Genomic DNA, 56,440 nt, shown 5'->3' on the forward strand with positions numbered 1-56,440 from the left:
GACGTTGATAGGTTGGGTGTGTAAGTGCTGTGAGGCATTGAGCTAACCAATACTAATTGCTCGTGAGGCTTGACCATATAACACCAAAGTGGTTTAGATGAGAGAAAAAACTCATCCAAAAGACACATATACGATACAAACCAAAACTGGTTTAACCTTGATCCACGTTATTTCAAAATGAATTGTTAAAGATCCAAGCAACGTATTCGCGTGTTTTGGTTGAAGAGCTAAATAAAGGCTCAAACCAGAACGATACGCAAACCGAATTGCTTGACGATCATAGAGGCGTTGAACCACCTGATCCCATCCCGAACTCAGAAGTGAAAAGCGCCATCGCCGATGGTAGTGTGGGAGATCCCATGTGAGAGTAGGTCGTCGTCAAGCTTTAAAATTTAAACTCCTGTTATATTTATCAGGTAGTTGAGAAATTGGTTTTATTAGACGCTTTCTAATAAATCTCCCAGTTTTCTTGATAATCATAGAGGCGTTGAACCACCTGATTCCATCCCGAACTCAGAAGTGAAAAGCGCCATCGCCGATGGTAGTGTGGGAGATCCCATGTGAGAGTAGGTCGTTATCAAGATCTTATTAAAAAAGCCCTGATAGGTTAACCTATCAGGGCTTTTTTGCGTCTGGTTAAAAGTAAAAATCATACTGTCCCATAAAGTGTGTCTACTGGTCTATATTCGTAATATGATATATAACAGCCCATTGGATTGTATATTTGAATAAGCTCTCAAATATAGAACTTAGAATAAAGCATAGGCTTTAACGGAGGGTGTGTGCTAATTAGGGTGCCACCTCGTTTTAATCAACTACTTCAATAGTTTTAACTATGCCACACAAAGTCTGTATAAGGCATTTTTCAATGGCAGTTTATTTGTTGTAACTGATGGTACATTTGAAAGGATAATAAAGTTTTATCTTTTGGAGTATTAGTTTAATGGCACCTTTGTATAGCGTTATATTTCTAACTTTATGTGCTGGCTTAGCAATGCCATTAGGAGCTTTGATTGCCAATTTCGAGCGTATAAAACCTCAGTGGCTAGAAACAGAACTAATGCATGCGATTACGGCGTTTGGTGGCGGTGCTTTGTTGTCTGCGATTGCCTTAGTTCTTGTACCAGAAGGTATTCCTCACTTTTCTCCTTGGTCTGCGGCTGTGCTGTTTTTATCCGGTGGCGTAGTGTTTATGTGGCTTGATATTTGGTTATCTAAACAGCAAACCTCTATGAGCCAATTAGTCGCTATGCTAGCAGATTTCATTCCTGAGTCTCTGGCGTTGGGTGCTGCGTTTGCTTTAGGTACTATTAACGGCGTGTTGCTTGCAGGGCTGATTGCTATGCAAAACCTTCCTGAAGGTTTTAATGCTTTTCGTGAATTAAAAGCGTCATCACCTTATCGTTCACGGACAATTATTTTGTTGTTTGTGTTGCTTGCTTTGTGCGGTCCGATAGCGGGTGTTATTGCGCACCTTTGGTTAGCTGAATGGCCAGTTATCATATCTGGAGTGATGTTGTTCGCATCGGGCGGTATTTTATATGCCGTGTTTCAAGATATTGCTCCGCGAGTTGTCTTAGAGAAGCATTGGATGCCACCAATGGGGGCGGTTATGGGGTTTGTGCTTGGTTTGGTAGGTTATATGTTAGTGCATTAGTAAAAAATGTATACAAAAATAGTTGTTATGAAATATAGTGGGTACTCTTTTTAAGCCATACAGGTAGTAGGGTTGTGCTCAGAATATTAAAAGATTTTAGTTTAAGTGCACTGGTCGCAGGATTTGTGGCAGTGCTTATAGGTTTTGCGAGCTCTGTTGCAATTGTATTTCAGGCAGCTCAAGCGGCTGGTGCTGATGCTAATATCATAGTGTCTTGGATTATGGCGTTGGGGCTTGGTATGGGGGCAACTTGCTTCTTTCTTTCTTTGTGGTACCGATCTCCTATTATCACGGCTTGGTCAACACCTGGTGCCGCATTGTTAGCGACGAGCTTGGGAACGATTAGTTATGCCGAGGCGATAGGTGTGTTCGTTTTTGCTGGCATACTAACTCTGCTAACCGGTGTTTCTGGCCTATTTGATAAAGTTATGCGCTTGGTTCCTTTACCTCTGGCCAGTGCGATGTTGGCTGGGGTTCTTTTTAAATTTGGCCTGTCTATTTTCGATTCTATGATGAGCGACATTTTCCTTGTTGGAATAATGCTGATAACGTATTTGGTGAGCAAAAGATTTTTACCTCGATATGCTGTGTTGTTTGTATTAGTGGCTGGAGTTGCATTTGTACTGGCGAGGTCCGATGGCCAGTTAATGTCTGATGTCCCTTTTTCACTTGGCGCATTTGTTTGGATTTGGCCTGAATGGAATATTGGTGCCTTGATCGGTATTGGTATTCCTTTATATATTGTGACAATGACTTCTCAAAATATTCCTGGTGTGGCTGTGATGCGCAGCAGTGGCTATCAAGCTCCTGTTTCTCCACTGATTAGTTGGACAGGATTGACTTCTATTATGCTGGCGCCTTTAGGTGGCTTTGCTTTCAATTTAGCCGCTATCACGGCTGCTATCTGTTCTGGTGATGAATGTCACAAAGATCCTAAACGACGCTATATTGCGGGATTGTCTGCAGGGGTATTTTATTGGTTTGCTGGTTTAGCTGGTACGTCTGTAGTCGCTTTATTTTCGATTTTTCCCGCAACCATGATTGCGGCATTAGCAGGTATTGCTTTATTAGGAACCATTGGGATGAATTTGAAGAGTGCGATGGCGGATGACTCTAATCGAGAGGCAGCATTGGTCACTTTTTTAGTGACGGTTTCTGGTGTGTCATTTGGTGGTATTGCATCAGCCTTTTGGGGGATTTTGTTTGGTGTTATTTGCCTGATAATAGCCAATATTAAGTTCAAATAAGAAGGATCTTTATGGATATTAGTCATAGCATTAAAGAAGATATCTTAAGGAACCGGTTGCCAAGAGGTGTGCCTTTACGACAGGCTAGTCTATCAACTCGATATGGCGTGAGTAGAATTCCCATTCGGGATGCATTGCAGGCCTTGAAGTCAGAAGGTTGGCTTGTTTTACATGGTAAAGCTGGGGTCATGATTCCTGATTTGAACTGGAAGGAGGCGGAAGATCTTTATTTAATGCGAGCGGAGTTGGAATGTTTGTTATTTGGTATGGCGTTTGATCGTATTGATAAAGATGATCTTGTTGAGGCTAGGTACTTCTTGGAAAAATTGAACCAAGAGAATTTAACTTTGATCTACAAGGGGGAGCTTAATTGGTTATTTCATCAGGCTCTATATAGAGCGGCTGAACGGCCGGCATTGCAGCGAATGGTAGAAACTCTTAATAAACAGGTCGTACGTTATCTTGGTTTTCAATATGGCCCATTAGGCTACCGAAATACAAGTCAGAGTCAGCATGAGAAGTTGCTTTCGCTCATTGAATTGAACGACGAAAAGGCCGCACTCACTTTCTTGAGGCAGCATATAGAAAATGCAGGGATTTTGCTAACAGAGTATTTAAAGGAGTTGGATGTATGAGGCGTTTATACTTTAAGATATTAAATCAATTGGTTGGGGTAAATAAACGGTTAAGCTAGCACCACCGAGAACATTAGAAGATTCCTTTTTAATAAACCCTCTAATATCACTAATAACATGCGCTGTGGCGGACAGCTCAGCAAAATATAAGCCTAAACCAGTATTACCTTCTGGAAACTCGTCAAACTGATCTTCTGTATCAATTTGTTTGAAGCCTTCCCCATCATCTTCGATTGATATTATGAGAAAATTATTTTCCATTTTTGCGTTAATGTGAATTTTTGATTTTGCAAATCTCAGGGCATTATAAACAGCGGTACTTACGACGGCTGTCATTAGTCTTTCGTCAAAAATACCTGTTAGATGTTCATCGCAGTTATATTCGAGTTCTAAGCTTTTTGCATTGGCTGATGGCTGTAATGCAAATACTTGGTCATCCAAAAATTCATCTAGCAAAAAAGTATCGACATGTAAGTCATAGCCATCAGATGCCAGACGGTAAAGGTATAAATATTCAACCCATTCGTCATTAAGTTTTTTCAGCGATTCTTCAATCAAGACGATTCTTTTAAGGCTTAAATCATTTTTACCTGTTGAGTCTTTAAGGCCTTGTAACTGGTAAAGCAATGTTCCTACTTGGTTTTTACTTTCGTGAATTGCGCTGGCCAAGATAGTACTAATGTCTATTTTTTCCACCTTAGCCTCCAAAAGATTTGTTGTAATGTGCGCTTTGTTCTTTAGTTGGTGCTGTTGCACTAGCGGATTTCACTTCACTAAGCCAAGCCTCAAAAATTTGCTTGGCGGTGGATTTGTCATTATCTGCTAAATAAATATCAATTTCGTAGCTGTAGGCTTTTGATTTGTTACTTGGTTCCTCAAAGAAAAGTTCATGTACTTTTTTGAGGGTGCTATTGAAGTTATCTTTCTGCCTTGGCAGTAGAGGGCCATTATCAGAAATTCTAGCAAGTGACTCTAGGTGCTTTAAATAAACATCTGCAGTGTTGTAACAGGAATATTTGGCTAGAAATACAGCTCTACGGAATGACATTTCAGCCATTAGGAAATCGTTAATAGATAGGCTTATATTGCCCAATTCCATTTGACGTAAAATGTTTTTAGGTGATCGATCAATGGCTTCGATAAGAGTGGCTTGGGCTTCTTCGATTTTTCCTTGTAGAACCTGGATTTTAGCCAGCCAGTCATAGGCACTCACAAAAAAACGGTTATCAAGCATTAGCTGGCGGAAGCTTTTTTCTGCTTTTTCAAGTTCCCCCATCAAGAAATAGGATTTAGCTTTACCAAATAATGCCCAAGGCATTTTCCTGCTTTTGAGTGTTTTATTGAATAGTGATAACGCTTTTTTATATTCTTTTATTTCTAAGAGGCTTTCACCAATGATTCTCTCGCATTTACCTAGCAAGGAAGGGTATTTTTTTATGACGAGTTTTGCCGCAGTGATAGCCTCTGCAAAATTGTTCTCATCAAGTGCGACGTTTACGTCATACAACCTTTCTTTTGTTTCTAATAATTTGCTAAGACGTCTTTGTAAAACTGCTTGTGAGAATGGCTTTGTTATATAGCCGTCTGGCTGATATTCAATGGCCCCCATGACCATTTCAATAGACGTCTCTGCTGTCACCATTAAATAAGTGGCAGTATTTGGAATGAGTTTAGAGTGCCTGACTTCCTCTAAAAGCTGCTGGCCATCTTTGCCGTTACCAAGGTTGTAATCGGACAGAATAACATCAAAGGATTTATTTCTAAGAAGTTCAATGGCGGTTTCAGCTTTCATAGCAATGTCTATGGAAGTAAAGCCAAAGTCAGTTAGCATTTTTCGCTGCATGATTCTGGCTTCTGCCATATCTTCTATGAGTAGAGCTTTTTTCTTCGAAAAGTCTTGTTGTGCCATAAATAATTACATTCCGTGTTTAGTAATTATAAAAAAGATTTATTAGGATCTATTGCTAGATCTTCTGAAAAAATTTCATCTTCTTCAGAGGTTTGCTGTGGAATAGAATAAGACTCACTTGCCCAAGCGCCTAAGTCAATCAATTTGCATCTAGGGCTACAAAAAGGACGATCTGGGTTTTCTTTAGACCAAGGCGATTTTTTTTGACAACTAGGGCATGCAACCAAGGTTGCAGTATTACTATTTAGCATGTTTGGGACTCTAAAATTTTTTTGTGCAATTTGAAGACTTTAGCATTCATTTCAGCAATATTACCAGAGTTTTCCAAGACAAGATCCGCTCTCTTGATACGTTCGCTATTACTGAGTTGTGTCACCATAATTTTTTCTGCATTTTCTTGGCTTATGCTGTCTCTGTTCATGACACGTTGAAGTTGTATCCTTTTAGGTACATCAATTGCTATAACAAGATCGCAAATTGCATCTTGCTTCGTTTCAAAAAGTAAAGGGTGAACAAGCAAGGCATATGACGAAGTAATACGACTTAATTGCACCGATATCTCTTTTCGAATCGCAGGGTGTGTTACAGATTCAAGCCAAGATCTTTCTTCGGTGTTGTTAAAAATAATATTACGTAGGGATTTGCGATTAAGGCTTCCACCGTCTAATAATATGCTATCACCGTAACGTTGTCGGATTTGACTTAGGCAAACAGAGCCTGGTTGAACCACTAGGCGTGCTACGTCATCAGCATCAACACTCTGAATACCTATTTCATTGAAATATTTTGTTATTGTGCTTTTGCCTGAGCCTATGCCACCAGCAAGACCAATTATTGTCGGAGTTGTCATAGGTTTAAAAAAAATACCAACATGGCTGAAGATATAAGAAATGGGCCAAATGCCATGTACTTAGTCCCGTTTCTATTAATGAGTACAGTGTATAGGATTCCACTTAAACTTGCACAAAGTAACAGAGGAACCAACCCTGATAACCCTAACCACGCCCCGAGCCCAGCAATCATCTTTGCGTCACCCAACCCAATGCCTTCTTGCCCTCTAAAAGTTAAATAAAACCAGCGCAGTACAGCAATAATTCCGTAGCCAGTAATCATGCCTAAGACAGAGTTTTCTAGCATGCTGGTAGGTAGATTGATTAATAACGCGCAAGCTAATGCTATTATACTGCATTCATCAGGTATTAATTGATGTTCAAGGTCAATTGCGGCAGCTGTTATCAAAGCACTTATTAACAAGGTATGCAGTACAAGATTATAAGTGTTGTCAAAAAACCAAAATAAAGGCAAGCAACATATCAGGTGAAGAAGTTCTATGGCTGGATAACGATAAGGGATTCTGACCTGACAATAGTGACATTTGCCGTTTAGTTTTATATAGCTGAATAGCGGTATGAGCTCTTTCCATGATAGCTGATGAAGGCAGTGGAGACAGTATGAGCGAGTGCTAGTTATGTAGTTTGGTAATCGTTTATTAAAAGGAAGTTGCAGTAAGTCATGTGCTTCTTTTTCCCATGAATAGATATTTTTAATTGGCCATCTTACTGTAAACGCTGCTGCATAGCTGCCCAAACTCAAGATAACTAAGATATATAAAAAGCAATTGATTGAAATGGTCTGCATCTACGTCATCTCGATAAGTGGTGCATATAATGCAATGAGTGCTGAAGCGACAAATCCTCCAGCGATCAACAGACAAGCAGCGGGGATTAATTTTTCAAGTAGGGTGATGACCTTTTGCCAGCGTTTTGTATGTTCTTTCTCCGCAAGCAGGAGCGCTCTTTCGATATCGCCATCCTGCCCTGCAGAATGAAGCGCAATAGCGGATTCATTAGGAAACCAATCCGCTGGGAAGCTATTAACATAATTTTTGCCTAGTCGCAGGGTGTAATATACTTGATAGATGTCTTCTTTGATGGGCTGATGTTGGAAATATTCGGGCATATTCTTTAAAGCATGTTGCAGGGTTATGCCGGTTTTCCTTGTTGTGCTTAATAAAGAAAAAAGCTTCGTTAATCGAAATGTGCCACTGTATTTTTCCAGCCAATAACAAGCCTGACCTTGGTGTAGGCTCTTTAGTATAATAAATTGAATGATGCTACAGGCGCAGTAGATGCTTATAGGATTGATCAAGTCCAGCAAATAGCTTTCATTTTCGGCTTTTTTCATTGCTTGATTGGCTATCAGGATAATAAGTGCAATCTGAATGATGGAAAAAGGGTAGAGCATGGCTTTTAATAATCGTTGAGAGCAATCTAGCAGAGTATTAAGTTGTGTAATGGACATGCTTAAGCTTTTCTCACAGTCTTCTCTCGATCCTTGCGAGTTAAGGAGCTGGCAGTAGGGCGCAGCAGAGGGCTTTGCGAGTCGGCTTAATGTTTGGTTAAAAAGAGCCCCATTTTCTAGCTCGCTTAATATTGCTTTACAGGTATTTGCAATTTTTGGATGGGTGGATGAAAGAGCAAAATGAGAGATTGCTTGATTAAGTTGAAGCCCTGACTGTAGGGCGCTTTGTATTTCAATATAAAATGTCTGCAGAGATTTATAGTCTAGTTTTTTTGGATTCCACTCAGAAACGGATATATGCCAGTCGCCACGGCTTATATATTGAAACAATGCTTTACTTTCAGATGACTCATACCGGTAATCTGTTTTGTTATGTTGACGCAGGATTTTATACCAAGGCATTTTTTACCTCACCATTTTGATAGGTAAAAGCTTCCCATAAGGCTGAGGATGAAATAAGCGTATCGTAATCTTTAGGGAGCAATTCACTCCATAATGGTTGTAATCCATTGAATATAGGTTGTTGCGATGAATCTTTATAAAACATAGATTGATGAATAATGAGCTTTAAAGAGCTTACGAAAGAAAAAAAGTCTACTTGCCAGCCATGACACCGATGCACGGCATCAAGCGCAGAGTTAGTATGTAGTGTTGCTAAGACAAGGTGTCCCGTTAGTGCGGCATTAACTGCAAGGTTAGCTGTAATAGCATCTCGTACCTCTCCCACCATAATCACATCTGGATCTTGCCTTAAAAAGGACTTCAACAGGGCGGCAGAATCTAAACCAATGGCTGGGTTGGGTTCGCATTGAAACAGCCCCGGGATTTCGTATTCGACAGGGTCTTCAATAGTAAAAATAGTCTTTTTGCCATTGTTTAAGACATCAAGGCATGAATAAAGTGTGGTGCTTTTTCCTGCGCCAGTTGCACCGCAAACTAAAATCAAGCCGCTGGGTTTGTTCAATGTTGATCTTAATGTTTTTAGTAGGCGAGGGTATATGCCAATTTTATCTAATGGTAAACGGCTCTTTTCAGGTAATAACCGTAAAGCAACTTTTTCTCCCTTAACTGTGGATATGATACTGACACGAATAAAAGTGCTGCGGTTTTTTTCCTCAAAGAGAAACTGCCCTTCTTGTGTTCGTCTTGTTTCTGATAAGTCTAGATTTGCACGCATTTTTATGCGATTGAGTAGGCTAGTCTCTTGCGCTAGATCGGCTACTTTATGAAGGGCTCCATAGCAGCGTTGGTATACTTTTATACCAAAGTTAGAGAGTTCAATGTGAATGTCGGTTGCATGCTTGTTCACAGCGTTGGAAATTATTTCTTCTAAAGTCATTCCTCTTCTCCTACAAGGCTTTCACATTGAAGTGGGAGGATATTACTTTCTAAATCAGAAAGGCATGTCCAGTTCCTGTTGATGTCGCGAGAGTACTTCAGATATTGGTTTTCACTAATGCCAGTGCCGTCATTCAGTGTAATAACAACATTGCCAACACCTTTGTTTTGGTTCTCGACAGAAATGGATTTTGCAATCGAGTTTTCGGCTGGGGATTGTTTTATTAAGTTAAACTCTGTTTCACTAGGGAAAGAGCCATGTAGAAGGATAAATTCTTCAATAAGCGCCTGATGTTGAGTGGCGATATTCTGGGCTTCTATTAGTTTTGCTTTAGCAATTTGGCGAGTAAATGTAGGGACTGAAAGGCTCGCTAAAATGGAAATAATAGCAATAACGACCATTAATTCTAAAAGCGTAAAACCGCGTATGGTTAGACGAGTAGGTAACATTCTTCACTCCTTGAAGGTTGTAAAATGGGTGGCGTCCTGCCGATGTATTCTGATTAATGAATACCCGTTAGATTAAACAATTTGATCGAGAAAGTCTCCTGCTGGTGTTTTTTCTTGATAACTGTTTGCTCTACTGTCTTTGTTTGAGGTATTCGTTGTTGGTTCTAAGTCATCTTCTATGAATTCTTCATCTAAGAGTTCCAGTAAATGATCTTTTTTTTCTTTTGCTTCGATTTCTTCGAATTTTTTCTGCTTTCTTTGGGCTAATGCTTGGCCCTGCTCTGAAATTGTGACGACTAGGTCGCTAGAAGCTTTGGCGTTTCGAGCATTAAGTGCAGCCATGTTGGTATCTTCATCAGAACGCAAATCAAATGTAGTGTAGCCAGGGGGTGTTGTACTGGTGAAGGTGTGATTTGAAAGTGCTATAGAATGAGGAAGGCTACCAGACATGTTGATCACCAACTTGTTTTTTTGTTAACTAATGTTAATAGATATTAGGCGGCATCTTCTGATATGTCCACTTCTTGCTTAAATTCAGTGGAGAAAAACGCCATCCTTAATCTTAACCTTAACCTCTTGTCGCCTTTTTGTAAGCGACAAGAGGGAAAAGGTTGAAAAGCTGGCAGTTTAGCTTGCTGTAAATTTTCCTGCTTGTATAGCGGTAATGGCTATTGTGTAAACGATATCATCAACCAACGCACCACGAGATAAGTCGTTAACAGGTTTGCGAATGCCTTGCAGCATAGGCCCAATACTTACTACGTCAGCACTTCTTTGTACTGCTTTATAAGTAGTGTTCCCCGTATTTAAATCAGGGAAAATAAAGACAGTTGCTTTGCCTGCTACTTTACTGTTCGGTGCTTTCTGCTTGGCTACTTTTTCCATGATGGCTGCGTCATATTGTAGAGGCCCATCAATTAACAGATCGGGGCGAAGGTTTTGCGCAATGGCAGTCGCTTCTCGAACTTTGTCGACATCGTTACCTGTACCTGAGCCACCAGTACTGTAGCTAATCATGGCGACTTTAGGAGTAATGCCGAAAGCAGCTGCAGAATCCGCGCTTTGAATGGCAATTTCTGCGAGTTGTTCTGCCGTTGGGTCTGGGTTTATAGCGCAGTCACCATAGACTAAAACTTGATCTGGCAAGCACATAAAGAAAATGGACGAGACAAGGTTTGAATTAGGCGAGGTCTTGATTAATTGAAGAGCTGGACGAATAGTATTTGCAGTGGTGTGAACGGCACCTGAAACCAAACCATCGACATCACCAACCTGAAGCATCATGGTACCTAAGACTACATTATCCTGAAGCTGCTCACGGGCAACAATATCGGTCAGTCCGCGGCTTTTTCTTAGCTCGACCATGGGAGACACATAGCGTTCACGGATGCTGCTAGGGTCAAGTATTTCTACGCCATGACTTAATTCAATGCCGTTATTTTGAGCAATACGAAGAATCTCAGTCTCATTGCCTAAAAGAGTACATCTAGCGATGCCACGCTCAGCACAAATAGACGCGGCTTGAATAGTGCGAATTTCTTCACCTTCGGGAAGTATTATGCGCTTGTTCAATGAACGAGCCAGTTCAATTAAGCGGAATCTGAATGCAGGAGGTGACAGTTTTCTTTCTTCTTGGTTTAGGGCGAAAGAGTTGATCCAATCGTGATCGATGCAGCGTGCAATATGCTCTTTCACCATAAGAACGCGCTCTTTGTCATCAAGCGGAATTTCTTGGTTGAATGATTGCATATTAATGACTGTTTCCCAGCTGTTGGATTCAACTGAGAGGACAGGCAAACCTTTTGCCATAGCTTTACCGCAAAGCGCCATAAGGGCGTCACTTGGCTGGTAACCGCCAGTCACAACTAATGCCGCGATTTTAATATCGTTAAGTGCCGCTATGGCTGTTGCCATAATAATATCAGTACGGTCACCTGGGGTGAAAACTAACACGCCCGGGCGCAATGCTTCCAGCATATTTTCGACGCCACGCGCGCACAATGTATAAGATTGCACTCGACGAGATTCGATTTCACCAGCGTTAATAATTCGAGCGCCAAGGAAGTCTGCAACATCTTTGACGCGAGGGTAGGTGAGTTCGTCCGCTTTTGGTATTTGACCTAGCAGGCTAAAGTTACGTTTGAAGATTCCTCTTTGGGCAAACAAATCGCCATAGGATTTAACACCTAGTGATCCGGGAGTAGTTTTGTTTAAAATACAACCAATCACATCATTGGCTTTAATTCCGCCATAAGATCCGGCGGCAATCTCAACATGGTGCTCTAGTTCATTGACTCGCATCTTGTTGGGTGCAGTAACTAGTACTAATCCAGCATCAAGTGTTCTTGCGATCGCTTTGTTTAGTCGCGTGGCGTATGGATGACCCGCGATCTGAGCAAGACCTTCCACAATTACTGTAGAATCAGGTTCTACGCTGGCTTGAAAACGGCCAACAATTTCTTCCATGAGTTCATCTATATTGTCGTTATACAAATAACGTTCTGCTTCATGAAGAGGGATAGGTTCTGCTGGTGAGAGCGTTGAGCCCTGAGCAACCATAGCCGTAGATTTGTCCGGTCCTTTGTCTCCAGGTTGGGGCTGGGCGATAGGCTTGAAGAAACTGGCTTTTAATCCCTGTTGTTCAAGTGCGCGGACAAGACCCACAGAGACGGATGTTAGACCGACGCCTGGGCCTGTAGGAACGGTCATGAGTACATTTATTGACATATCTGATGAATCCTAAATTAGTCCATTATAGTTAGCATGGCTTTGATTAATGCTGAATTAAGCTTATGGTGTCTAGTGCGATCATTAGCTCTTCGTTAGTTGGTATAATCCATACATTCGTATTGTTGCTTTTAGCACTAATGTTGAGTATTTCGCCACGAGGTGCATTTTCATTTAAGTTTGAGTTTATACCGATATTCAATGCTTTCAAATGATTGCAAATGCCTTGGCGCAAATAGCTTGAATTTTCGCCGATACCACCGGTAAAAACCAAGTGATCAATACTATCTAAAGTGGTTGCCACACTTGCTAAATGCTTAGCTGTACGAACTGCGAACATATCTAAAGCCAGTTTGGCTTTAGAGTCACCAGATTCCATTGCTTCTTCAAGGGTTCGACAATCATTTGATAACTCAGACACGCCAAGGAGGCCGCTTTTTTTATTGAGTATATCAAGCGCTTCATCAGCAGAAAGGTGCTTGGCTTTCATAATGAAGGTCAATAAACTTGGGTCCAAGCTGCCGGAGCGTGTTCCCATCATCAGGCCTTCGAGGGGAGTAATACCCATACTGGTATCAGATGATTTACCTTTATTAATGGCACATGTGCTGGCCCCATTGCCAAGGTGAGCAACAAGAACACCTTGTTGATCACTGCCTTTGGCAACTTGTGCCAAACGCTGGCTAATATAACGATAACTTGTGCCATGGAAACCGTACTTACGAAAGTGGTAGTCGCGGTAAAGGTCCATTGGGATAGGGTACAAAAACTGTTCTTTTGAAAGGCTTTGGTGGAAAGAAGTATCAAATACGGCTGCTTGTGGCAGTCCTGGAAATAACGCCAACGAAATATCTATGCCTTTTAAATGCGCAGGGCTATGTAGCGGTGCTAAATTGGCGCATTCTTGAATGCCATTAATGACTTCTTGGTTGATTAACACCGATTGATTAAATGTTTCACCGCCGTGAACAATGCGATGTCCAATTCCTACTAAAAGGTCATTGACCTTTGGGTGAAGATCAAGCCAGGCTTTAATTTCTTTTACCGCAAACTCATGGCTGCCCACAGCAAGCTTTTTTTGGTGTTTCTCGCCTTGGTATTTAAATGAAATGGTACTGGTATTTGAACCAAGTTGTTCAGCAATACCTTCCATCAAAGTTTCTTGTCCTGCATTTGCAAGAATGGCAAACTTTAAAGAGGAGCTTCCGCAGTTAATAACTAAAATACTATCTTTCATAGTGATTCCTGAGACACACGCAAAGACAGGTCTATTGCTTGGATGTGTTTTGTTAAGGCTCCAATTGAGACAAAATCAACGCCTGTTTCAGCCACTTTTATTAGACGATCTTTGTCCATGTTGCCCGATGCTTCAAACTTTACTTGACCTTTAAAGTCAGTAACGGCTTTACTCATATCTTCATACGAAAAATTATCTAGCATAATGATGTCTGCGCCAGCAGAGACTGCCATAGCAACTTCTTCTAAGCTTTCTGTTTCTACTTCAATGGTTTTACCTGGGGCGATTTTTTGTGCCATGCTGACGGCATTGGCAATAGATCCCGCGGCCATGATGTGGTTCTCTTTTATCAAGAATGCATCGTATAAGCCCATTCGGTGGTTTTTACCGCCGCCAATAGTTACTGCATATTTTTGTGCTTGGCGCATGCCTGGTAGTGTTTTCCGCGTATCCAAGATAGTTAATGGTGTGTCCGATACGATTTCACTGTATTGGCGAGTCACAGTAGCAGTATAGGACAGCGCTTGTAAAAAATTTAGAGCAGTGCGTTCGCCTGTTAGGATAGTTCTTGCATGCCCCTTAATCGTCAAAAAGGGCTTGTTACTTTCCAGCGTGTCACCTTCATTATTATGCCAAGTTAGATGAACTCTATTGTCTAATTGCGCAAATACTTCGTTTACCCAAGCCTGACCGCATAAGACGGCCGATTCCCTGCTGATAACCGTCGCTGTTATTTCTTGATCGTCAGGAATTAGTTGTGCCGTTATGTCTCCTGATCCAATGTCTTCTTTTAATGCAAACGCGACTTGAGATTGAATGTGCTCGGTTAATAGAGCGTTCAAAAGGGTCATGTACTATCCTAATTTTTCCAAATAAATAAGAACATTGTAGCGTTATATTGATATTGCGTCAGTGTTGTTTTTTTAAATTCATTGATTTACATGGCCTTTGTACAAAGAAAAGCCCCAATTTAGATTTGATGAGTACGAGCTAACATTTTTAAATGTACTTTTTTCTGATTGGTTGCTGTTTTTGTACGTTTAGATAGAGGTAGTCTACCTTCAGCTAAGCGAATAATGTGATATCGATTATCGCTTTTTGAATAGTACTTTGACCTTAATGCTGTGTATTCTTGATGGATTAACGCTTGGTGCAAGATTCATGCGATTTATGAGTCTCATATTTTTGGTGAATTTTGGTGGTAATAACCTAAGCTTTGAATCTTTCGTTATGGGCTTTTTGCGTGTTTTTAGGTGGGTTTTTGAGAAATTAAAAGCTTCAAAAGTACTTTGAGCACTTCAATCTTTTTACGGGTGGCTAGGCGATCTCTTGATTAGGTGTTAATCTTACGCCCGAATTAGATGCTTCTGACACGTAAAAAAGCCTTATTTAGTGTAAGGTTTTAGCAAACTATCTGAAGTACACCAATCTTAAATGTGCTCTATTGATACACATTTTAAGAAAATGACTTTGATTTTTTACATGTATTTAGTAAGGCTATTTGCATGTGGAAATTTAATGTTGGGTTTGATGAACCAAACTCAAATTGGAAGCGAGCTGACTATATTTTTAGTGGTCGATGCAATGGAAATAAAATTAAAACAATAATAATTACCATTGGAACGGATACAAACGACGCGTTTAAAAGTTTAATAAACAGTGTGTCGTTTTATCCTAGGTCGGCTGGAACTTAATGGCTATTCATATAAGTTCCGACGGTTCGTTTAAGTAGCCTCCAAGGCTTACATACACATAACGTCCTTGGTAGGTTAGTATCTGTTCTAATAGCGGGAGTTATTAACACGATGACTGAGCAGCATATTCTCGAAGACATCGATCCAATTGAAACAAAAGAGTGGGTCGATGCGCTTGAGTCTGTCCTTCGCGAAGAAGGTCCTGATCGCGCGCAATATATTTTAAATCGTCTGACTAGTGAGGCCTCTAAAGCAGGTACATCACTGCCAGCTTCTATTACCACGTCTTATCGCAATACGATTGCGCCAGAAGATGAAGCGTCACTTCCTGGTGACATCTTTATGGAGCGTCGTATTCGTTCAATCATTCGTTGGAATGCATTGGCAATGGTAATGAAGGCCAACCGTGTTGACTCAACACTTGGTGGCCATATCACAAGCTTTTCCTCTGCAGCAACGCTGTATGATATCGGCTTTAACCACTTTTTCCGTGGTAATGACGGCAAACAACAAGCGGATATGGTTTTTTTCCAAGGCCATATATCTCCAGGTATTTACGCTCGTTCATACATTGAAGGGCGTTTGACAGACGAGCAGCTTGATAACTTCCGTCGAGAAGTTGATGGCAAAGGTATCTCTTCTTATCCACATCCTTGGTTGATGCCGGATTACTGGCAATTCCCAACTGTTTCTATGGGGCTTGGGCCATTACAAGCGATTTACCAAGCGCATGTAATGAAGTACCAACATAGTCGTGGTCTTATTGACCAAGGCGACCGTAAAGTTTGGGCGTTCCTCGGTGATGGTGAGTGTGACGAGCCAGAATCTTTAGGTGCAATTGCGCTTGCTGGACGTGAAAACCTAGACAACCTTATTTTCGTGATCAACTGTAACCTACAGCGTCTTGATGGCCCTGTGCGTGGTAACAGTAAAATTGTTCAGGAACTTGAAGGTGTATTCCGTGGCGCTGGCTGGAATGTCATCAAGTGTCTTTGGGGTCGTCACTGGGATCCTCTTTTCGCGAAAGACCACAACGGTTTGCTAGTTAAACGTATGAACGAAGTTTGCGATGGTGAGCTTCAGAACTACAAAGCAAATGGTGGTGCTTATACTCGTGAACACTTCTTCGGCAAATACCCTGAATTGCTAGAAATGGTTAAAGACATGACTGACGATGAGATTATGAATCTTAATCGTGGCGGACATGATCCTTACAAAGTTTACGCGGCGTATTCCGAAGCGACTTCTCATAAAGGTCAACCGACTGTTATCTTGGCGCAAACCGTTAAAGGTTACGGCATGTTTAAAGCGGCTGAAGCGCAAAACACGGCGCACCAAACGAAGAAGTTGGATGAAGAGTCTCTTGCTCAGTTCCGAGATAAATTCGGCATTCCTATTAGCGATGAAGAGCTAAAAGACTTACCGTATTACAAACCGGCTGAAGATAGCCCAGAAATGCAATATATGCGCTCGCGTCGCAAAGAATTGCATGGCGCTTTCCCTATTCGTAACCATGATTGTGAAGCGCTTGAGGTGCCTTCTTTGGAAGCATTCAAGTCTCAAATCGCGGGTACAAATGGTCGTGAAATCTCTACAACTATGGCGTTTGTGCGTGCACTAAATGTTATGGTTAAAGATAAAGAAATTGGTAAGCGCGTTGTGCCGATTGTTGCCGATGAAGCTCGTACCTTTGGTATGGAAGGTATGTTCCGTCAGTTAGGTATTTACTCATCTGAAGGTCAGCGTTATACGCCTCATGACCATACTCAGATTATGTATTACAAAGAATCTGCTGATGGTCAAATTCTGCAAGAAGGTATCAATGAACCGGGTGCATTCTCTGCATGGTTAGCATTGGCTACATCTTATGCGAACAGCGCTCTACCTATGATCCCTGTTTACATCTACTACTCAATGTTTGGTTTCCAGCGTATTGGTGACTTAGCTTGGGCGGCAGGTGATTCGCAAGCGCGCGGATTCTTAATTGGTGCTACAGCAGGCCGTACCACTCTGAACGGCGAAGGTTTGCAGCATGAAGATGGTCATTCCCATATTCAAGCAGGCCTTATTCCTAACTGTGTGTCTTACGATCCTACTTATTCATACGAAGTTGCGGTTATCATGCAAGATGGCTTACGTCGTATGTACAAAGAGAAAGAAAGTGTTTTCTATTACCTAACCGTAATGAATGAAAACTACACGCACGAAGATATGCCTGAAGGTGTTGAAGACGGCATTATCAAGGGTATGTACAAGCTTAAGTCTCATGCTAAGAAAGCCAATAAGAAACAAGTTCAATTGCTTGGTTCTGGCGTTATTCTGCGTGAAGTGGAAGCCGCTGCTGAGATTCTATTTAATGATTACGGTGTTAACTCTGATATTTGGAGTGTCACATCTTTTAACGAATTGCGCCGCGAAGGTCTAGATGCAAGTCGTTGGAATATGCTTCACCCAGAGTCTGAGGCTCGCGTATCTTATGTTGAGTCTTGTCTTGGTGGCAACGGTCCTGTTATTGCATCTACCGATCATATTAAATTGTTCGCCGATCAAATTCGTCCATTCGTAAAAGGTACTTACAACGTGCTTGGTACAGATGGTTTTGGCCGCAGTGATACTCGTGCTCAATTGCGTCACTTCTTTGAAGTTAACCGCTATTGGGTAGTGGTTTCTGCCTTGAGTGCACTGGCAAAAGACGGTGTGATTGATGCATCTGTAGTTAGTGGGGCGATTGCTAAGTTTGGTCTAGATCCAGAGAAGCCAAACCCGGTAACTTGCTAATTACCTAACAAGCTAGGTATCTGGCTTAGTGTAAATTAATACCTAAGCCAGATAAGTATTTAAGTTTGATGCGTCTATAAGACAAAGGAGATTTCTGTGAGTACTGAAATCATTCGAGTACCGGATATTGGTGGTGCGACTGATGTCGAAATTATCGAGATCAGTATTGCGGTTGGCGACACAATTGAAGTGGACCAATCTATTATTGTTTTAGAAACAGATAAAGCTTCCATGGATGTTCCATCTTCTATGGCTGGTAAAGTAAAAAGCATTTCTGTGAAAGAAGGCGATAAAGTTTCTGAGGGTGATGAGCTTCTTGTTATTGAGATTGAAGGTGCTGGATCATCTGCACCTGAAGCACAAGTAAAAGAATCCGCACCAACTAAAACTGCTGAGCAGACGGCTCCTACGACATCGTCTTCTAGTGAAGAAAAGGTTTCTGTGCCTGACATTGGCGGTGCAACTGACGTTGAAGTTATTGAGGTTTGTGTTGCTGAAGGCGATATGGTTGAAGAAGGCGATTCTATTATCGTTCTTGAGACTGATAAGGCTTCTATGGACATACCTTCACCATTTACAGGTAAGATCGCCAAAATTTCGATTAAAGTTGGTGACACTGTATCCGAAGGGGCTGATATTCTTGTGCTGACAACGGAATCATCTTCAGCGGCGCCTGCTGCTAAAGAAGCAAAAGCAGAAGAGCCAAAATCATCTGCTCCTGCTCCTGTTGCAGCAGCTTCTGGTGGCGTCGAGTCGGTTAAAGTGCCTGATATTGGTGGTGCTGAAGGCGTTGAAGTTATCGAAGTTGCAGTTGCGACTGGAGATAAAGTTCAAGAAGGCGATTCTATTATCGTTCTTGAGACCGATAAGGCCTCAATGGAGATTCCTGCGCCGAAATCTGGAACAGTGAAGTCTGTTTCTATTAAGGTTGGTGATAAGGTTTCTGAAGGCGACCTTGTTCTTGATCTTGAAGTAGAAGGTGTTTCTGAGGCGGCGACGCCTGCGCCGGCAGTTGAAAAAGCGGCTTCAGCTCCAGCTGAACCACCTAAGGCAAATGCCGAAAAATCAGCGCCTGCAGTAGATCAATCTGCTGTACTGTCTGAACCTTCTAAGCAAGTTCATGCAGGCCCAGCTGTCCGTATGCTCGCTCGCGAGTTAGGTGTTGATTTGTCTCTTGTTCGTCCTACTGGCCCTCGTGGTCGTATTACGAAAGAAGATTTGCATGCTTATGTGAAAGCGGCAGTGCAAAAAGCGACTTCTGCTCCAGCTGGTGGTGTTGTAGCCGGTTCAGGTTTGCCAACAGTGCCTGATCAAGACTTTAGCAAGTTCGGCGACGTCGACGTTGTTAAGATGAGTAAAATCCAACGTCTAACAGCTCAGAACATGGTTCGCAACGCGCTTGTTGTGCCTCAAGTTACTCAGTTTGATAAAGCTGATATTTCTGATCTTGAAGCATTCCGTAAGGGCTTAAAAGGTGAAATGGAGAAGCAAGGTGTTAAATTAACGCCGCTTCCATTCCTGATCAAAGCCGTTGCGCAAGCTATGGTTGCGAATCCAAGTTTCAATGTGTCGCTCATGGCCGATGGCGAAAGCTACGTTCAGAAGCATTATGTGCATATTGGTATTGCTGTGGATTCACCTGCTGGTTTGGTTGTACCTGTTTTGCGTGATGCAGATAAGAAATCTGTAGTCCAAATTGCAAAAGAAGCAGGGGAGCTAATCAAGAAAGCACTAGACAAACAACTTAAGCCGGCTGACATGCAGGGTGGTTGTTTCACTATTTCTAGTTTGGGTGCAATTGGCGGAACAGGATTTACTCCTATCGTTAACTGTCCTGAAGTGGGTATTCTTGGTGTCTCCAAAGCAGACGTTGAACCGCGCTGGAATGGTAAAGAGTTTGAGCCTCGTACAATGCTGCCGTTGTGCTTGTCTTATGATCACAGAGCGGTCAATGGTGGTGATGCAGGTCGCTTTATGACCTTCTTGAACGCTTTGTTAAGTGACGTGCGTCGCTTGTCTCTTTAATAAACAGCTAGTGCTTAGTTGCTAGTAAATAAAGAGTCGCTTATCTGAAGTGACCCCCAATAGTTGGACGTTCCAATTGTTGGGGGTCTTTTTATATCCAAACATCATCGAGTATGTAAACTTCATTTGGCGGAGTTGGCTTCAACAACTATCGTGCATCTATTCAGCGTGCAGGTTTTGCAGAAGAAAGTTTACGATTTCTTCTATATTCACAAAGGGCGATATTGATATAGTTGGGTTACCTACATCTTAATAAATATCGATACTTAAGTGAATCAAGCATAGACTAAGATAAAGGGCTACCTCAAGGCATGTGGCATGTCTAGAGCATGGAGCTGCTTAGACAATGCTGTAGTAGAGAACTTCAGTTAGAAAGGTATTACAACGAAAAGTTTATAAGTGCTAACGAACTGATTGAAGCAATCAAAGAGTACATCGATGATTACAACAATGAGCGAGTTAAGCAAAAATTAAAGGGTTTGAGTCCGATAAAATATCGAAATCAGGCTCTGTTAGCCCTTAGAAATGAGTCCCGCTTATGAGGTCACTTAAAGGGCTTTTTTTGTTTATGTTTTCTTCAATAAAAAATAGAAAAATTAGCTTCTAATTCGTTTCATGTTAATGAGAATGGGGCTGCCAGTCATAGGGTCTGGAATCAGGTCGCATTCAACTCCATATAATTCACGGACTAATTCTTTTGTCATGACGTCCTTAGGGCTACCTTGCGTGATGATCTTGCCTTTTTTCATGGCAATAATATGATCAGAGTATTGGCAAGCACTTGGTAGGTCGTGGACCACCATGGCAAGAGTTTTGCCTTGTCTGGATAAATGACGTATTAATTCGAACACTTCAATTTGATGGCCTAAATCCAATGCGGACGTAGGTTCGTCTAGTAGAAGCAAGGGCGTTTCTTGGGCAATTGACATGGCTATCCAAGCGCGTTGGCGTTGCCCGCCAGATAGCGTGTCCAGCAGTCTATCTTTTAGTCCATCTAAATCCGCAGCGTTTAGAGCGTAGTTAATAGCTTGCTGGTCATCCATAGCCCATTGTTTCAACATGCTTTGGTGTGGGTGACGACCAAAGCGTATTAATTCTTCAATGGTGATTCCATCCGGTGCTAAGGTATCTTGTGGCAATAGTGCGAGACGTCTCGCCACTTCTTTGGAAGGTAAAGAGTGAATGTCTTTACCATCGAGTAACACAATCCCTGAACTTGGCGAATGAACACGAGATAAACCATTCAATAAAGTGGATTTTCCACACCCATTTGGTCCTACAATCGCAGTCACTTTACCTTCCGGCAGAGAAACGTCTAAGCTTTCAATAATGCTTGTCTTGTCATGTTTCAAGGTGAGTTTTTTGGCGCTAAGGCGAGCTAATTTGGGTATTTCAAGTGTTTGTTTAGAGGTCGTTTTAGAATGCAAAGAGGTAGCCGTCATAATGAAGTCCTTGAGGTGCGTCGTACCAGTATCCAGATTAAGTAAGGGCCGCCTATAACGGCAGTGACTATACCAACAGGTAATTCTATTGGTGACAATACTGTTCGTCCAAAGAGATCGGCAAGAATCATTACCAAGGCTCCCGTGAGCGCAGAACTTATCAAAGGAATGCCGCGATAACGCGCCAGAACCCGTGCAATCTCAGGGCCAACCAAAGCAACTAAGCCAACGGGGCCTGCTACGGCAACAGCAAGACCGGTTAGTGTTATACATAAGATTAACGCTATTACTCGAATGTGTTTGATGTTTGCACCAAGACCTGTAATCACTTGGTCTGAAAAGGGCATCAAGGCAAACTGTGAGGCAAAAAATATGCAAGCTACTAGGCAGAAAGCGAGACCAATACCAAGAATCTTTACCATCATGGGATCGCGAGCGCTCAAACTACCCACCGTCCAAGGATAAGCACTGTTTGCCACATCGATACTGACTTGGCTTAATAGTAATTGCGTAATGGCGCCAGCAATCGCTCCAATGCCAATACCGGCGACAATGAATCGATAGCCTCGTGTGCCACTGCCACCTGCTAAACCAAATGCCAAAGCCGTTGCCGTCGCAGCGCCAGCTAATGCCATGAAAGAAGGGGCAATTGAAGTGGCCATGCCGACAATAGAAGATACTGCGAATGCCATTGCAGCATTATCAATGCCAATAATACCCGGAGTAGCGAGACGGTTTCTTGCCATAGTTTGCATTAGACATCCAGCTAAACTAAAAGCAGCACCAGTGAAGAGAGCGGCTAATAAGCGAGGTAAGCGTAAATCGGCCACGATAAACTGACTCATGCTATTACCATGACCAAATAATACGGCAATGACTTCTTTCGGTGATATTGGCATGGTTCCAATACTCAGCGTTGCAACGCAAGCAATGACCAATAGGGCAAACAGCCAAACATTACGGATGACCGCTTGTTTCTCAATTAATATGGTCATGTGACGGTTTAAAGACAATAGGTGATAGCCACTTGGTGCGGTGGTGGTTTCTCCAGTATTAGGAAGAGAAAGGGTTTGATTTATCATAAGGTTGGCATTCTTCTAGAGCGCACAATTAACAAAAGCACAGGTGCGCCAATAATGGCAGTCAGCACGCCCAATGGCATTTCAGCGGGTTGAGCGACAAGGCGTGAAATAACATCTGCGCAAATAACAATAATGGGGCCGAGTGGCAAGCATAGCCATAAAGTTCGACGAATATCAGGTCCTACTAAAGCCCGTGCTGCAAAGGGGACAACGAGGCCAATAAAGGCAACTGGGCCTGCAATGGCGGTTGCGCCACCGACTAGCAAAGCGACCGCGACGATGACAATGCCACGAATACGTTGGGGCTTATGTCCAAGTCCAATAGCGACTCGTTCCCCAAGGGCCAGCGACGCTAACGGTTTAGCCGAATACAAAATGCAAGCTATCGCAATCAACATAGAAGGCAATACTGAAAATAAGGTGCTGCCGTCTCGGCCAGCAACACTACCCGTTACCCAAAAGCGTATTTCGTCGGCCGCTCTTTGGTCAAATAGCAGCAGCAAAGACGTTATCGCGAGCAGTAGGCTTGAAAGAGCAGCACCAGCAAGCACAAGGCGAATTGGATCGTTTTGCTGGCTTTGCATGCGAGCAACACCAAGTACGCACAGACAACCTAATAAGGCGCCAAACTGGGCAACACCAACGGTTAGCGTCGCGGTACTTGCTCCTAATGCTAACGTTATTGCCACAGCTAAAGAGCTTCCTGCACTCACCCCGAGTAAACCGGGCTCAGCTAATGGGTTACGCGCGACGGCTTGCATTAATGCGCCAGCAATGCCAAGCGTCAAACCGACAAATAAACCGACTAGGGTTCTGGTTGCACGTAAATGAAAGACGGTGAATTGAGCATCTGCGGAGCCATTGCCTAAGAGTGTTTGAAAAGAAGCGTGAAGACTTAAGCCGCCAGCTCCAAACAATAAACTGCAGAAACAGCAAAGTGCCAGCACCAAAAGTGCTGACACAAAAACGCTAAACAATGCTCGTTGTGCAGGAGGTGTATTAAACCAACTAATCATCTAAGTTATTTTATCTTGTTATCAATAATATTTTGAATGTCATCAAGAATAGCATGAGCAGCAAGTGGGCCTGCAGCACTTGTCCATAACTGGCCATTCACGGTAACAACTCTATCTTCTTTCACAACATTGAGGCGTGTGAAAGAGGGAGATTCTTTGGCTGCTTCAAGTGCGTCTTTGCCTTCAGTATTTAGCGTTGCCAAGAATAACCAATCACTATCGACTTTCGATAGGTTTTCTAAGCTAAGGGGGCTGCTATGAGGTCTGCCTTCCTTGATGACGCCAGCATCATTTATTGTGAAACCGGTGGCGGCTAGAACATCAGTAGAAAAGATTTGTGATGACATAACGATGGGGCCTTGAGGCATCCAGCGCGCTAATGTTGCCGAACGTTCTTCTTTGGATAGCTTATGAGTAATGACTTTTTTTAGTCTGTCTTCGCGGTCCTTAAGGTCATTTAGTATGCTGTCCATTTGTTCGCTTTTGTTTAGCGCTTGTGCATAGACTTTAGCAACTTTAATCCAATTATCAGAGACCATTCCTGGTGCTATAGGGGCGATGGTTGGTGCAATTTTAGACAGTATGTTGTATTGATCCTGAGGTAAATAAGCTGACGCCAAAATTAAATCTGGACGTTGGGCAGCAATGGCTTCTAGGTTGTTCTGGCGAGAGGTGCCTACCATATTAACGCCGCTAGCTCGTTGTTGAATGTATTCGGCTACTGAATCACCACCACGAGTAGCAATAGCTCCTAGCGGTTTTATACCTAGAGCAATTGCGCTATCTAGAGCATCTTCAGATAGCGTCACTATGCGTTTAACATCGTCGTTAATTTCCACTTCGCCATATTTTGTAGTGACGCTATGTGTGCTGGCAAATACGCTAAAAGAAGTTGTTAGGCAGGCGCAGAGCAAGATTTTTTTAAAAGAGGGTCGATTAAGCAACATAATGGATTCCTTTGGAGTGAATATCTACATCAGCTTTTAATGTCGCATTGTTGAAAAATAGGCATCAATAATGCTGTAAGCGTTTGGTAGGCTAATAAACGACATTAATGATAACGCTTCTTATTATGGTTTTTAACTGTTTATTTTCAATTAGAGTTACGAAATGCGCAACATGATGTTCTATAAGTCGCGTTGTACTTACTTAGTGTACTTATTAGCTAAATTAAATCGGTAGAGAAGAGCTAGTCGAATGAAAACCCGAAGAGGCTAATGTCGGTTTTGTAAGGGATTGCTTTCGGTGAGGTCTGTAACTGCTCTATTCGCTTTAGATACGTTGCCATTTGGTGAGCGAGTAAGTTCTTGTTATTCGGTATTGATGTTGTGAACTTTGTTGCTCTTAGCATGCTTTTAATACCATTGGTTTGAGTAAACTCTTTGTTTCCTAATAAAATGACTTCTTTGCCCATGTGCCAAAAAACATCCAAATCTCTAATTTGCATAGGGCTGATAGGCGGAACAAGAGGAACAATATCATTAAGTGTTACGATTCTGGTTAAAGGTAAATCATCAAACTCACTTGCGCCTGTGACATTAGTCACTTTAGGTTGTCCAAAGCTAATTACTTGCTCAACAGAGTAACCATCTTTCTTCAAATACATGGCAAGTATCACGGCAATAGCGCCGCCCAAGCTGTGACCTGTTAGGTGAATGGGTGTGTTTTTCGTGAGGAAAGGTTTGATGTCCTCATAAACAGCTTTTGCACCAGAGCCAAAACCTTGATGTAGTTTTATATCAAGAATAGCGTCTTGCTTTAATTGTAAATCTAAATCCAACATGGCATTTTCTAAGTTTGCAGTGCCACGAATAGCGATGGTTTGAACCCCATGGGCATGAGTTAAAAAATAACTGACTTGAGATAAGGGAATTAAAGACTGATGTACCAGTATTTGACCTTGTTCTTGAAGGCGTCGTTCGAGTGTGTCGGTATCCAGGTAAGTGTCATTTGATAATGTGGCTTGAGTCTTTATGATGGCAAAATCAGGAGAGGCGAATGCCAATTGGAAAGGCATAGCAATCCAAAAAGCCAGAACAATGAACGTATTTTTTAGCATGATGAAATAAAAGCAACATAGTAAATAGGAAAACGCAGAGTACTAAAAAATGGCTTTTACGAACAGAGCTTTGTCATTGCTTGATGACTTTGGTAAGTTCGAAAATGACTTACCAAAGTATCGAAGAGGGTGTGCAGTACTTAAGTTAAAAACTATAAGTCGCAACCGCTCCAATTAATACGTCTAACGCCACCAATAGTGACTGTTGATAGAGTGTAAAGACTGCCTTTCATCATGTATGCCGCATATGCACGAGCGAGTGTTTTTTTGATTTTTTGTGACATATTTTTTGTCGTAATATTTTCCATAGCTATTTCCTCTTCAGGTTGATTTATGCGCTGATAATAGAAGCACTAATTCTGCTCGGCAAACGACGTATTTTCATTGAAATGATGAGATAAATTCACCGATTTTGATGTTGTTATTAGTTATTCTATTTCGCGCTAAATTGCCGATAAATATAAGGTTTTTTGCATATTTAATTCATAAATCTAGTGGACTATGACGCATTTAAGGATGTTGATGATTTAATGTTTTGACCGATCGTATATATATGTTGAAACGCATCAAACATTGTCGTGCCGTCACTATCAAAAAGACTGTTGATATAGCTTAAGCTCTAATAGGAAAAGCCCTTTTTTTTAAAATCGACCGTGTGTTTTTTGTTAGTATTGTTTAATACATTTATTAGGCATCTTGTAAGGTCAGTATTAATAGGGAAAGGTTCATGATCAAAGTCCGTTCATATCAAGCAAATGATGCCGAAGCGCTTTGGTATTTATTCTTCAGTACCGTTCGTACGGTGAATGCTCGTGATTATTCTCAAGTTCAGATCGAAGCTTGGGCGCCAGAGGGTGTTGATATGAGTGTTTGGCAAAATAAGATGACAGATCTTCAGCCTGTTGTTGCTGAGTTGGATAATGTGGTTGTTGGTTATTGTGATTTACAGCCAGATGGTTTGATTGATCATTTCTTTTGTCATCATGAGTACCAGCGGCAAGGCGTAGGGCGGGCGTTAATGAATTATATTTTACACTTAGCAGATGAACGAGGCGTTTCTTGTCTATATTCTCATGTCAGCATTACCGCGAAGCCTTTTTTTGAACGTTTTGGTTTTTCGCTTGTGAATGAGCAGAGAGTGCTTGTGCGAGAGCAAGAGTTGACTAATTTTGTTATGGAAAAAAGAGTGAATAAACACTTAGAGTGCTAATTTAGTCTCGTTACTGAGAAAAGAGGATGGCATCAGGTACAAGCCGATACCATCGAGGCTTTACGGACGAACTATGATTTTTACAGCCGATTCATTATTATGAATCAAGGTATCGAACCCTTGAGAAATCAGATCATCAAGTTCAATTCTTTGAGTAATAAAAGGCTCTAGATTTACTTTGCCTTCTTCAACCAGTTTGATGGTTTCTTTATGGTTGTTGACATAAGCAATGGTACCGCGAATATCCAGTTCTTTCATGACAACGCTATGCACATTGACAGTGGCTGGGTGACTCCAGATAGAGACAATCACAATGGCGCCGGTGGCTTTTGTGCTTTCAACTAAAGTATCCAACACTTTGTTGTTACTGGTACATTCAAAAGCCACATCGACACCACGGTTTTCTGTGATCTTCATGACTTCATCTGTGACGTTAACGTCGGTCGGATCCAAAATATAGTCTGCAACACCAGTATCGTGCGCTTTTTCTTTACGCTTAGCACTTAGCTCGGTCAGAATGACAGTAATGCCCTTGGCCTTTAATACGGCGGATAACAGCAAACCAATGGGGCCGCCACCGCCAACCAGTGCAATATCACCCGCTTTTGCGTCACTGCGAACAAACGCATGATAGCCAACGGCCAATGGTTCAATCAAAGCGGCTTGATCCAAGGGGATTGAATTGGCAATAGGGTGAACCCAACGGCGTTTCACCGCGATCTTCTCGGACAAACCGCCACCGCAACCGCCAAGGCCAATAAAGTTCATATTCTTCGATAAGTGGTAATTTTCCCCTGGTCCGGTTGGCACATCATCAGCAATAATGTAAGGCTCCACCACAACCTGCTGACCGACCTGAATGTCTTCAACACCTTCTCCCACAGCGTAAACCACCCCTGAAAATTCATGCCCCATGGTGATAGGTGCAGACTCTCCAGAAATAGGATGTGGATGACCGCAAGGCGGGATAAAAATTGGCCCTTCCATAAATTCATGTAGATCGGTACCACAGATACCACACCAGGCAACATCAATACCGACTGTACCAGGTTCGACAGTAGGCTCTGGAATATCCTCGATGCGGATATCCCCTTTATCGTAAAAACGAGCAGCTTTCATTTGGCTTTCCTTGTGTTTGCTTAGAAAATAGTAACCAAGTTCAAGCTAGGTAGGCCACTAGTAGAAGTCAAATTGAATGGTGGAAATCTCACCTTTTACTGACAATTATCAATTGATCCGACTTGAAAATGATTGTGCGAGTCACTTTTTGGCCTTTTTGTCACGGAGTATTGTCGTTGATGAATAAGTGATTGGTTTGGATTCGGAGAGCATCAAATTGACTGTATTTGAAATCAAGAAATCATTTTTAGATCGTTAGATCTCAATGGAGTCAGCTATCGTCAAGAGTGGTAATACGCTAAACTACACGGCTTTAATCTTCCCGAAAATGACCCTGAGTATCTAATGAGCACCGAGTTTTCTATTTTATCTGCAACCTTGCTATTTTTATTCGTTATCGATCCGTTCGGTAATATTCCTATTTTATTGTCTGTAATGAAGGGCGTTCCGCAGAAGCGTCAATATCAAATCGTAGTGCGTGATGGTTTGATTGGTTTGGTTATTTTGGTGTGTTTCTTATTTTTTGGGGCGGAGTTTTTGGCGCTGTTGCATTTGGAAACCGAATCCATTTCAATCGCTGGTGGCGTGGTATTGTTCGTGATTGCGCTAAAGATGATTTTTCCTTCGCCTTATACGAAAGACGCAGCCCCAGTAATGGAGCCCTTCATTGTGCCGATTTCTATCCCTATGTTGGCTGGTCCTTCTACTTTGGCGACGTTATTGGTGATGGTTAAAAGTTACCCAAATGATCAGCAAGACTTACTTATCTCTGTTGGTGCAGCATGGGCGATTTCTGTGGTTATTTTGGCGATGGCGCCATTGCTGAATCGAGTATTGAGAGAGAAGGGCTTGGCAGCGTTAGAGCGTTTGATGGGGATGTTGCTGTTGATGATGTCTGTGCAGATGTTGGTTAATGGTGTGCGAAGTTTGTTTACTCATACATTAGCGGCACTATAAAGGCCATTAATTAATAAACTCTTAGCCCTTCTATGGAAGGGCTAATGGCTGTTTTGATACGGCAATGCCATTCAAGTCGCAATAAATATAATCTCCTTGGGCAATTGTCATACCTGCAAAATGAAGTGCTTTGCCTAAATCACCTAAGCCACGCTTTTCTGTCGGCATTGGGTGTGCGCATAAAGCATGAATGCCAATGTTGAGTTGTGACTGAGCAGCAATATCCCGAATAGCTCCGTTTATGACAAATCCTTCCCAGCCGTTATTGACGGCTTTCTCAGCAAGCATATCGCCAAGTAGTGCACGTCGTTTACTGCCACCACCGTCAATGACCATGACTTTTCCTTTACCATTTTCAGCGACTAACTCTCTTACTCGACTGTTGTCTTCAAAACAAGATACAGTCACGACTTCACCATAAAAATCAGTTCGTTTACCGTAAGAAGTAAAAATTGGATCTGCAATTTGAAGTTTTTCTGGGTACAAGTCACATAGATCGGGAAGGAGGTCTTTCATATTTACACCTATTTAGAATCAAAAGGAATGCGTTTGACTCTAAATAGGTGTGTGTTAAATAGCCAGTAGTTGTGGTGGATATTCAGTATTCAGTGATGTGATTAGTCCTCTGTGACTGGGATGTCGCTGGGATCTATTAAGCCATGTTCTACTGCGATTTGTAGTAATTGAATGACCAGTTCGTCCGGGGGAAGTAAATGTAAGGGGGTTAGTTGGCCTTGTGCTACTACGGCATCGTCTAAGTCAACATCGCGCTCTTCAAACCACGAATGAATGCTTTGTACTTCGAAGCTTGGCTCTAAACCTTTAATATCATAGGTGGCTTCAACTAAAAGATTGAGCGATTCAGGTTCTAGAGCGTAAATAACGTCGGTATCAAATTCATTGATCCATTCCGCTAAGATATCGCTGGCTTCAAAGCCAAACTCGTAGAGTTGTTGTTCATCTAGGTCGTGTGCGTTAGGCTCAATTCTATGGTTTTCTAACCATTCGTCGTCAGGGATGACCAGTACTTCTTTCACTTGTGCTTCATGGGTCGACCAAGTGAAAAGTAATGGGAATGCTGGCTCGTCGGAAGAGTTGGCGACAGCCGTCATGAATATAGGTAAACTTGCCATAATTTAGAACCAATGTTTGATTGTTAAGGAAGAATAAATGACCAGCCGAATCAAGATCAGTAGTGCGTTTGATGGCGGTAACATCTCCGTTATTAATGCTTCGGAGCCGGACAATATTAGAGTAAAGATCCCTAATGATACAAACTCTAAATTTTTGCAGTGGTTTTATTTTCGTTTGCAAGGCGGAATGGGAGAGCAATGTGTCATCCAATTTGAGAATGCCAGCGATGCAGCTTACCCAGATGGCTGGGTGGATTATCAAGCAGTGGCATCTTACGACCGAGAGTATTGGTTCCGCGTACCAACTGAATACATAGACGGTAAATTGGTGATTACTCACCAGCCAGAACAAGACAGTGTGTATTATGCGTATTTTGCGCCTTATAGCTACGAGCGTCATTTAGATATGATTGCTTGGGCCGCGAGCAATGAAGACTGTATTACTGATCATTTAGGTGAAACAGCGGAAGGTCGCGATATTACTTTGTTGGAAATTAGCAAAACTCAAGGTCTCGCTAAAAACATTTGGATTATTGCTCGTCAACATCCTGGTGAAACCATGGCAGAATGGTTTATCGAAGGTTTGCTTGAGCGTTTATTTGATGAGTCTCACCCAGTTTCACGCTCGCTTTTAAATCAGTGTCGTTTTTATGTAGTGCCAAATATGAACCCAGACGGCGCTGTACATGGTAATTTGAGAGTTAACTCCAAAGGCGTGAATTTGAACCGTGAATGGAAAAATCCAACGGCAGAGTTCAGCCCCGAAGTGTTGGCAGTACAAAAGAAAATGGCTGAAACAGGTGTGGATCTATTTTTAGATATCCATGGTGATGAAGCCTTGCCCGTTAATTTTGTAGATGGTTGTCAAGGTGTGCCATCTTTTGATGTGCGTATGGAGGCGATGGAGACGCTGTTTAAAGAAGTTTTTACTGCTGTCAGTCCTGATTTTCAGACAGAAATTGGCTATACGCCAGATCAATTTGGCGAAGCGAACTTAACTGTGGCAACCAAATGGGTTGGAGAAACCTATAACTGTTTGTCTTTTACCTTAGAAATGCCGTTCAAAGACAATAAAAATTTGCCAGATGATATGGTTGGTTGGTCACCAGAGCGTGCAAAAATTCTGGGTGCCGATGTTTTGTATCCTATTCATCAAGTGATTATGAGTGCTCACATGAAGGCGAATGATTAAGTAATGAATGATCTTGAAAAGGATTCGTTGGAATCGCTAAAGCTTGCCATGCGTCAGTTCGCGCAAGATAGAGAGTGGGATAAATTTCATTCACCTAAAAATTTGTCTATGGCATTGGCGGGCGAGACGGCTGAATTACTCGACTGCTTTCGCTGGTTAACGGAAGAGGCCTCTTATGGATTGGATGCAGAACAAATGTCGGCAGTGAAAGACGAGCTAGCAGATGTGTTGCTTTTTACCGTTCGTTTGGCTGATAAACTTAACGTCGATTTGTTCACAGCTGCGCAAGCTAAAATGGCGAAAAATGCTGAGCGTTATCCTACCGAAAAAGTGAAGGGAAGCGCGAAGAAATATAACCAGTACTAACGTTATCTCAGAACGTTTAAATAGCGTGGCTTTATGTTAAAAATCTACTGCTTGGCTATGGCGGTCTTGTAAGAAGTCGATTAGCATCAAGCACGAATATAAGCCCATTATTTATTTTATAACATGTTATTTTAGGATGAGAGAAAATGCCTAAGGCGAGTGAAATTAAAAAGAATATTGCTATTAGCTATGACAATAAAACCTACATAGTAAAAGACATTGAGCGTTCTGTACCTCAAGGTCGCGCTGGTGGTAGTCTTTATCGTATGCGTATGTATGACGTAGTGACGGGGCGTAAATTAGACGAGACATTCAAAGATTCCGATATGATTGATCTTGCAGATTTAGTTCGTCGTCAAGCGATGTTTTCTTACACGGATGGTGATGAGTATGTTTTCATGGATAATGAAGACTATACACCTTACAACTTGAATAAAAGTGCCATTGAAGAAGAAATTCTTTTTGTGAACGAAGATACAGTTGGTATTCAAGTCGTTTTGGTTGATGATGTGCCTGTAATTATTGAGTTACCGACAAACGTTGAATTAGAGGTTATCGAAACTGATCCCTCGATCAAAGGTGCTTCAGCAACGTCTCGAAACAAACCTGCTAAGCTGTCTACAGGTGCTGTGATTCAAGTGCCTGAGCATATTTCTACTGGTGACCGTATCAAGGTTAACGTAGAGGAACGTAAGTTTGCAGGTCGAGCTGAGAAATAATACCTTTAACGATTTGTTGGAAAATAAAAATGCAGCCAATTTGGCTGCATTTTTATTTAGCTATTAGTTCATAAAGATGTAGTGCTTAGTCTTTTTTAGCCGCTTCTTTCAAGGCGTCTTTCACCTTTTTATCTGGATGATTGTTTGCCTCTGTTAGTCCGGCTTCTCTCTGTACGGCGGCTAACACGCCTCGCAAAATCCCCAATTCTTGTTTTTCAGGGCGAGAGCGATTGAAGAAACGATGCAGCTTATCTAACACCTTGCCTGGGTGGCTGCGGATAATGAAGTTGATACCATAAAGGGTTTCTTCTAAGTGTTCATAGAAAAGATCCATATCTTTCTTGTGAGGGTATTCAGGGGTTTCTTTTTTGTAGTTTTCTTTATTCTGATTTGCCATCCAGATTTCGTAGGCAACAATTTGCACGGCTTGTGAAATATTTAATACCGGGTATTCGTCGTTGGCGTCGATATACACTTGGCGGTGACATTGAGCGATTTCGTCGTTTAATAAACCTGTGGTTTCACGACCAAATACGATAGCAACGTTATGATCTACTGCTTCTGGAATGACGCTTTCAGCGCACTCACGAGCATTCATAATAGGGAGCTGGAAAGTACGGTGGCGTGCGCTTGTACCAATGACAAGGCTACAGTCGGAAATGGCTTCTTCTAAGGTAGAAACGATGGTGGCGTTTTCAAGCAGGTCGACAGCGCCAGCAGCTCGGCTGGTGGCTTCTTCTGATGGGTAATCATTAGGATCAACCAAATATAGGTTGGTTAATCCCATGTTTTTCATGGCGCGGGCAATAGCACCGACATTACCTGGATGAAAAGTGTTGATCAGTACAATTCGGATGTTACTTAGCATGGCTTGTGAAGTACTCAGGGTTGTTTGTCTCTTAGTTTTTTAACTAGTCTGATTATGGTTTCAGCGTGAGTGATTGCTCGGTGCTGGCAAAATCGACTTTATCTAAGATGACTTTGGTTGTGTCATTAAAGAGGAATTGATTACAGGCGTGATGATACAGGGAACCTGTCTCTAACACCAATCGGTAGTTGCCTCTCGGGATGTAATTGGCGGCATAAGCTTGTTTACCATACAAGTAGATAGAAAAGGGCGCTTGCCCATTATAGGGCTGGAAAGTGAGAATACTGCTTTCCGGTAACTGATTCATAATCCGCAAACGGCTATTGCCATTTGCTTTGCCAATTAGCTTGCCATGCTCAGGTGCCGCGCCAGGCTGGCCAAAGCAGCCCGTTTGCAATGCGTTCTGCACGCTACCAAAACCGATATTTTTTGCTTGAACCCATCCATTCATTCCATTGTAACGTACGGTTAGCCAATTCCCCTGAGATTTAATGCTTTGTAGGTTGGATTGTGTCGGAATGGTTTGCAAGATTGCGCTGGATATATCGGGTTCTGCATATAGGGCAGTATCGGCTAAGGTGTAACTTATACCAACACGAAATTGCGGATATAAACCACTTATGTAGGTGGCCGCTTTTGGTTCGGCGACAACATCTTGTTGTGAAGATTGCCAATACAGTGTGCTGTATATGCCCGCTGCGAAACAAGCGATATAAGTTGCTACGCGAAAAGCCGCTTTCGCTGCATCTAATCGGATTGGTTGACTAACTGGCTCGTTATAAAAAGACTGTTTGGGTTGAGTGTATTCTTCCTCATCGTCAACAAAAGATTGATAAGGCGGGATGTCTGGTTTTCCGTCGTTTTGGTTGTCGGTGTAACTGTAGCCTTGCGAGGTGAAGTTTTTAGAAGCCTTAAATGCTTCTTCATAAAGGGCTTTAACGCGTTTCTCGTTGAGAGTATTCCTTGCTGCTTTGATGGCGTCATTACGTGTTTTTTCATGATGCGCATTGTTGCGCTTCATTTCTTCATAGGCACGTTGCCGTTCTTTTACAAATGCTTCTTGTTCTTTGTCAGTGGCGGTTGAAAAGTTTGTGTAGCGATTCTTTGCACCAGAGCTTTGTGTATTCTCTTTGGTAAAAGTAAACGGTTTCCAATCGTTGACTTGAGCCCCTTGGCGAATGGCACTGCTGACATTTTCATAAGCGGCCTGAAGTCGTTGAAAAAGTTCTGTCGTGTCTTTGTCTGGGTTTTTGTCTGGGTGATAGCGCCTAGCCAAACGTCTAAATGCGGTTTTTGCTTCCTGCTCGCTGGCGGTAGTTGGAATTTCCAGCAGTTGATAATCGTCTAGTAGGCTCATGCGATATTAGCTATTAACCGTGTTTTTATGAATGGGTTGGATAAATAAATGACTGAAGCATTATGCACGATTTGTGGAATCTAACAAAGGTGGAACTTTTTAACCTACCAGCGTTAGATAATCTGTCGGTGTCATAGGTCTGTATAGATGGTAACCTTGCCCTACTTGGCACTGCCATTGTAGTAATAATTGCAAGACCTCTTCAGATTCTATGCCTTCTGCCACACTTATAATAGTAAGCGCCTTGCTGAGGTCAATCATATTGCGGCATAAGGTTTGGCTTTGTGGATCATTGAGTAAATTCATCACAAAGAATTGGTCGATTTTTAATTCGTCAGTTTCTAGAGAGACGAGGTTTTGCATGGAGCTATAACCGACGCCAAAGTCATCTATGGCGAGTTTAAAGCCTGTTCGATGTAAGAGCTTTACGTTGTTATGAACAATATCGTTATTTTGAAAAACACTGGTTTCAGTGATCTCGATAGTAAATTTTTTGGCCGATAATTGGTGGCTTTGTATTTGCTTAATAACTCGCTTGGCAAAGTCTTCCTGCAATAAGTCTAATGCAGAGATATTAACGGATAGACGTTGTGTTTCCAGTAATCTGGGGTGTTCTGACGCCCAATGAAATACTTTTTCAAGCAACATGTCGGTGAGTTTGTATATGAGACCTGTTTGCTCTGCAAGTGGAATGAACTCGGCTGGAGATACCTGACCTAGGTATTGATTATGCCACCTAATAAGTACTTCGCCACCGATAATACTGCGATCCGCTAAATTGACTTGTGGTTGAATGTGGAAGTGCAGCTTTTCCAGTTGAATGTCGTCTGTTAATTGAGTAATTAAACTCAGTTGATGTGCATGATTGTTTTTTAAACTATCTGTAAATGTTGCCCAATTCCCTGATAAGTGAGTAACTGAATGGTTAGCAATAAGGGCGTTCTGATACAGCTTGTCTAAATTTGATCCTTGTGAAGGATAGAGGGCGCTGCCTATCTTATATTGGTGCCTGAAATGAATTTTGTTGATTAATGTTGGTGTATCAAAAATGTGTTGGATCTCCAAAACCTGTTGTTTGATTCGATCAGGAGTCGTGCTTATTAAGACAATATTGGTTGATGTTATTCTAATGAGTGTCTGGGCACTTTTGTTAGGTAAGGGAAAGGTGAGAATGCCTTCCATCCTCAATACTTGTTTGTGGATGTTCTTGATTGTTTCGCAGATGGCAGAGTCTGCCTTAGCTGGGCCAAAGGCTTGGCTTAAAGTGGGGTAGTTGCTAATCTCGATCATGATGAGCGCTAATTGTGGTGTGTTTTGCGTTATCTGTGGTAATAAGGCGGGTAACTTATCAAAATAATACGTTCGATTTGGTAGGCCAGTTGAGTAGTCAGTAAGAGCTTGCAATGCTCGATTACGTTCGAATTGTTTGGCTTTATCTGCAAACGCAAAAGAAAAACCGAGTAGTTGTAATAGACTAGAAACAGGAAATATAGATTCTGTAAGAAGGTTGATTGGCAGAACTTCCCAGAATATGAGTGTGTTTAGTATGCTGCCAATTATCAGAACGAACCAAGAAAACAAATAAAAACGAACTGCGATAAAGCCTTTTCGGTAGGCTTTTATTCCCCAGTATGTGCAAACTACGAACATCAGTAGCTCAACTGCACCAAAAAAGAGAGCCCCCGTTTTAACCGAGAATATTTGTGTTGAAAATAAGAAGGCAATAAAAAACACATCCCCATATCTTTTAACAAAAGATTGGGGTGAGGGGATATGAATTTCTTTCAAAAAATGCAAACTGAAACGAAACAGTATCCATGCGCCAATACCAAATATAGTAAATAAGTTTCTAATGATCCATTGGTTGATCTCAGGTGAAAAAATCCATCGGTTGAACCCTGTAATAACAGATAGCGCAATGATAATAGCGACGTTCAAGGCGAGGTAATAAACAAAGCCTGGTTGTCTGAGGAGACTAAAAACAAAGACATTATGAGCAAGCAGAATCGACAAACTACTGATGATAAAGGTCCAAAAAATCAGTTGTTGGACTTTTTGGGTTTCGGCACTTACATCATCAAACAACATAAAAGGCGTCAGTAGCGGGCTATTGCCCTGTTTACGGATTAATAGAGTAGTATTGTTTTTGTTGGATAATGAAATAGGAACCCAAATACCGTTGTAATGACTTGCATCATTTTGCCAATCATCGAGCGCTCCTTTTTTCCAGTGGTTTTGAAGTTGATCGCCATGAAATAGATAGAAATCTAAATGCTCGATTAAATAATAATTTAAACTGAGGTGTATCGTTTTTTCTGTGTCACTTGATGTTAGTTTAGGAAAGGTTAACTTGTGCCAATAGGCACGCTCTGAAAAGCCCTGAGACTCTTCATAAATACCTTGTTGAAAGTGTCCTGTTGATAATACTTCTTCAGCGGATAAGGTTTGTTTTTCTTCGAAAGTTAGAATGGGTGTATTGATTCTTGAGTCACTGCCATAGAAAGTGATGGTGTTTTCTGCCCACAGCTGGGCCGATGTAAAAAGAAATAAGAGAAAACACTTTGCTGCCATTCCTGCTGTTCCTAATTGAAAATATGGAGATTAGGTGGATCCTTCTAAGATCGGCGCTATAACAATATCACTGTTGTCTCAAGTAAGACTTTACTTGCATTTCTGTTTGCTTTCTTAAAATATAGGCGAAATTTTTAATCTATGTTCACTTTTTAGGATTTTTATGAGCGATAAACTTACCCATCTTAATAGCCAGGGGCATGCACACATGGTAGATGTCTCCGATAAAGACATGACTAAGCGTATTGCGACCGCTCAGGCCACCCTTACAATGCAAGCAACGACACTGACAAAAATTATTGAAGGGGGGTTGCCCAAAGGTGATGTGTTGGCTACTGCGCGTATTGCAGGTATTCAAGCTGCAAAGAAAACATCTGACTTGATTCCGTTATGTCACCCGTTAATGTTAACGAAAGTGACGGTAGACATTAATGTTATTAGTGATTGTGAGTTAGAGGTGTTATGTACTTGTTCTTTATCTGGTAAAACGGGTGTTGAAATGGAAGCGCTTACCGGTGCTAGCATTGCGGCATTGACACTTTATGACATGTGTAAGGCGGTTGATAAGGGCATCGTTATTCAGAATGTGTCTTTATTAGAAAAAAAGGGCGGGAAAAGTGGCCATTGGAGTAAAGGGGATGTCTAAGGTAAGAGTGGTATTTTTTGCATCTCTTAAAGAAAATTTAGGCCAGGGGGAGTGTTTAGTCGAGTTAGCGTTACCTTTGAGTATTGCTGAATTAAAACGACAGTTGGCAGATGGGTTAGATAAAGGTGAAGTGCTCCTAGAGAAAGGCATCCAATCTTCGATCGACTTTGAGTTTGCTAGAGACTCCGATCTCATCCCTGAACAGGTTAATGAAGTGGCATTCTTCCCCCCCGTTACTGGAGGTTAAATGATTCTTGTACAAGAAGAAGATTTTCAAGTTGATGCTTTGTACAAAAGTTTATTGAAATCTAACCAGACAGGCGCTGTTGCAATGTTTGTTGGTTTGGTGCGTCAATTTTCTGATTTACCAAAGGAGGTTTGCAGTTTTGAACTTGAGCATTACCCAGGAATGACCGAAAAGAATTTGCAAACCATTGTGGATGAAGCGAATACTCGTTGGTCTTTATTAGATGTTTGCATTGTACATCGTGTTGGCCGCTTATCGGTTGATGATCAAATTGTATTTGTTGGCGTAAGCGCTTCTCATCGGGCCGAAGCTTTTCAAGCCTGTGATTTTATAATGGATTATCTAAAAAGCCGAGCGGCGTTTTGGAAGAAAGAATCTCAAGGATCGCAAAGTCATTGGGTTGAAGCCAAAACCAATGATGAAAAAAGTTTAGAGCGTTGGTCAAAATTGCGCAACTCATAATAAAGAGTTGCGCAAGTGGAATGCCATAATTAATGAGGTCTAAGTGTTTTCTTTCTACCACTCGCATGACGTTCTCGATACTCGGTATCAATGTATTTATCAGTAGTGGCCATGCTGGCATGACCTGCGTCTTCTCTGACGTGTTCTTTTGGTCTCGTTTTCACATCTTCTGAAATGCCTGTGTGTCGTAACCAGTGAACGGTTGCGACGCGTAGGTCGTCAGCATCGGCTTTCATGCCATCTTCACACATACGTTCATAAGCTTTATCAAAACAGAGTTGAACGATGTTTCGCACTTGCCTCGAACTCGTCATTGCACCTTGGCCGCGATTTTTAGGTACGAGTGGTGTATTTTCTGCGATGGTGGGAAGTAATGGCAAATCGCGAAACTGTCGATAACGTTTTAACGCATTTAACATATCATCAGAAACGGCAACAAGCCGTTCTTTATTCCCCTTGGAAAGGACTTTAAACCACCAGTGCCCATCCGCGTCTTTTATAAAATCACCCATAATTGGTGCAGAGCGTTCATCGGCGACTAGTTCAGAAATTCGCAAATACATACCGAGTAGGGCATTCATGATAAATAAGGTGCGTTCGTGGTGTGCAGGGTCTTCTTCTGCCAACATTTCAGCGGTTTCGATCACATAATCCCATTGTAGGTTTGAGATTCGTCTTACCTGTTTACGAGTCACTTCTTTTTTAACAAATTTACTTTTTTGTCTAATCAATGCCACAGGGTTTTGCTGTGCTGCTTCCTCTTGCATAAGGAATCCATAATAAGACGACAGGATGGAAAAGGTTGCTCTTATGGCAGCCTGAGATAAAGAGTGCAGTTTGGTTTTTGGGGCGTCCCCATTCTTAAACTCTAATTTACTGACATGGGCGACAAATGGCCGCCACTCTTTATTGGCAGCTCTTTGTCCCATATGTAGTTTAAAGCGAGCCACGTTTTTAATACCGATCCAGTGTTCTGGAGGCGTTATGCAAAAATGTATGAACTCTTCTATTTGATCGCGACGTAAATGGGTTGTAGGGCTATTGGCTATATGCCATGACCAAAGTAGCAGTCTCTCAACCTCTCGGCGATACGAGTTAAATGTTGCTTGAGAACCGTTGTAACTATAGATAAAGCATAAAGCGAGTTGGAAGTCCCTACGGTACTCAGGGTCATTGAGATGAGGGGTTGTCCCTTTCAAATGATCAATGATGCAATCAAATTGAGTAAATGGGTTGGGTAAGTGTTCTAAATTATCTATTAAAGCAAGCGGAGTCATAATCTTTTATATCCAAGCAGATGATGCATATTAGCAAAATTCCTGGTCTATCCCTATCGATTTGTCACTAGTTTAGTGATGGGGCTTGGGTGTGTACCGTGCCATGTCTATTTATTCCTTATTCGAATGCTTTTCTGCCTCATTTAATTTTATCTCTACCAATTATTTGTGATTTTCATGCTATTTGGTGTTTATTAGTTCGTATTTGAAACAAAGGTGGAAGCTGGCTTTATGGGGTTTTTAAATTTTGATAAAAGGCTATTATGTACTCATCGAAACGCAAAACGAAATATATTTTAAATATTAATAAATACTCTCTTAAGGAAATAATTATGAAAAATTTCAACAAAATATCTTTGGCTCTATTAGCTGCTTCAACAATAACTACTGCTGCATTTGCTTCTTCTAATGAAAGTGCTTATGAGCGTGTTCAAAGTGCAAAGGGAAGTGTTGAAGCGTTAGGCGTGACGCTTGAAAATATGGGGGCAAGTGTTGATACCAGTGTTGATTTAAATGGTGCTTATACTTTTGATCAAAAAGTGGCTGTTTATAATGAAAAACATGCTGAACTACAAAATAAATTTGATACTTTACACGCTCAGTCTGCTGAGTAATTGATCAGTTTTAAATATAAATTATACACTTTGATTTTAAGGTAAATATTATGAAAAATTTAAATAAAGCTATATTGGCATTGGTAACTGCATCTGTAATGAGTACTGCCGCTTTTGCTGAAACAGGCACCGAGCGTGTTCAAAGTGCTAAAGGTAGTGTTGAAGCATTAGGCGTAACTCTTGAAAATATGGGTGCAAGTGTTGATACCAGTGTTGATTTAAATGGTGCTTATACTTTTGATCAGAAAGCTGCCGTTTACAATGCAAAACATGCTGAGCTGCAGAGCCAATTCGATTCATTAAATGCTCAAACAGCTGAATAAAAAATTAATTAATTTTTATAAAAGGATATTGATATGAAAACTTTAAACAAAACAGCTCTTGCTTTAGTAGTGGCATCTGTTATGGCGACTAGTGCTTTCGCATCTTCCAATGAAAGTGCTTATGAGCGAGTTCAAAGTGCAAAAGGTAGTGTCGAAGCACTAGCTGTAACACTAGAGAACATGGGAGCTGACGTAGACGCCAATGTTGATTTAAATGGTGCATATACGGCTGACCAGAAAGTTTCGGCCTACAATGCTAAACATGCAGAGCTGCAAACAGAGTTCAATACTCTACACGCACAAACAGCAGAATAATGCTAATTTGTTGTCGTAAAAAAAGCCAAACTTTCAAGTTTGGCTTTTTTACGTATATACAAAAGTTTTTATTTTAAGCTTTTCTCTTCTAAATCTTCCTGCTTTTCTGCTTCATTTATTCTTTTAAAATAATCGGCTGTATGCTTAATAATATCTTTTTCGTTACTCTGTGCATCATTTTTTGCGCGCTTAAGAAGGTATTCTGCTGTTTTATCTTTTCCTTGACTGAAATCCAGTTGAGCTCGATAATTTAACGCCATCGGTATGTTATTTCTAGACTGGTAGTATTGAATATTCGCACGCCATATTAAACGTTTTTCATAAAGGTAATAAGAAGTGATGTCCATGGGCTTTGATTGGGTTAGTTGAGCATGTAACATTGAAAAAAGGATGTTCTTCGGCTCAAGATCTAATCTAGAGTTAATTATTTTTAATCCATCCTCTATTTTTCCTGATGCCGCATAGCTTAGCGCTTGTAGGTAATCAGTAAATTGATTGTGTTTTTCTATTTTTCTTAAAAACTTGAGGGTTTGATTAGGTGATTGAATAAGATAAGCAAAGAGTCCTTTGGAAAAATATTTAGCGTCATTATTCTGTATGTTCTGATCTAAATAGGAATAGGGGTTATCTTCAATACCTGCTCTGTATGCTAATAAACTTGCTCTAAAGAAATTGAAATCATTCGTTGCTCTATTATTTAAGATTGTTTCTCTTGTATCAGTGCTAAATGAGTCGGATAATCTTGAGTTTGGTGATGGGTGACTTGATAAATACTCTAATTTCGGCCTACCTAAAGCTTGCTTAAAAAAAGCTTGGAAGAGCTTTGTCATACCTTCTGGAGAGAGCCCCGCATCGAGCAAATATTCACGGCCGCGGCGATCAGCTTCTTGTTCTTGGTTACGGCTGTAGGTTAAAGTATTTTCCGCTTGGTTGGCGATTCCGCCTAGCCACAGTGCGGTTGTTGCATCAGAACCTGCTCCTGCTAAAGCAGCTGCAATACCTGCGCCCAGCATCACCAGTGTTTTTTGTAACTCTTCGCCGGAATGTTTGCTTTGGCGCTCATAGTGTCGAAGATCCAAATGAGCTATTTCATGCCCCAATAAACCGAATAACATGTCTTCACTGGTAATCATCTCCATAATATCGGAGTAGATGAAAAGATGATTTCCCGGAATAACGAAAGCATTACTCTGAGAGCTGTTTAGTAAGGTCATTTCGACTGTAGTGTTATAAAGGTTTGTTTGGGGGAGGATACGTGACAACGCGTTTTTTAAGTAATCGTAGGCTGGTGGGAAATCGATTAATGCTCGACTTCCATTCAGTTTTCGAAACCAGTACTGACCCAAAATATAGGAGGGGTTTGATAAAGCTCTTTCGTCTTTGTTTGCTTCCAGGTCAGGTGTGCTGGCAGAACTTAAAGTCGATAAAGTACTTGTAAAAACAACGGCTAAGATTGTTAAGCCTGTTGTAACGTTTAAAAATAGTCTCATAATATGGCTAATGTATTTATTGGATAAATTATAAAATGACGATCAATCTAGATAATAAGTATGACGTAATCTTAGATGCAAGAGAAGATCGTTGCCCAATGCCCTTGTTAAAAGCAAAAATGGCGTTAAGTAAGATGGCAGTAGGGGAGCGTTTATGTTTGACTGCGTGTGATGCAGGGTCGCTAAAAGATATTCCTCAATATGTTGCTCTAGTTGGATTCTCTTTATTGTCTAAATGTGAAGACAATGATGTGTATACTTTTGTGATTCAAAAAAGCTAAAACGGGCTCGATATGTTTAAAATTGTTGATACGCTGATTAAGCGATACTTTTCTAATGAAGAAGTAGTAGTCTTTCTTTTGTTAATGGTTGCTACCTTGTGTGTTTTGGCGTTTTGGGGCGGAATTTTAGCACCAATTTTGATTGCTATTGTTCTGGCGTTTTTATTACAAGGCTTAGTTGAGAGACTACAACGCCTTAGATTAGGGCATATACCTTCTGTTTTTATTGTTTTCTTTACTTTTCTAACTGCATGTAGCGTCTTTGTGGGTGTAATGGTGCCTATTATTTGGCGACAAGCAGTGCGACTTGTGCAAGATGCACCAAGGATGTTTACGGTCATTCGAGACGAAGTACTTCACTTTGCAGAAGGGCACAGTGACTTAGTTAGCCAAGCGGCCATCGATGAAATAGCCAATTCTTTGGCAAATGAGTCAACAAGTCTCGGGCAGTGGTTGTTGTCCTTTTCATTGGCGAGTATCCCATCATTATTTTCAGTCGTTATTTATGTCGTTCTAGTGCCATTGGTGATCTTTTTCTTGTTAAAAGATCAACACAAAATATTAAGCTATTTGACCTCATGGCTGCCAAAAGAAAGAAAAATGATGCGTAATATTGCCCATGAAATGAATGATCAGATCGCAAACTATATTCGTGGCAAATTTATAGAGATGTTTGTTGTTGGCGCGGTGACTTATGTCGTATTTATAATATTTGGATTGAAGTATGCTGAGCTGTTGGCTTTGCTGGTTGGCTTATCGGTATTAATTCCATATATAGGAGCGGCGGCTGTAACTATTCCTGTTGTGTTGGTTGCTTTCTATCAATACGGAACACAGAGTGAATTTATCTATGTGGTTGTTGCCTATTTAATTGTGCAAGCGCTGGATGGCAATGTTTTGGTCCCCTTACTTTTTTCAGAGGCTGTGAATCTTCACCCGTTAGCAATTATTGTTGCAGTCCTGTTCTTTGGTGGCGTATGGGGATTCTGGGGGATATTTTTTGCAATTCCATTAGCGACATTGGTTAAAGCGATTATTAATGCTTGGCCCAGCCAAGAGCAGTTGTCCATCTAGTTTTTTGCCTCATTAAGTGAAAACCCCCACGCTTACTGAGTTAAGCGAGGGGCTTTTTTAGCATTTGGAAAGAGAACTCAAATGCTAAAAAGTCGTTAAGTTATAACGGATGCTAGCAAAATACTAAAGGGAGGGAGAATAGCTGTATCGCCATCTATGTATCCACTATGGATGGCTTCTGGCAAGGTCAAAGCGGTAAGTTTATGCTCTACTGGTAAAATAGTATCTTGGCCAGCAGTATTGATGGCTACGTATAGCTGCTTGCCATGGTAGCTACGGAGGAATGTCAGCGTTGTTTCATCGTTGTAAATAAACTGAATGTCACCATGGCGTAATTCAGGGTAGCTTCGTCTTATATGAAGAAAATCTCTATAAGCGTGCAGTACAGAGTGGCGGTTTCCTTCCTGTTCATTGACAGCCATGGGGCGTTGGGATTCGGCAATAGGTAACCAAGGTGCAGAGGATTGAGTGAAGCCACCAAGCGGTTCACTTTTCCATGGAATAGGCGTTCTGCAGCCATCCCTGCCTTTAAACTCCGGCCAGAAGTTAATTCCGAATGGGTCAACTAGTTGCTCAAAGGCCAGTTTAGCTTCATGTAGGCCGAGTTCCTCGCCTTGATATAGACAAACACTGCCCCGTAAGGTTAAAAGCATCGCCATATAAATTTTGCATTTGGCGACCGAATCATGATTTTTTCCCCAACGAGTAGCCACACGCTCTACATCATGATTGCCAATCGACCAGCATGGCCAGCCATCGCCTAATCCTGCTTCTATTGTTTCCATGGTATTGCGAATGTGGATCATAGAAGAATCATGAGTGAGTAGGTCGAACGAATAGCACATATGGAGCTTGTCTTTGCCTTGGGTATAAGCTGCCATGGTTTCTAGTGCAAAATCACAACCGACTTCACCCACTGTGGTTGTATTGGGGTATTGGTCTAATAAACTGCGTAACCGTTTTAAAAAAGCAATGTTTTCGGGCCTGGACTTGTCGTATATGTGAAGTTGATAAGCGTATGGGTTATCGAGTCTTACGCCAATACTGCCTTCGACGACTTCGTCTTTTGGAGGGTTATTTCTTAGTTCTATATCATGATAATAATAATTTGCAGTGTCTAGGCGAAAACCGTCAACACCACGTTTTAACCAAAATTCGACGGTATCAAGTAAAGCATCAATCACATCTGGATGGTGGAAATTAAGATCTGGCTGACTGTCTAAGAAGTTGTGCAGATAATATTGTCTGCGACGACTATCCCAATGCCAAGCAGGTCCACCAAAAACCGATAACCAATTATTAGGCACAGTGCCATCAGGGTTGGCGTCTGCCCAAACATACCAATCTGCTTTGTCGTTATCATGACTGCTGCGCGATTCAACAAACCAAGGGTGTTGATCTGAGCTATGATTAAGCACTTGGTCAATCATGACTTTAAGGCCATGATGGTGGGCCGATGCAATAAGTTCATCAAAGTCAGCTAGGCTACCAAAAATAGGATCAACATCGCAGTAGTTAGAAACATCGTAACCAAAATCTTTCATTGGTGACGTAAAAAAAGGAGAAAGCCAAATAGCGTCGACGCCTAATGAGGCGATATAATTCATCTTCGCCGTTACCCCTGGAATATCGCCTATACCATCGTTATTGGAATCGAAAAAGCTACGCGGATAGACTTGGTAAATTACTGCGCCACGCCACCACTCTTGTCTGTCTGTCATAATTTTTCTCGCTATAAATAGGAAGTGTGTTTTAAGGTTTTTAGTAAAATCCGGCACTGTCTTATTGGATTAGAATTGTAGAGCAGGCGCTTTATTATCTATCGTGCTTTTTATAGTTATTTCCAGCATACTCAAACATTACAATTTATGCATAAAATTTTATTACCTTAATTGATAATAACCCCTGTTACGTCTTTGGAGACATGATGTTTTCTGAAACTGCTCGCCCTGTGGCTTGGCCTTTATTCTTCTTTTATTTTTTCTTCTGTGCCGTCGTGGGTGTCATGATGCCTTATATTTCGATGTATTATAAATCGATCGGCTTAACGGCTTCAGAAATTGGTCGTTTAATGTCTACCTTTACCTTATCTGGTATTTTAGTACCTCATTTTTGGGGATGGTTAACGGCGAAAATTGGCTTGCCTAAACGCATTCTTCAGTTAGGCATTTTGGGATGCTTTATTGCGGTTATCCCTTTTAATTGGAGCGATCAATTCGAGACTTTATGGCTATTGACTTGCACAATGGCATTATTTTATTCAGCTCTTATCCCTATGACCGATTCCTTGGCTGTGAGAAGTATTAGGCAATTAGATGTGCCTTATACGCGTTTAAGGGCAGGAGGGTCAATTGGCTATGTATTCGCCGTTACTGGAGCGGGTTTTTTAATTGGTCAATTTGGGACAGCGATTGTTATACCGACTATGTGTGTTTTTATGGCGCTTGCAGTGGTTACCTCTTTTTTTCTTAAAGAGCAGGCTTATGAGATTAACCAACATAAAGCAACGACCTCTTTTTTTGCGTTAGTAAAAAATCCTGAGTCAGTGTTGTTTTTTGTTTTGGCATTTTTGGCTTTTATGTCCCATGCACCTTTTAACGTATTTTTTGCCGTTCACTTATCAAATTTTGGTTACAGCGGTGAGCAAATTGGTTTGTTGATGGCATTGGGCGTCGTTATTGAGATTTTTTTATTCTTATTTTTTGGTAATACACTTAAGCGTTTTGATGTTGTACATGTTATTACGCTTTGCTTTATTTGCGGCATTATTCGTTGGATATTAGTTGGCTGGTTTGCATCTATTACTTGGGTTCTTATTTTTACGCAGCTGCTTCATTGCATTACGTTTGCCTTGTTTCATATGGTTTCTATTGAGCAGATTCGCCGCCTGTTTCCAGAACGTTTTGCCAGTCAAGGTCAAGCCATGTACAGTGCGTTTGCAATTGGCTTGGGCGGTGGATTGGGCATGGTAATTACAGGGTATCTTTGGGAATGGATGGGCGGAGCCTGGGTTTTTACATTGGCGGCGTGTGTGAGCGGTGCCGCGTTAGTCATTCTTTTAATTAGCCAACGCCGTTGGTTTTCTTAAGCGGTTGCTCCCCCAAGGTTAAGTTCTTTTTCTACGCTATAAAAGGCTTGTGCTGTCGGTTTTAAGTAATTCAATAAAAGCGACAGCAGCGCGGCTGAGGGTTCTTTGTTTGTGATAAATGACCCCCAATTTCCTTTCTACGTTTAAGTCTGGCAAGTTGAGCACGATGAATTTTTCGTCTACTAGTGTCGAAGGGAGTAATGACCATCCCCAACCAATGTTGACCAGCATTGCTAGAGTCTCAAGATTATTTGTATTCATTCGCACCTGAGGCTTTAATCCTTGTTTGCCAAAGGCTCGTTCGGCGATTTGCCTAGTAAAAGTATTTTTGTTGGGTAAGACGCAGGCATGCTGTGCCAACTCAATTAAATTAAGGTTTTTTGAAAATGCGAGCGGATGATCTTTGCTGACGACACAGGCTAATGGGTCAGACCAAATAGGCAATGATTCAATGAGAGGGTTCTCTTTATTGGATAGGGTGATAATTCCCAGTTCCGCTCGGCCTTTTAAGACATCTTGATAGGCTTCTTCTGATTGTACAAACTCAATTTCCAAGTGTGCGCTAGGAAAATCTTCTTGGAAGCGCTTTAGCGATTTAGGCAAACGATGTAAACCAACGTGATGGCTGGTGGATAGGCGTAATTCACCGCTTACGTCTTGCATTTGCAATGTCATACTGCGTTTTATGTCTTGCAGATCTTCTGCCATTTTTCGTGCTTTGGGCAATAAGCGAATACCTGCTTCGGTTAATTGCACTTGTCGTCCAATGCGATCAAAAAGTTTTACACCAAGGCTGTTTTCAAGCGAAGCTACTCGTTTGCTAATGGCGGGTTGGGTAACAAAAAGTTGATCTCCTGCTTCTGAAAACGAGCTGGTTTCGGCGACTTTTATAAAGGTAAGCAGTTCCGCAATGTCTATCATTCCAAAAAATTATCCAAAACATGAAAAATATGAATTTGAGTAATTTAAGCCAAAGTTTTAGGATAGCGCAATAGATTTCTGAGGAGAGAACTTATGTCAGCTAAAACCCTTTATGACAAGTTGTGGGATAGCCACCTTGTGCAGCAACGAGATGACGGTAGCGCATTGATTTATATCGATTTGCAGTTACTTCATGAAGTAACATCACCACAAGCATTTGAAGGCCTTAGATTGGCTGGGCGTGAGCCTTGGCGTGTGTCTTCTAGTTTGGCAACGCCAGACCATAACGTACCAACGACCAAGAAAGAGCGTATTTCTGGTGTCGATGGTATTGAAGATCCAGTGTCTAAAATCCAAGTCACCACTTTGGATGATAATTGTAACGAATTCGGCATTACTGAATTCAACATGAAAGACATTCGCCAAGGAATCGTACACGTTGTTGGGCCAGAGCAGGGTGCGACGCTTCCAGGTATGACTGTTGTTTGTGGTGATTCTCATACTTCGACCCATGGTGCTTTTGGAGCGTTAGCTCATGGTATCGGTACGTCTGAAGTTGAGCATGTATTAGCGACTCAGTGTTTAGTACAAAAGAAAAGTCGCAATATGTTAGTTCGTGTTGACGGTGAATTATCATCTTGGGTTTCTGCGAAAGATGTTGTTTTAGCGATAATCGGTGCGATTGGTACCGCGGGTGGTACGGGTTACGCCATTGAGTTTGGTGGAACAGGTATTCAGTCATTGTCTATGGAAGGTCGTATGACCGTCTGTAATATGGCCATCGAAGCGGGCGCTCGTGTTGGCTTGATCGCAGTAGACGATACCACGATCGAATATGTAAAAGGTCGTCCTTATGCGCCAAAGGGTGAGCATTGGGATATGGCTGTTAAAGCTTGGAAAGACCTTGTTTCTGATGGTGATGCGCAATTTGATGAAGTCGTTGTTATCAAAGCTGAGGACATCAAGCCGCAAGTAACATGGGGAACGTCGCCTGAAATGGTTATCGCCATTGACGAGCCAATACCTCGTGCTGAAGACCAAAAAGACCCAGTGAAGAAAGAAGGTTACGCACGTGCTTGGAAGTACATGGGGCTTGAAGGTAAGGTTATGTTGTCAGATGTGATTCTAGATCGTGTTTTCATCGGTTCTTGTACCAACTCTCGTATTGAAGATCTTCGTATTGCAGCGGAAGTGGTTAAAGGCCGTAAAGTAGCATCGACTCTTAAACAAGCGATTGTTGTTCCAGGTTCTGGCTTGGTTAAAGCGCAAGCAGAACAAGAAGGTTTGCATGATATATTTGAAGCGGCTGGATTAGAGTGGCGCGAACCAGGTTGTTCAATGTGTTTGGCAATGAATGCCGACAAACTAGGTGCTGGCGAACATTGTGCGTCTACTTCCAACCGCAACTTTGAAGGTCGTCAAGGCTTTGGTGGTCGTACGCATTTGGTTAGTCCAGCGATGGCAGCGGCCGCAGCGATTGCTGGTCACTTTGTAGATGTTAATGAGTTTGTTAAACACTAGGAGAACAGCATGCGTCCTTTTACTAAACATACAGGTCTAGCCGTTCCTTTGGATTTGGCGAACGTCGATACAGATATGATTATCCCGAAGCAATTCTTGAAATCCATCAAGCGTACGGGATTTGGTAAAAATTTATTTGATGAACTTCGTTATGAAGATGAAGGTCAACCAGACCAAGAATGTGATGGTCGCCCAATACGTAAAGATTTTGTGCTCAATCAAGAACGTTACAAGGGGGCAAGTGTTTTGTTGGCTCGGCAGAACTTTGGTTGTGGTTCTAGCCGTGAACACGCACCTTGGGCGTTAGATGATTACGGCTTCCGTTCCATTATTGCACCAAGCTTCGCGGATATTTTTTATAACAATTGCTTTAAAAATGGTTTGTTACCAATCGTTTTACAAGCTGAAGAAGTAGATCAACTATTTGCGGAAGTGGCTTTGCGCGAAGGGGCAGAAGTTATTGTCGATCTTGAAAACCAAACCGTCACATCACCTTCTGGTGCGGCATTCGAGTTTAACGTGGATAATTTCCGTAAGCATTGTTTGTTGAATGGTTTAGACGATATTGGTTTAACCTTGCAGCAAGATTCTGCAATACGTCGTTATGAAGAAAGACGAATGAATGATGCGCCATGGCTTTTCTTGCCTCGCGGTCAGTAAACAAAAAGACATAGTTTTAAGGATTTAAGATGACTAGAAATGTATTGGTATTGCCTGGTGACGGTATTGGTCCTGAAATCGTAGCGCAAGCGGTGCGCGTTTTGGATGCAGTGAATGAGCAGTTTTCATTGAATATTCAGCATGAAAGCGCTTTAGTCGGTGGTTCTGCTTATGATGAGACTGGTTCTCCATTACCTGAGGCAACGCTAACAAAAGCGAAAGCGGCCGATGCTATTTTGCTTGGTGCGGTGGGTGGCCCTAAATGGGATAAGTTAGATATGTCGGTTCGTCCTGAAAAAGGCTTACTTGGTTTACGCTCTAACCTTGAGCTGTTTTCGAATCTTCGTCCAGCGATCTTATACCCTCAATTGGCGGATGCTTCTAGCTTGAAGCCAGAAATCGTTGCAGGTTTGGATATTCTGATTGTTCGTGAACTAACGGGCGGTATTTATTTTGGTCAGCCTCGTGGGATTCGTACGTTAGAAAATGGCGAGCGTGAAGGCTTTAATACCTATGTTTATAATGAATCTGAAATTCGTCGCATCGGCCGTTCAGCTTTTGAAGCAGCGCGTCAACGTGGCAAGCGAGTCTGCTCAATTGACAAGTCCAACGTACTAGAAGTGACTGTGCTTTGGAAAGAAGTCATGGAAGAAGTGGCAAAAGAGTATCCTGACGTCGAATTGACTCATATGCTAGTAGATAATGCTGCCATGCAGCTTGTTCGTGCGCCAAAACAGTTTGATGTAATGGTTACTGGCAATATGTTTGGTGATATCCTTTCTGATGCTGCTGCCATGTTGACAGGTTCCATTGGCATGCTACCTTCTGCTTCTCTAAATGCGGAAGGGCGCGGGATGTATGAGCCATGTCACGGTTCTGCACCAGATATTGCAGGCAAAGGATTGGCTAACCCATTGGCGACCATTTTATCAGTTGCTATGATGTTGCGTTATTCTTTAGATGCAAAAGAGGCCGCAGATGCCATTGAGGCAGCAGTAAGTAAGGTTCTTGATCAAGGGTTGAGAACTGCAGATATTGCATCAGAAGGGTGCGAAACTGTTAGTACGCAAGCTATGGGTGATGCCGTTCTTAATGCATTAGTCTAGCAGCACTAAAAGCTTAGTATCATAACGATATTAGGTATTCATTAGGGATACTGCTCTTGGTATGAGCGGCCCCACAAAAAAAGGTAATGTTAACCATGTCAAAACACACTGTAGGTTTAGTCGGATGGCGCGGAATGGTCGGTTCCGTGTTGATGCAACGCATGATGGAAGAAAAAGACTTTGATCACCTTGATCCAGTATTTTTCACTACATCTCAAACGGGGCAGAAAGGTCCAGAAATTGGTAAAGATATTCCATTGCTTCAAGATGCAAGCGACATAGAAGCACTGAAAAAAATGGATATTATTATTACCTGCCAAGGTGGGGATTATACCAAGGCTATTTACCCTCAGTTGCGTAATGCTGGTTGGAAAGGTTACTGGATTGATGCGGCGTCTTCATTACGTATGGATAAAGATGCCATCATCGTACTTGATCCGGTTAACTTGGATGTTATCAAACAAGGCTTAACGAATGGCGTAAAAACGTTTGTTGGTGGTAACTGTACTGTTAGTTTGATGTTATTAGCGCTAGGTGGGTTGTTTGAGAAAGGTCATATTGAATGGATGACTTCTATGACTTACCAAGCGGCGTCTGGTGGCGGTGCGCGTCATATGCGTGAGCTGATTAATCAGATGGGGATGTTGCAAGGCTCTGTTGCTAGTGAGCTTGCAGATCCTGCCAGTGCTATTTTAGAGATCGATCGTAAAGTTGCTGAAACAATGCGCTCTAGTGAGCTTCCGACTGATCAGTTTGGTGTGCCACTAGCAGGTTCTTTGATCCCTTACATTGATAGTCAGCTTGATAACGGTCAGAGCCGTGAAGAGTGGAAAGCACAAGCAGAAGCGAACAAAATCCTAGGTATTGATGGTAAGCCAATTCCAGTGGATGGTCTGTGTGTTCGTATCGGTGCAATGCGTTGTCATAGTCAGGCGTATACCATCAAATTGAATAAAGACATCCCAGTAGCGGATATTGAAGGTTTGCTTGCTGAGCACAATCAGTGGGTTGATGTTGTGCCAAACGATAAAGAGGCAACAATGCAGCGTCTAACGCCAACTGTAGCCACTGGTACGCTTGGTATTCCTGTTGGTCGTATCCGTAAGTTGAATATGGGGCCTGAGTACATAAGTGCTTTCTCTGTTGGTGACCAATTGCTATGGGGTGCTGCTGAGCCATTGCGTCGTATGCTACGTATCTTAATTGAAGGCTAATTATAGTTTCTAATGAATCTTAAAAGCCCGCTTAAGCGGGTTTTTTTATATCTTAATAAAAGTGTTGGAATGGGTTATTCGATGCCTATGTCTAAACCTAGTATTACCAGTATCCCTATTAGAGTTGTAATAACCACAGACACTAATGATCCAATTAACATGTATTCAGCCATGCTCCGATCGCTTGATTTATTTAGCTCACCAAATCTGAAGATTGATTTAGCCGCTAATACAAAGCCTATAGCAGCGTAGCTGCCCACTAGAGTGAAAGTTAGTATCAATATTCTCTCCAAGTAACCGATTAATTCGCCGCCAGCAACCAATCCGTTAACGTTTTCTTTCTCGTTACCTGAAATCGGATATTTGCTTAAAATGCAGCCTATTGCGACAGAGGTAGGTTTGAGTATCAGTAAGTAAGCAAAAGTGATCATAGTAGTTTCTGGTAACTTATCATGTTGTAGTAGTTCAGTAATGGCGATGCTGTCAGTGATGTAAAAAGCTGTAGTGATCAATACTAGTACATGCAATATTTGGTCAATGGCGAAGCGTGAAAAGGCGTCGCCTTTTGTAGTGCTGACTTTCCATAGATCGATGGCGAAATGAGTAATGGTAACAATCGAGATGATACTGGCGATATTAATCCAGTCGATCTTTAGGGCTAGCGCAGGGACGAGTAATGCCACGCCATGTAAAATCGAATGCAAATAGAGCTTTGGTGATCTGTGTTTTTTTTCTTCTTTTTCTTCTATCCAATGCTTTGGTTGGAGGTAAAAGTCACAAAGGGTATGGATTAGTAAAAATGACACGAGTAGGGTGCTAAAATCAGACATCTTCAAGCCTTGTTACTTGGTTTATAAATAGACTATTTAGTTCACTTATAAGCGGCCACCCTGATGCTTTAAGGGATTTGCTGGCCGTCGCTGTGGCAATTCCGAGTTTATCCGCAAGGTCGCTCACAGACAAAACTTCATGATTGCGTAACATGGGAATTAATACGGCACATTGTCGAGATGTTAGCTCGGTGAGCTGTTTATCTAGGTATTTGAAGAGTAGCGCAAAGCGCTCTGTGAGTTCGAGATGCTCTGAATGAAAAATGAAACGGTCATTTTTCAGGGCTTTTAATCCCCGACCAGATAAAACAAAAGCTTCTCCCATCGACTCTGAGACTGAGGCGCGCAAGTCAGCGTTAGATGCAATAGCAAAGCTAATGCGGCTTTCAAAGGCTTTGCCAAGCGCTTTGATGCCAACTCGATAAAGAATTGCGTATCTCAGAGCGTTGTTAATATCATGTACGACTGTCTGAAATTCATCTCCGCGTTCAATGCTATGAAGGTTAGAGTGGTTCCCTTTGGTGATCCACGCTTGGATATCTTTGACTCGTTGCAGTAGTTGTTCGAATTCATCAGAAGTAAGTTTAGTTGAGCCAACAACATCACCGCTTATTACGGCAATAGGTTTAACTGTCTGCTTCATGTGATGTCCTCTTAGGTTGATAAGAGCAATTTAGCCGTTTATGACTAAAAATACAAATTTAGCCAAAATGGGCTAATAATTGTTTTTTTAGCTCTTTATGACTAATCAAGATAGAACTGACATTTTACTCCAATGAAAAGGTGAGCATCTAACTAGTGGCATTGATTAGTATTTTTTATAGGATTATGGTCAGAAGAATGGTATTTCATCTCTCAATTGCTTCTGGGACTGCTACACTGATTTAAATAGGAGGTGACATCCATTAAATTGCTGCTGTTTTTCTTGATAAAACTAAAGCTTGCTATGGGTGTCAAAACTTATTATTTTATCTATACCGTAATGAAATATATTTTCAATAGAAGATTTATGGTATTGATATATAAAGTATTTAAGGGGTTGTGTAAGTTTTTTTGCTTGCTGTGTTTTGTTCATGATCTTGAGCAAGTATTTACATTCTAGGCATTGAAATTAAACGAAAGTACCCATAGATTATAAGTAAGGGCAGCAGAGGAGGAATAAGACTTAAGTTAATAAAAAAACCTGACCAAAACAGAAGGAAATTCTCTATGTATACATTGAATATCAGCGGTCACCACGTCCAATCTGGTGAAGAAGTTCAAGAAGTAGTAAAAGATAAAATGGATCACTTGGCGCGTATCAATAATCAGATAACCACCATCAACGTGACCTTAAATACAGAGAAGCATGGGGCTCATGAATTAATAGTAGAAGCCAGTGTTCATATTCCTGGCCATGATCTTTTTGCAATGGTTCAAACAGAAAAACAACTTAAACCAGCCCTTGACCTGTTAGTTGGCAAGTTGGAAAAACAGTTAATTAAACACAAAGCGAAGCATGCTGGTCGACAGCACCACATTAACGCTAAAGATGTAGAAAGTCCTATAGAGCGTCAGCTACAAGCAGAATTTGATGAGCTTGTTGAGCGCGAAGTTATTTAAACTAACAATATCTTTTAGGATGAAGCCTCGCTTATAGCGGGGCTTTTTTGTGCTTGTATGAAAATAGGGTTAAAAAATTTATTGCTCTTTTAAAACTATATTTGTATGCATGGGGTAGATGGTGGGAAAGGCTGAAAAAGTAATGGTGAATTAAGTTGAAGAAAAAAGCGACGCCTGATGAGCGTCGCTTTTCTATGTTACACACTATTTAATCGGTAATAATTAAATATTAGTAGCTGGAATAAACTCTACAGGAGCCATTGTCATTGCGTCTAGCGGTGGAGCGAAGTCCGTAAGGGTTATGCCATCAACCGCTGCTTTGTATTCTTCCAGTGTTGGGAAACGTCCCAATATCGTAGAAAGTACAACGACTGGAGTAGAACCAAGTAAGGATTCACCTTTCTTCTCTGTGGAGTCAGCAACAACACGGCCTTGGAAAAGACGAGTTGAAGTTGCAATAACCGTATCACCAGGTTCTGCTTTTTCTTGGTTACCCATGCATAGGTTACATCCAGGGCGCTCCAAGTACATGATGTTTTCGTATTTAGTACGTGCTTCACCTTTTGGCTTAGCGTCGTTAAATTCGAAGCCAGCGTATTTTTTCAGGATATCCCAGTCACCTTCCGCTTTTAATTCATCAACGATGTTATAGGTTGGTGGAGCAACAACTAATGGGACTTTGAATGATACACTACCATTTTGTTTTTCAAGGTTGCGCAGCATTTGAGCAATAATTTGCATATCACCTTTGTGAACCATGCAAGAGCCAACAAAACCAAGATCGACAGGCTTGTCTTCATAGAAGGATACTTGACGAATCACATCGTGCGTATAACGTTTGGATACGTCATCATTGTTTACGTCTGGATCGGCAATCATTGGTTCAATGATTTCATCAAGGTCAACAACCACGTCAGCGTAGTAATTAGCATTGTTATCTGGTACTAGAGCCGGTTGCTCACCAGAAGTGATTCCCGCAATACGTTTGTCAGCAAGAGCGATTAAGCCGTGAAGCGTTTGAGCCTCATTTTCCATGCCTTTATCAATCATGATCTGAATGCGTTTTTTCGCTAATTCAAGAGACTGAATGAGTGTCTTATCTTGAGAAATACAGATAGAAGCTTTCGCTTTCATTTCCGCAGTCCAGTCAGTAAAGGTGAAGGCTTGGTCAGCCATCAATGTGCCGATGTGCACTTCAATTACGCGACCTTGGAACACATTTTCGCCGCCAAATTGTTTCAGCATCTGAGCTTGTGTAGCGTGTACCACATCACGGAAATCCATATAGCTCTTCATTTCACCTTTAAAGGTTACTTTCACAGATTCAGGGATTGGCATAGTCGCTTCACCTGTTGCTAGAGCGAGTGCAACCGTTCCTGAATCGGCACCAAAAGCAACACCTTTAGACATACGAGTATGAGAGTCGCCACCAATGATGATCGCAGTGTCATCTACCGTAATATCATTCAATACTTTATGAATAACATCTGTCATTGGAGGGTAGATGCCTTTTGGATCACGACCCGTGATTAATCCAAATTTGTTCATAAAAGACATCAGTTTTGGAATGTTAGCTTGCGCTTTTGAGTCCCAAACAGATGCAGTATGACAGCCAGATTGGTAAGCGCCATCAACACTTGGAGAGATAACAGTAGCAGCCATAGACTCCAATTCTTGAGC

Annotated in this window: 55 protein-coding genes, 3 rRNA genes and 1 pseudogene (1 of these 59 cut by a window edge); 28 read left to right on the forward strand and 31 right to left on the reverse strand. The window is 41.6% G+C overall.

From position 1 onward, the window contains the following. From DFP80_RS03575 to DFP80_RS03600, 6 genes are all read left to right on the forward strand, one after another. Positions 1 to 77 (forward strand): 23S ribosomal RNA (locus DFP80_RS03575); the annotation flags it as partial. 192 nt (positions 78 to 269) lie between these two features. Further along, positions 270 to 384 (forward strand): 5S ribosomal RNA (gene rrf, locus DFP80_RS03580). An 84-nt stretch (positions 385 to 468) separates the two neighbouring features. Then, a 5S ribosomal RNA gene (rrf, locus tag DFP80_RS03585) occupies positions 469 to 583 on the forward strand. A 360-nt stretch (positions 584 to 943) separates the two neighbouring features. Next, complete coding sequence (locus DFP80_RS03590; RefSeq protein WP_113915452.1) at positions 944 to 1,657, forward strand: ZIP family metal transporter; 714 nt, start codon at positions 944 to 946, stop codon at positions 1,655 to 1,657. A gap of 74 nt (positions 1,658 to 1,731) precedes the next feature. Continuing rightward, entirely contained in the window at positions 1,732 to 2,904 is a 1,173-nt protein-coding gene (locus DFP80_RS03595; protein ID WP_113915453.1) for a benzoate/H(+) symporter BenE family transporter, read from the forward strand. Positions 2,905 to 2,915: 11 nt separating this feature from the next. Continuing rightward, positions 2,916 to 3,539 carry a GntR family transcriptional regulator gene (locus DFP80_RS03600; RefSeq protein WP_113915454.1) on the forward strand — a complete coding sequence of 208 codons (624 nt, stop codon included), beginning with the start codon at positions 2,916 to 2,918 and terminating at the stop codon, positions 3,537 to 3,539. 12 nt (positions 3,540 to 3,551) lie between these two features. Here the strand turns inward: DFP80_RS03600 and DFP80_RS03605 are convergent, their stop codons facing one another. The 12 genes from DFP80_RS03605 to nadC form a co-directional block, all read right to left on the reverse strand. Further along, positions 3,552 to 4,235: a sensor histidine kinase gene (locus DFP80_RS03605; RefSeq protein ID WP_113915455.1), complete on the reverse strand. Its 684-nt coding sequence runs from the start codon at positions 4,233 to 4,235 to the stop codon at positions 3,552 to 3,554. 1 nt (position 4,236) lies between these two features. After that, on the reverse strand, positions 4,237 to 5,448 hold the full coding sequence (locus DFP80_RS03610; protein ID WP_113915456.1) for a tetratricopeptide repeat-containing response regulator: 1,212 nt from the start codon (positions 5,446 to 5,448) through the stop codon (positions 4,237 to 4,239). Between the two features lie 26 nt (positions 5,449 to 5,474). Further along, positions 5,475 to 5,699 carry a DNA gyrase inhibitor YacG gene (locus DFP80_RS03615; protein WP_113915457.1) on the reverse strand — a complete coding sequence of 75 codons (225 nt, stop codon included), beginning with the start codon at positions 5,697 to 5,699 and terminating at the stop codon, positions 5,475 to 5,477. Then, positions 5,693 to 6,298 (reverse strand): dephospho-CoA kinase, encoded by a 606-nt coding sequence (coaE, locus tag DFP80_RS03620; RefSeq protein WP_113915458.1) that lies wholly within the window; start codon positions 6,296 to 6,298, stop codon positions 5,693 to 5,695. Before coaE ends, DFP80_RS03615 begins: the two co-directional genes overlap by 7 nt. Next, positions 6,295 to 7,086 carry a prepilin peptidase gene (locus DFP80_RS03625; RefSeq protein ID WP_113915459.1) on the reverse strand — a complete coding sequence of 264 codons (792 nt, stop codon included), beginning with the start codon at positions 7,084 to 7,086 and terminating at the stop codon, positions 6,295 to 6,297. The genes coaE and DFP80_RS03625 overlap by 4 nt, the downstream gene beginning before the upstream one ends. Beyond that, positions 7,087 to 8,151, reverse strand: coding sequence for a type II secretion system F family protein (locus tag DFP80_RS03630; protein ID WP_113915460.1), 1,065 nt, complete (start codon positions 8,149 to 8,151; stop codon positions 7,087 to 7,089). Then, a complete protein-coding gene (locus tag DFP80_RS03635) occupies positions 8,138 to 9,088 on the reverse strand; it encodes a GspE/PulE family protein (protein WP_113915461.1) in 951 nt (316 codons plus the stop codon). The genes DFP80_RS03630 and DFP80_RS03635 overlap by 14 nt, the downstream gene beginning before the upstream one ends. Next, entirely contained in the window at positions 9,085 to 9,537 is a 453-nt protein-coding gene (locus DFP80_RS03640) for a pilin (protein WP_113915462.1), read from the reverse strand. Before DFP80_RS03640 ends, DFP80_RS03635 begins: the two co-directional genes overlap by 4 nt. A 72-nt stretch (positions 9,538 to 9,609) precedes the next feature. Continuing rightward, positions 9,610 to 9,987 carry a hypothetical protein gene (locus DFP80_RS03645; RefSeq protein ID WP_113915463.1) on the reverse strand — a complete coding sequence of 126 codons (378 nt, stop codon included), beginning with the start codon at positions 9,985 to 9,987 and terminating at the stop codon, positions 9,610 to 9,612. 177 nt (positions 9,988 to 10,164) lie between these two features. After that, on the reverse strand, positions 10,165 to 12,264 hold the full coding sequence (pta, locus tag DFP80_RS03650) for a phosphate acetyltransferase (RefSeq protein ID WP_175020597.1): 2,100 nt from the start codon (positions 12,262 to 12,264) through the stop codon (positions 10,165 to 10,167). Between the two features lie 46 nt (positions 12,265 to 12,310). Next, the gene (locus tag DFP80_RS03655; protein WP_113915464.1) at positions 12,311 to 13,501 is read right to left on the reverse strand and encodes an acetate/propionate family kinase; all 1,191 of its coding nucleotides are present in this window, start codon (positions 13,499 to 13,501) and stop codon (positions 12,311 to 12,313) included. Next, complete coding sequence (gene nadC, locus DFP80_RS03660; protein ID WP_113915465.1) at positions 13,498 to 14,352, reverse strand: carboxylating nicotinate-nucleotide diphosphorylase; 855 nt, start codon at positions 14,350 to 14,352, stop codon at positions 13,498 to 13,500. The genes DFP80_RS03655 and nadC overlap by 4 nt, the downstream gene beginning before the upstream one ends. 954 nt (positions 14,353 to 15,306) lie before the next feature. Here nadC and aceE point away from each other — a divergent pair. From aceE to DFP80_RS21035, 3 genes and pseudogenes are all read left to right on the forward strand, one after another. Further along, positions 15,307 to 17,973: a pyruvate dehydrogenase (acetyl-transferring), homodimeric type gene (gene aceE / locus DFP80_RS03665; protein ID WP_113915466.1), complete on the forward strand. Its 2,667-nt coding sequence runs from the start codon at positions 15,307 to 15,309 to the stop codon at positions 17,971 to 17,973. A 96-nt stretch (positions 17,974 to 18,069) separates the two neighbouring features. Next, positions 18,070 to 19,998, forward strand: a complete 1,929-nt coding sequence (gene aceF / locus DFP80_RS03670) for a dihydrolipoyllysine-residue acetyltransferase (protein ID WP_113915467.1) — start codon at positions 18,070 to 18,072, stop codon at positions 19,996 to 19,998. A gap of 419 nt (positions 19,999 to 20,417) precedes the next feature. Further along, positions 20,418 to 20,540, forward strand: a pseudogene (locus DFP80_RS21035) (IS3 family transposase); the annotation flags it as partial. A 54-nt stretch (positions 20,541 to 20,594) separates the two neighbouring features. On the opposite strand, the gene DFP80_RS03680 reads toward DFP80_RS21035, so the two are convergent. The 6 genes from DFP80_RS03680 to DFP80_RS20620 form a co-directional block, all read right to left on the reverse strand. Next, positions 20,595 to 21,440, reverse strand: coding sequence for an ABC transporter ATP-binding protein (locus tag DFP80_RS03680; protein WP_113915469.1), 846 nt, complete (start codon positions 21,438 to 21,440; stop codon positions 20,595 to 20,597). Then, the gene (locus tag DFP80_RS03685; protein WP_113915470.1) at positions 21,437 to 22,522 is read right to left on the reverse strand and encodes a FecCD family ABC transporter permease; all 1,086 of its coding nucleotides are present in this window, start codon (positions 22,520 to 22,522) and stop codon (positions 21,437 to 21,439) included. The genes DFP80_RS03680 and DFP80_RS03685 overlap by 4 nt, the downstream gene beginning before the upstream one ends. Further along, on the reverse strand, positions 22,519 to 23,538 hold the full coding sequence (locus DFP80_RS03690; RefSeq protein ID WP_113915471.1) for a FecCD family ABC transporter permease: 1,020 nt from the start codon (positions 23,536 to 23,538) through the stop codon (positions 22,519 to 22,521). The genes DFP80_RS03685 and DFP80_RS03690 overlap by 4 nt, the downstream gene beginning before the upstream one ends. A 5-nt stretch (positions 23,539 to 23,543) precedes the next feature. Beyond that, positions 23,544 to 24,485 (reverse strand): ABC transporter substrate-binding protein, encoded by a 942-nt coding sequence (locus DFP80_RS03695; protein WP_113915472.1) that lies wholly within the window; start codon positions 24,483 to 24,485, stop codon positions 23,544 to 23,546. A 242-nt stretch (positions 24,486 to 24,727) separates the two neighbouring features. Then, positions 24,728 to 25,555, reverse strand: a complete 828-nt coding sequence (locus tag DFP80_RS03700; protein WP_113915473.1) for a lipase family protein — start codon at positions 25,553 to 25,555, stop codon at positions 24,728 to 24,730. A gap of 194 nt (positions 25,556 to 25,749) precedes the next feature. Further along, a complete protein-coding gene (locus tag DFP80_RS20620; RefSeq protein WP_158601343.1) occupies positions 25,750 to 25,905 on the reverse strand; it encodes a hypothetical protein in 156 nt (51 codons plus the stop codon). Between the two features lie 419 nt (positions 25,906 to 26,324). On the opposite strand from DFP80_RS20620, the gene DFP80_RS03705 reads away from it, so the two are divergent. Continuing rightward, positions 26,325 to 26,807, forward strand: a complete 483-nt coding sequence (locus tag DFP80_RS03705; RefSeq protein ID WP_113915474.1) for a GNAT family N-acetyltransferase — start codon at positions 26,325 to 26,327, stop codon at positions 26,805 to 26,807. 60 nt (positions 26,808 to 26,867) lie between these two features. On the opposite strand, the gene DFP80_RS03710 is transcribed toward DFP80_RS03705, so the two are convergent. Further along, a complete protein-coding gene (locus tag DFP80_RS03710) occupies positions 26,868 to 27,926 on the reverse strand; it encodes a 2,3-butanediol dehydrogenase (RefSeq protein WP_113915475.1) in 1,059 nt (352 codons plus the stop codon). Between the two features lie 345 nt (positions 27,927 to 28,271). Between DFP80_RS03710 and DFP80_RS03715 the strand changes: the two genes are divergently transcribed. After that, a complete protein-coding gene (locus tag DFP80_RS03715) occupies positions 28,272 to 28,883 on the forward strand; it encodes a MarC family protein (protein WP_113915476.1) in 612 nt (203 codons plus the stop codon). 30 nt (positions 28,884 to 28,913) lie between these two features. On the opposite strand, the gene DFP80_RS03720 is transcribed toward DFP80_RS03715, so the two are convergent. Together DFP80_RS03720 and DFP80_RS03725 are read right to left on the reverse strand one after the other, a co-directional pair. Further along, positions 28,914 to 29,399, reverse strand: coding sequence for a putative 4-hydroxy-4-methyl-2-oxoglutarate aldolase (locus DFP80_RS03720; protein WP_113915477.1), 486 nt, complete (start codon positions 29,397 to 29,399; stop codon positions 28,914 to 28,916). A gap of 101 nt (positions 29,400 to 29,500) precedes the next feature. After that, positions 29,501 to 30,016, reverse strand: coding sequence for a hypothetical protein (locus DFP80_RS03725; protein WP_113915478.1), 516 nt, complete (start codon positions 30,014 to 30,016; stop codon positions 29,501 to 29,503). A gap of 37 nt (positions 30,017 to 30,053) precedes the next feature. On the opposite strand from DFP80_RS03725, the gene DFP80_RS03730 reads away from it, so the two are divergent. The 3 genes from DFP80_RS03730 (at position 30,054) to efpL (ending at position 32,293) form a co-directional block, all read left to right on the forward strand. Then, a complete protein-coding gene (locus tag DFP80_RS03730) occupies positions 30,054 to 31,208 on the forward strand; it encodes a M14 family metallopeptidase (protein ID WP_113915479.1) in 1,155 nt (384 codons plus the stop codon). A 3-nt stretch (positions 31,209 to 31,211) separates the two neighbouring features. Then, positions 31,212 to 31,574 (forward strand): nucleotide pyrophosphohydrolase, encoded by a 363-nt coding sequence (locus DFP80_RS03735; protein WP_113915480.1) that lies wholly within the window; start codon positions 31,212 to 31,214, stop codon positions 31,572 to 31,574. A 146-nt stretch (positions 31,575 to 31,720) separates the two neighbouring features. Beyond that, on the forward strand, positions 31,721 to 32,293 hold the full coding sequence (efpL, locus tag DFP80_RS03740; RefSeq protein ID WP_113915481.1) for an elongation factor P-like protein EfpL: 573 nt from the start codon (positions 31,721 to 31,723) through the stop codon (positions 32,291 to 32,293). Positions 32,294 to 32,378: 85 nt separating this feature from the next. Here the strand turns inward: efpL and trmJ are convergent, their stop codons facing one another. The 3 genes from trmJ to DFP80_RS03755 all read right to left on the reverse strand — a co-directional run bounded on the left by trmJ (position 32,379) and on the right by DFP80_RS03755 (position 37,089). Next, positions 32,379 to 33,161: a tRNA (cytosine(32)/uridine(32)-2'-O)-methyltransferase TrmJ gene (trmJ, locus tag DFP80_RS03745; RefSeq protein WP_113915482.1), complete on the reverse strand. Its 783-nt coding sequence runs from the start codon at positions 33,159 to 33,161 to the stop codon at positions 32,379 to 32,381. Between the two features lie 52 nt (positions 33,162 to 33,213). Then, on the reverse strand, positions 33,214 to 34,518 hold the full coding sequence (locus tag DFP80_RS03750; protein WP_113915483.1) for a J domain-containing protein: 1,305 nt from the start codon (positions 34,516 to 34,518) through the stop codon (positions 33,214 to 33,216). 99 nt (positions 34,519 to 34,617) lie between these two features. Further along, entirely contained in the window at positions 34,618 to 37,089 is a 2,472-nt protein-coding gene (locus DFP80_RS03755; RefSeq protein WP_113915484.1) for an EAL domain-containing protein, read from the reverse strand. Positions 37,090 to 37,252: 163 nt separating this feature from the next. On the opposite strand from DFP80_RS03755, the gene moaC reads away from it, so the two are divergent. The 3 genes from moaC to DFP80_RS03770 are packed head-to-tail and all read left to right on the forward strand — an operon-like array spanning position 37,253 to position 38,444. Further along, entirely contained in the window at positions 37,253 to 37,735 is a 483-nt protein-coding gene (gene moaC / locus DFP80_RS03760; RefSeq protein WP_113915485.1) for a cyclic pyranopterin monophosphate synthase MoaC, read from the forward strand. Beyond that, a complete protein-coding gene (locus DFP80_RS03765; protein ID WP_113915486.1) occupies positions 37,728 to 37,982 on the forward strand; it encodes a MoaD/ThiS family protein in 255 nt (84 codons plus the stop codon). The genes moaC and DFP80_RS03765 overlap by 8 nt, the downstream gene beginning before the upstream one ends. Then, a complete protein-coding gene (locus DFP80_RS03770; protein ID WP_113915487.1) occupies positions 37,983 to 38,444 on the forward strand; it encodes a molybdenum cofactor biosynthesis protein MoaE in 462 nt (153 codons plus the stop codon). It abuts the gene before it with no gap. 29 nt (positions 38,445 to 38,473) lie between these two features. Here the strand turns inward: DFP80_RS03770 and DFP80_RS03775 are convergent, their stop codons facing one another. Continuing rightward, the gene (locus DFP80_RS03775; RefSeq protein WP_113915488.1) at positions 38,474 to 39,721 is read right to left on the reverse strand and encodes a tyrosine-type recombinase/integrase; all 1,248 of its coding nucleotides are present in this window, start codon (positions 39,719 to 39,721) and stop codon (positions 38,474 to 38,476) included. A 332-nt stretch (positions 39,722 to 40,053) separates the two neighbouring features. Between DFP80_RS03775 and DFP80_RS03780 the strand changes: the two genes are divergently transcribed. From DFP80_RS03780 to DFP80_RS03790, 3 genes are read left to right on the forward strand one after another with little or no spacing between them, the layout of a single operon-like run. Next, entirely contained in the window at positions 40,054 to 40,335 is a 282-nt protein-coding gene (locus tag DFP80_RS03780; RefSeq protein ID WP_113915489.1) for a hypothetical protein, read from the forward strand. Between the two features lie 50 nt (positions 40,336 to 40,385). Further along, on the forward strand, positions 40,386 to 40,658 hold the full coding sequence (locus DFP80_RS03785) for a hypothetical protein (RefSeq protein ID WP_113915490.1): 273 nt from the start codon (positions 40,386 to 40,388) through the stop codon (positions 40,656 to 40,658). A gap of 33 nt (positions 40,659 to 40,691) precedes the next feature. Next, the gene (locus DFP80_RS03790) at positions 40,692 to 40,973 is read left to right on the forward strand and encodes a hypothetical protein (protein ID WP_113915491.1); all 282 of its coding nucleotides are present in this window, start codon (positions 40,692 to 40,694) and stop codon (positions 40,971 to 40,973) included. A gap of 68 nt (positions 40,974 to 41,041) precedes the next feature. On the opposite strand, the gene DFP80_RS03795 is transcribed toward DFP80_RS03790, so the two are convergent. Then, positions 41,042 to 42,463: a M48 family metallopeptidase gene (locus tag DFP80_RS03795; RefSeq protein ID WP_113915492.1), complete on the reverse strand. Its 1,422-nt coding sequence runs from the start codon at positions 42,461 to 42,463 to the stop codon at positions 41,042 to 41,044. Between the two features lie 35 nt (positions 42,464 to 42,498). Between DFP80_RS03795 and DFP80_RS03800 the strand changes: the two genes are divergently transcribed. After that, complete coding sequence (locus DFP80_RS03800; protein WP_113915493.1) at positions 42,499 to 42,744, forward strand: sulfurtransferase TusA family protein; 246 nt, start codon at positions 42,499 to 42,501, stop codon at positions 42,742 to 42,744. A 12-nt stretch (positions 42,745 to 42,756) separates the two neighbouring features. After that, the gene (locus DFP80_RS03805; RefSeq protein ID WP_113915494.1) at positions 42,757 to 43,818 is read left to right on the forward strand and encodes an AI-2E family transporter; all 1,062 of its coding nucleotides are present in this window, start codon (positions 42,757 to 42,759) and stop codon (positions 43,816 to 43,818) included. 95 nt (positions 43,819 to 43,913) lie between these two features. Here the strand turns inward: DFP80_RS03805 and DFP80_RS03810 are convergent, their stop codons facing one another. Then, complete coding sequence (locus tag DFP80_RS03810; protein WP_113915495.1) at positions 43,914 to 45,539, reverse strand: alpha-amylase family glycosyl hydrolase; 1,626 nt, start codon at positions 45,537 to 45,539, stop codon at positions 43,914 to 43,916. A 206-nt stretch (positions 45,540 to 45,745) separates the two neighbouring features. Here DFP80_RS03810 and DFP80_RS03815 point away from each other — a divergent pair, with 206 nt between their 5' ends. Continuing rightward, a complete protein-coding gene (locus DFP80_RS03815) occupies positions 45,746 to 46,906 on the forward strand; it encodes an MFS transporter (RefSeq protein ID WP_113915496.1) in 1,161 nt (386 codons plus the stop codon). A 36-nt stretch (positions 46,907 to 46,942) separates the two neighbouring features. Here DFP80_RS03815 and DFP80_RS03820 read toward each other — a convergent pair whose 3' ends face one another. After that, entirely contained in the window at positions 46,943 to 47,827 is an 885-nt protein-coding gene (locus DFP80_RS03820; protein WP_113915497.1) for a LysR family transcriptional regulator, read from the reverse strand. A gap of 93 nt (positions 47,828 to 47,920) precedes the next feature. Between DFP80_RS03820 and leuC the strand changes: the two genes are divergently transcribed. From leuC to asd, 4 genes are all read left to right on the forward strand, one after another. After that, on the forward strand, positions 47,921 to 49,348 hold the full coding sequence (gene leuC, locus DFP80_RS03825) for a 3-isopropylmalate dehydratase large subunit (protein WP_113915498.1): 1,428 nt from the start codon (positions 47,921 to 47,923) through the stop codon (positions 49,346 to 49,348). 9 nt (positions 49,349 to 49,357) lie between these two features. Further along, positions 49,358 to 50,008, forward strand: a complete 651-nt coding sequence (gene leuD, locus DFP80_RS03830) for a 3-isopropylmalate dehydratase small subunit (protein WP_113915499.1) — start codon at positions 49,358 to 49,360, stop codon at positions 50,006 to 50,008. 29 nt (positions 50,009 to 50,037) lie between these two features. Next, positions 50,038 to 51,114, forward strand: coding sequence for a 3-isopropylmalate dehydrogenase (gene leuB, locus DFP80_RS03835; protein ID WP_113915500.1), 1,077 nt, complete (start codon positions 50,038 to 50,040; stop codon positions 51,112 to 51,114). 95 nt (positions 51,115 to 51,209) lie between these two features. Next, complete coding sequence (asd, locus tag DFP80_RS03840) at positions 51,210 to 52,328, forward strand: aspartate-semialdehyde dehydrogenase (RefSeq protein ID WP_113915501.1); 1,119 nt, start codon at positions 51,210 to 51,212, stop codon at positions 52,326 to 52,328. Positions 52,329 to 52,402: 74 nt separating this feature from the next. Here asd and DFP80_RS03845 read toward each other — a convergent pair whose 3' ends face one another. Beyond that, entirely contained in the window at positions 52,403 to 53,158 is a 756-nt protein-coding gene (locus tag DFP80_RS03845; protein WP_113915502.1) for a DUF3307 domain-containing protein, read from the reverse strand. Next, complete coding sequence (locus DFP80_RS03850) at positions 53,151 to 53,801, reverse strand: winged helix DNA-binding protein (RefSeq protein WP_113915503.1); 651 nt, start codon at positions 53,799 to 53,801, stop codon at positions 53,151 to 53,153. Before DFP80_RS03850 ends, DFP80_RS03845 begins: the two co-directional genes overlap by 8 nt. Positions 53,802 to 54,367: 566 nt before the next feature. On the opposite strand from DFP80_RS03850, the gene hpf reads away from it, so the two are divergent. After that, the gene (hpf, locus tag DFP80_RS03855) at positions 54,368 to 54,760 is read left to right on the forward strand and encodes a ribosome hibernation-promoting factor, HPF/YfiA family (RefSeq protein ID WP_113915504.1); all 393 of its coding nucleotides are present in this window, start codon (positions 54,368 to 54,370) and stop codon (positions 54,758 to 54,760) included. Between the two features lie 222 nt (positions 54,761 to 54,982). Here the strand turns inward: hpf and DFP80_RS03860 are convergent, their stop codons facing one another. Beyond that, positions 54,983 to 56,440, reverse strand: partial view of a bifunctional aconitate hydratase 2/2-methylisocitrate dehydratase gene (locus tag DFP80_RS03860; protein ID WP_113915505.1) — the 3' portion only. Its footprint extends 1,344 nt past the window's final position; 1,458 of the gene's 2,802 nt are visible here — the last part of the coding sequence; the start codon falls outside the window, past its right edge; the stop codon is at positions 54,983 to 54,985.

The sequence above is a fragment of the Marinomonas rhizomae genome (assembly GCF_003315485.1).
Lineage (GTDB): Bacteria > Pseudomonadota > Gammaproteobacteria > Pseudomonadales > Marinomonadaceae > Marinomonas > Marinomonas rhizomae.

What these genes read in the sequence shown, in the direction of transcription:
- DFP80_RS03755 (WP_113915484.1), bottom strand. Translation starts at nt 37,089, where the DNA reads ATGGCAGCAAAGTGTTTTCTCTTATTTCTTTTTACATCGGCCCAGCTG.
- DFP80_RS03590 (WP_113915452.1), top strand. Translation starts at nt 944, where the DNA reads ATGGCACCTTTGTATAGCGTTATATTTCTAACTTTATGTGCTGGCTTA.
- DFP80_RS03685 (WP_113915470.1), bottom strand. Translation starts at nt 22,522, where the DNA reads ATGATAAATCAAACCCTTTCTCTTCCTAATACTGGAGAAACCACCACC.
- moaC (WP_113915485.1), top strand. Translation starts at nt 37,253, where the DNA reads ATGAGCGATAAACTTACCCATCTTAATAGCCAGGGGCATGCACACATG.
- DFP80_RS03705 (WP_113915474.1), top strand. Translation starts at nt 26,325, where the DNA reads ATGATCAAAGTCCGTTCATATCAAGCAAATGATGCCGAAGCGCTTTGG.
- nadC (WP_113915465.1), bottom strand. Translation starts at nt 14,352, where the DNA reads ATGACCCTTTTGAACGCTCTATTAACCGAGCACATTCAATCTCAAGTC.
- DFP80_RS03750 (WP_113915483.1), bottom strand. Translation starts at nt 34,518, where the DNA reads ATGAGCCTACTAGACGATTATCAACTGCTGGAAATTCCAACTACCGCC.
- DFP80_RS03695 (WP_113915472.1), bottom strand. Translation starts at nt 24,485, where the DNA reads ATGTTGCTTAATCGACCCTCTTTTAAAAAAATCTTGCTCTGCGCCTGC.
- DFP80_RS03630 (WP_113915460.1), bottom strand. Translation starts at nt 8,151, where the DNA reads ATGCCTTGGTATAAAATCCTGCGTCAACATAACAAAACAGATTACCGG.
- DFP80_RS03770 (WP_113915487.1), top strand. Translation starts at nt 37,983, where the DNA reads ATGATTCTTGTACAAGAAGAAGATTTTCAAGTTGATGCTTTGTACAAA.
- DFP80_RS03775 (WP_113915488.1), bottom strand. Translation starts at nt 39,721, where the DNA reads ATGACTCCGCTTGCTTTAATAGATAATTTAGAACACTTACCCAACCCA.
- DFP80_RS03790 (WP_113915491.1), top strand. Translation starts at nt 40,692, where the DNA reads ATGAAAACTTTAAACAAAACAGCTCTTGCTTTAGTAGTGGCATCTGTT.
- DFP80_RS03765 (WP_113915486.1), top strand. Translation starts at nt 37,728, where the DNA reads ATGTCTAAGGTAAGAGTGGTATTTTTTGCATCTCTTAAAGAAAATTTA.
- DFP80_RS03785 (WP_113915490.1), top strand. Translation starts at nt 40,386, where the DNA reads ATGAAAAATTTAAATAAAGCTATATTGGCATTGGTAACTGCATCTGTA.
- DFP80_RS03600 (WP_113915454.1), top strand. Translation starts at nt 2,916, where the DNA reads ATGGATATTAGTCATAGCATTAAAGAAGATATCTTAAGGAACCGGTTG.
- DFP80_RS03610 (WP_113915456.1), bottom strand. Translation starts at nt 5,448, where the DNA reads ATGGCACAACAAGACTTTTCGAAGAAAAAAGCTCTACTCATAGAAGAT.
- leuD (WP_113915499.1), top strand. Translation starts at nt 49,358, where the DNA reads ATGCGTCCTTTTACTAAACATACAGGTCTAGCCGTTCCTTTGGATTTG.
- DFP80_RS03615 (WP_113915457.1), bottom strand. Translation starts at nt 5,699, where the DNA reads ATGCTAAATAGTAATACTGCAACCTTGGTTGCATGCCCTAGTTGTCAA.
- coaE (WP_113915458.1), bottom strand. Translation starts at nt 6,298, where the DNA reads ATGACAACTCCGACAATAATTGGTCTTGCTGGTGGCATAGGCTCAGGC.
- trmJ (WP_113915482.1), bottom strand. Translation starts at nt 33,161, where the DNA reads ATGCTAAGTAACATCCGAATTGTACTGATCAACACTTTTCATCCAGGT.
- hpf (WP_113915504.1), top strand. Translation starts at nt 54,368, where the DNA reads ATGTATACATTGAATATCAGCGGTCACCACGTCCAATCTGGTGAAGAA.
- DFP80_RS03655 (WP_113915464.1), bottom strand. Translation starts at nt 13,501, where the DNA reads ATGAAAGATAGTATTTTAGTTATTAACTGCGGAAGCTCCTCTTTAAAG.
- DFP80_RS03730 (WP_113915479.1), top strand. Translation starts at nt 30,054, where the DNA reads ATGACCAGCCGAATCAAGATCAGTAGTGCGTTTGATGGCGGTAACATC.
- DFP80_RS03845 (WP_113915502.1), bottom strand. Translation starts at nt 53,158, where the DNA reads ATGTCTGATTTTAGCACCCTACTCGTGTCATTTTTACTAATCCATACC.
- DFP80_RS03820 (WP_113915497.1), bottom strand. Translation starts at nt 47,827, where the DNA reads ATGATAGACATTGCGGAACTGCTTACCTTTATAAAAGTCGCCGAAACC.
- DFP80_RS03720 (WP_113915477.1), bottom strand. Translation starts at nt 29,399, where the DNA reads ATGAAAGACCTCCTTCCCGATCTATGTGACTTGTACCCAGAAAAACTT.
- DFP80_RS03645 (WP_113915463.1), bottom strand. Translation starts at nt 9,987, where the DNA reads ATGTCTGGTAGCCTTCCTCATTCTATAGCACTTTCAAATCACACCTTC.
- DFP80_RS03710 (WP_113915475.1), bottom strand. Translation starts at nt 27,926, where the DNA reads ATGAAAGCTGCTCGTTTTTACGATAAAGGGGATATCCGCATCGAGGAT.
- DFP80_RS03735 (WP_113915480.1), top strand. Translation starts at nt 31,212, where the DNA reads ATGAATGATCTTGAAAAGGATTCGTTGGAATCGCTAAAGCTTGCCATG.
- DFP80_RS03640 (WP_113915462.1), bottom strand. Translation starts at nt 9,537, where the DNA reads ATGTTACCTACTCGTCTAACCATACGCGGTTTTACGCTTTTAGAATTA.
- DFP80_RS03700 (WP_113915473.1), bottom strand. Translation starts at nt 25,555, where the DNA reads ATGCCTTTCCAATTGGCATTCGCCTCTCCTGATTTTGCCATCATAAAG.
- DFP80_RS03850 (WP_113915503.1), bottom strand. Translation starts at nt 53,801, where the DNA reads ATGAAGCAGACAGTTAAACCTATTGCCGTAATAAGCGGTGATGTTGTT.
- DFP80_RS03810 (WP_113915495.1), bottom strand. Translation starts at nt 45,539, where the DNA reads ATGACAGACAGACAAGAGTGGTGGCGTGGCGCAGTAATTTACCAAGTC.
- DFP80_RS03800 (WP_113915493.1), top strand. Translation starts at nt 42,499, where the DNA reads ATGACGATCAATCTAGATAATAAGTATGACGTAATCTTAGATGCAAGA.
- DFP80_RS03795 (WP_113915492.1), bottom strand. Translation starts at nt 42,463, where the DNA reads ATGAGACTATTTTTAAACGTTACAACAGGCTTAACAATCTTAGCCGTT.
- DFP80_RS03780 (WP_113915489.1), top strand. Translation starts at nt 40,054, where the DNA reads ATGAAAAATTTCAACAAAATATCTTTGGCTCTATTAGCTGCTTCAACA.
- DFP80_RS03690 (WP_113915471.1), bottom strand. Translation starts at nt 23,538, where the DNA reads ATGATTAGTTGGTTTAATACACCTCCTGCACAACGAGCATTGTTTAGC.
- leuB (WP_113915500.1), top strand. Translation starts at nt 50,038, where the DNA reads ATGACTAGAAATGTATTGGTATTGCCTGGTGACGGTATTGGTCCTGAA.
- DFP80_RS03815 (WP_113915496.1), top strand. Translation starts at nt 45,746, where the DNA reads ATGTTTTCTGAAACTGCTCGCCCTGTGGCTTGGCCTTTATTCTTCTTT.
- DFP80_RS03680 (WP_113915469.1), bottom strand. Translation starts at nt 21,440, where the DNA reads ATGACGGCTACCTCTTTGCATTCTAAAACGACCTCTAAACAAACACTT.
- DFP80_RS03805 (WP_113915494.1), top strand. Translation starts at nt 42,757, where the DNA reads ATGTTTAAAATTGTTGATACGCTGATTAAGCGATACTTTTCTAATGAA.
- DFP80_RS03635 (WP_113915461.1), bottom strand. Translation starts at nt 9,088, where the DNA reads ATGACTTTAGAAGAAATAATTTCCAACGCTGTGAACAAGCATGCAACC.
- DFP80_RS03715 (WP_113915476.1), top strand. Translation starts at nt 28,272, where the DNA reads ATGAGCACCGAGTTTTCTATTTTATCTGCAACCTTGCTATTTTTATTC.
- leuC (WP_113915498.1), top strand. Translation starts at nt 47,921, where the DNA reads ATGTCAGCTAAAACCCTTTATGACAAGTTGTGGGATAGCCACCTTGTG.
- asd (WP_113915501.1), top strand. Translation starts at nt 51,210, where the DNA reads ATGTCAAAACACACTGTAGGTTTAGTCGGATGGCGCGGAATGGTCGGT.
- DFP80_RS03625 (WP_113915459.1), bottom strand. Translation starts at nt 7,086, where the DNA reads ATGCAGACCATTTCAATCAATTGCTTTTTATATATCTTAGTTATCTTG.
- DFP80_RS20620 (WP_158601343.1), bottom strand. Translation starts at nt 25,905, where the DNA reads ATGGAAAATATTACGACAAAAAATATGTCACAAAAAATCAAAAAAACA.
- aceE (WP_113915466.1), top strand. Translation starts at nt 15,307, where the DNA reads ATGACTGAGCAGCATATTCTCGAAGACATCGATCCAATTGAAACAAAA.
- efpL (WP_113915481.1), top strand. Translation starts at nt 31,721, where the DNA reads ATGCCTAAGGCGAGTGAAATTAAAAAGAATATTGCTATTAGCTATGAC.
- DFP80_RS03725 (WP_113915478.1), bottom strand. Translation starts at nt 30,016, where the DNA reads ATGGCAAGTTTACCTATATTCATGACGGCTGTCGCCAACTCTTCCGAC.
- pta (WP_175020597.1), bottom strand. Translation starts at nt 12,264, where the DNA reads ATGTCAATAAATGTACTCATGACCGTTCCTACAGGCCCAGGCGTCGGT.